We start from the raw sequence: 50179 nt of genomic DNA on the forward strand, positions 1-50179 counted from the left end.
TTCTTTTCTGAAATCATCTAATAACTTTACATCTGATTGTGCTGTCACTGTAGTCGGATTTGTAGCTGCATAAGATACAGATGACGCTTGTAAGCCTCCCATTACTATAGTTGAACAAAGTGCGGCAGCTGTCACATACTTACTTGTCTTTCCCATCTTGTCACTCCTTATATTCTATAACTATACGAAAAAGTATCGTATAGTTTCAGAGTATACAATACTTTTTCGTATAGGTCATATGAGATTATGCATATTAACTAATTCACATAAAAAGGTTGTTCTTTTAAAAAGAACAACCTTTTTTCATTAGCATGTTTGTAATACGCAGCATGTATTTTCAAAACGTTGATTTTTCAAATCTTCATTACTAATACAGAAATATAGCATCCCTAGTTCTCCCCAAACCATATTACAATTTTTATGATCTGAATCAATTTGGAATAAAAGAGTCATTTGCTGCGGGTCTACTCCCATATATTCTCCCGTCTCATATAACACTTCTTCTTGTACAGAGAATGGCTCACCAAACATTTGATGGTTATCGTAGTTATCCGGAATTAGCTCTTCAAGTAATTGCAAGAAACGATCTGAATCAGCCTCATCTTCAATGAAAAGTTCTGGTAATTTGTATGTCAGTTCAAAAGTAATTGCACACTGGTTATATTTCGCTTGTACTTCATTTCCTCTTCGTAATTGCTCTACAGGAACATCATAATAAAGTACACGCCCAGCCTCTGTTAGCTTCACATTTTCTTCAAAATAATTTTCAATGCAAAAGAAATACAGCATCCCCGTCTTAGGAAGATTGTGATCCATACCAACGTTTTGTAAATCACTTAAGTTAAATTGCGCGATAAATTGTAGTGGATTTCCTTTATGCTTTGGATATTCAAATAAAGCTGGTAAATCAGGAACTCCTCCCATTTTCGAACTACCTATCGCAACAGTTTCCTGCTGCTTTGGCACAACTTTTATACAAGGAAATACAGTATTAATAAGTTCCTCTTTCAAGTGTGTTAGTTCATATTTATCAATTAATACTTCAATTTTTTTATTCATAAATTCTCCTTACATTTACATACTTATTTATATCATAGTACAAAGATTATACTTCATTCTTTACAAAATCAACAAGCCTTCAAAAACGGGCTTATCCTTCGTACGCGAACAAGTTTAAAAAAGCATACTATACATTGTTCCTACAAACACGATAGTTCTTTAGTTCTTCCAGTACATTTTCCCCTCGTTCATTTTTATTTTTAATATAAGGAGGAATTCCACATGGGTTACGGATATAGTTGCGGCGGTTACGGTTACGGCGGTAGCTGTGGTGGTTGTGGTTACGGAGGTTTCGCTTTATTAATCGTTTTATTCATCCTTCTAATCATCATCGGAGCTAGCTGTTGGGGCGGCTTTGTAGGCTGCTAGTAAACTTAAAAACCATTGTAAAAAAGCACGTACAATACGTGCTTTTTTGCCATTTCCAAATCTTTTATTTGAAAGGAAGTATGTTTAATGAAGATTGATGGTGTTTTTGAAGGAGGCGGTGTGCGCGGTATTGCGCATGTTGGGGCAATTTGCGCGTTAGCCGAAAAAGGTTATGAATGGGAACGTGTAGCTGGAACATCAGCTGGTGCAATTATCGCGGCACTTTTAGCTGCAGGATATTCTTGTTCAGAGCTAAAAACCATTATAACTGATATCGATTATAACAAATTTACGAAGAAAACCTTTATTGACAAAATCCCCTTTATCGGAAAAGGACTAAGTGCATGGACTACTCTAGGTATATACTCTAATGTATTTATAGAAGAATGGATTGAAGAATTACTTCGAAAAAAAGGTGTTCATTTATTTACTGATTTACCGGATCTAAACAAACTCAAAATCATCGCTTCTGATATTAGTAATGGTAAAATGGTTGTCTTTCCTGACGACTTACCAAACTACGGATTTTTAAATTATCGCTTCTCTATCGCTAAAGCGGTAAGAATGAGTAGTACAATCCCCTTCTTCTTTGAACCCGTAAAATGGAGAACTCCAAAATGGAAGCAGCCTTGTTATATGGTTGACGGAGGAATTCTAAGTAATTATCCAATTTGGATCTTCGATTCACCTACCGCTCCTCGCTGACCGACTTTCGGATTTCATTTTGTAAAAGATGAGATTCAAGCTGACCCTGCTCACTATAACGAGCCTATTTCCATGTTCAAAGGACTATTTAAAACAATGATGCAAGCTCATGATTTACGTCATTTAGATAAGGAATCAAAAGCAAGAACGATTACAATTCCAACAGGAACGATTACAAGTACTAATTTTGAACTGACGAAGGAAGAAAAAGACTGGCTTTACAATTCTGGTTATAACTCTGCTAATAAATTTTTACAAGCTTGGAACTTTAGGCAATATATTGATGAGTATAGAAAAGGAAATCAAGACCGAAAGACAAATCGATTTTTTCGTCAACTTGACTCATAATATTATTACTTTGCGTATAAATACGAGAACGTTTAACAACTTAATAGTAAATAAGCCTAGTAAATTCTTATATTACTAGACTTATTTACTTCCTATATAATCTCATACATTGTTTAAGGATACGTTAAGCCTTCGGCTTCTTCTGCAGTTATAACTATGTAACAATTTCCCGTTCTTAATCCTAACAGTTCTGCTTTTTCAATCGCCTCTTGCTTCGTCTCCGCATAAGCAGCTAAATATTTTTCTCCATTGATCATTTGGCAAATTACATATTGTTTCATTACTTTCTCCTCTTACTTTTTCATTAGTTGTGCAAGTTTTTTTATACCTATTTCAATTTCTTCTAACGTTGCGTATGAATACGATAGGCGCAAAAATTGATTTGCACTTCTATCATATAAAGTACCTGGGTTTAATAAAACCTTTTCTTGCAGAGCTTTATCAAATAAACTGCGATATGAAATGGGTACTTTTATATGTACCCATATATAAAACCCGCCTGTTGGTTCATGCCAAGTTGCTATTTCACGAAGATATTTATCTAACATTAGTAACATAAAATCTCTTCGTTTTTTCAATTCACTTCTTACAAATCGCAAATGCTCATCATATAGACCATTTGTAAACCACTCTGCTGCAATTTGCTGGGATATAGTGCTTGAACCATAATCTGTTTGCATCTTTATGTCTGACAATCTTTGGATTACTGGCTCAGGTCCAACAATCCATCCAATTCTTAAACCTGGACTAATTACTTTGGACATGCTTCCAATATGTAGTACGATTCCATTTTTATCATAGGCTTTTAAAGGTTTCGAACAAGGTGCATCAAACCATAAGTCTTGATACACTGCGTCCTCTATAATAGGTAATCCAATTTCATTACATATTTCCATCACTTCTATTCGTTGCTTCGCATTCATACTAAAGTTCGTTGGATTATGAAAAGACGGGATTGTATATAAAATAGAGGCATTAAATTGCTTCTTATATTTTGTAATATATGATGCATTTAAACCGTTCTCATCCATTGGTATTCCAATGAAACGCATTCCTGCGGATTGAAAAACATTAAGCGAATATAAATAGGATGGTTTTTCTAATAAGATGGATGCGCCTTTTGGAAGAAGCCCCATAGAGATAAGTTGCAGCGCTTGAATTGCTCCTGAAACAATTAATATAGAGTCAGGAGATACATATACACCATGCCCCTTTAAGTATTCGGAAATCTTTTCCCTTAAATAAAAATTTCCTTTTGGCTCTTCATACCCAAGCGTCACATTTGACTTTAAAAGCTTATTCATAATTTCTTTCATCTTTTTCTCAGGTAAGAGACTCGGCGCGAGCTCACCTGTTCCTAATCGAATTACATGTGGATAAAATTCAGCTTGATTAATCTCCTGAATAGCTGGGAGATTCGGATAATGAAGTCCTGTTTCTACATAAGACTGCCAATTAGGCGGGGGTGCGTAAGTTGAAACATTCTCATTATTATTTACAACAATTGTTCCTTTCCTGCCATTCCCTTCAATGTATCCCTTTGCAACTAGTTCATCGAAAGCCATTACAATTGTGCTTCGATTCACACCAAATGTATGGGCCAAATCTCTTTGTGAAGGTAATTTCGTTCCAACGGTCCATTCTCCATTAACGATCTTTTCTTTTATATACGTTTCTATTTGTTTATACAGCGGCGTCGCTAGAGACATATCCGGTTTCCAAACGAATCTTTCCATCATATCACCTTATATTCTTTTTGGTTGGTAACCTCCCCAACCATATGGATGGATACAAATTTTCATTTCTTCTATACAATATACACTATCATAATGAATTAAAATAGGAGGTAATATGATGAGTGAAGCAATTATTCATGGTATCATTCTTGCATTTGGACTTATCATTCCATTAGGTGTACAAAATGTTTTTGTCTTTAACCAAGGTGCGAGCCAACCAAACATTTGGAGGGCAGCCCCTGTAGTATTAACTGCCTCTATATGTGATACGTTACTCATATTGATTGCAGTGCAAGGTGTCTCCCTTGTACTCCTTACTTTTTCTTGGCTAACTAACTCATTATATATAATTGGATTTTTCTTTCTCCTATACATGGGCTTTGTTATTTGGAGAAGTAATCCTTCCAACGATGTAAAACAAGAAAAAAGTATGCCCTTAAAAAAGCAAATCCTTTTCGCAGCATCAGTTTCGTTATTAAATCCACATGCTATTTTAGACACAATCGGTGTAATTGGAACAAATTCTATTCAATACATAGGAAGTGAAAAATGGGCTTTCACACTTGCAACTATTATCGTTTCTTGGATTTGGTTTATAAGCTTAGCTTTAGCGGGGAAATTTCTAAAAAGACTAGACTCAACTGGAAAGACAATTTTATTATTAAATAAATTTTCTGGCCTCATCATATGGGGTGTCGCACTTTATATGTTAAAACAAGTTATTTATTCTTAATGAACGAAAGAGAATTGCATGTTTCTCAAAACATCATGCAATTCTCTTACAAATTATGAAGTAGGTTCCGGTTTCTGTTTTACCGCCTTTGCATCCTTTGCTGGTTTAATCCAAATGATTGCTATGACAGCACCAATGGCAGCGAAAATACTTGTCAAATAAAACACTTCATGGTCCGCCCCTTTCATGAAAAAAGAATATAAAGGTGGTCCAGCTGCTACACCGATAAATCGCATTGAACTGTAAAATGACGTAACCGTTCCCCTTTGCTCCTTTTCAATTCCTTGTGTAATGAGGGCATCTAAACATGGGAGTGCCATACCAATAATCCCTATCCCCATAATAACAAGACAAAGAAGTAGTAAATAAATCCCTTTTATAAATAAAGGAATGATGACTGATGCAGCTGCCATTAAAAAACCAATATAAATACACTTCTTCATAACATTTTGATTATCTCCAATTTTTTTACCGGCCATATATGAACTAAGTGACAGTACAAGTAACGGAATAGCAAGCACACACCCTTTCCATATACCATGAATGTCATACTTTGATTCCAGTATAGTCGACAAATAAAAGAGAATTCCGAATAAAATAAGCATAATAATTGCACCTAATGTAAAAATGGCAATTAACCATCTTCCTTTTTCTCGAAACGTAGACAGAATAGATTTTATAAACTCTTTAAGTGGTGGGACTTCTCCTTCTTGTTTCTTTGCCTTTACTAGAACAAGTAATAAAACAATTGATACTACGCATAAAATTGGAATCGCCCAAAATGGTAAGAACCATACAACGGCAGCAAGAGCAGACCCTAAAATAGGGCTCAGTACTTTCCCAAATGTATTGGATGTTTCTATGATTCCTAAACCTGTACTAACTTGTTTTTCGTCTTTGTATAAATCACCAACACACGGTATAACAACTGGCATTGCACCAGCAGCACCAATACCTTGAATCGCTCTACCAATCAATATCCAATTGTAGGGATTATCAACTTTCCAAGATACCCAACCAGTTATCGCTCCTCCTATAGCTGCAATCAGCAAACTCGGAACCATTACCATCTTTCGTCCCCATCTATCTGATAAATAACCAGCAATCGGTATAAGTAGAATAGCTACGATAGAGTAAATTGTAATAATCATGGATACTTGAAACGATGAAATATGTAATTTCTTTTCAATAGTCGGCAGAATTGGGATGAGCATTGAATTCCCTAATGTCATAACAAGTGGAACTGATGCAAGCGCAATTAAACAACAGTTTTCTTTTTTTAACATGTTGGCTTCGAAACCTTTCATCATATATTTCTTACCATATAATAGCCCCGCTGGAACGTAACTTTTCATTCCACCAGGGCTATTACATCTTTACTACTTCCCATTCACAACAAAAGAAATTGGGGAAATTATAGTATTATTCCTATTCTTTGAATCCAGTTCACAATATATCCATACCAATTAATTGAAAAAAAAAGAAAGGAAGAATCCTTCCTTTCTCCTATAACCTTCTACAATTAGCGAGTATATCCGCCACCAAGTTGTTGTTCTGCCATCGCTACAAGGCGTTTTGTAATTTCACCGCCTACAGAACCGTTTGCACGTGAAGAAGTATCAGTGCCAAGTTGTACACCAAACTCTTGTGCAATTTCATATTTCATTTGATCTAAAGCTGCTTGTGCTCCATGTGATGCTAATTGATTAGAATTACGATTTCTAGCCATTACCAATCACCTCCTTATTTATATATAAATTGTGTTAAATTCAAATTAAAATACATGGAAATTTTTAGTTATTTTTTACCATAAAAAAAGAGCCTCTAAAACGAGACTCTCACATCATTTCACATTACGAAGTTACTACTTCTAATTTTCTATTTATTAATACTTTCATTTCTTCTTTTAATATCTCTTTTGAATTATGTCCAAACCATTCTAAGGAAGCAAAAAGATCCGTACCTCTCACTTCCTGAATAATCTCATCATAATTTACAATACCTTCAAATAACGGAACCATACCAATACGACTTCCTGCTGCAGCATATACATTGTTAGGTTCAAACACATGCAAATAATCCGCTGAAGATATATTCTTAAAATGGTAATGTAGTGTCCACGGCTTTAATCGATGGAAACTGTCTATTGGATCTGCGCCAGACTCCCATATATGAAGAAAATCAAGATTTATTTTTAAATTCGGATGATTTACTTCTTCTAATAGTTCTATAGTAGAAGGCAATGTGTCCGTTAGTGTATTGGGATGTGTTTCTAACAGCACATACATATTGTGCTGAGCAAACACATCACAAATCTTACGTATTCGCTTCACATACTCTTTTCTCTCTTGTTCCGAGAAGTCCTTGCTCCCTTTTTGCCCAGCAAACGTGCGAATTTTATTCGTATTAAACCAATTAGCTAGTACTACAAGTTGTTCACTTTTCTCTATCGTTTTTTCAAAATCTGCTGATAATGATATATCTAAGTAATCACTTATCATCGTAATTTCTAAGTTTTTATCCTTTAGAAAAGTCAATTCTCGTTCTGTCGTTTCGCGTTCTTGTATATACAAATTTTGTGCATGAGTCCCCCACAATTCAATTCCTTCAAAACCGTTTTCATATGCTAATTGAACAATATCAGTAAATGAAATTAATTGATGACGAAATGAAATGGTACATAGCGAATATTTCATAGCATTAAACTCCCCTATCTTAAATTCAGTTAGCTTATTAAAAAGTTGCGACAGACTGATTTGTTTTCATACCTTTCCATGATAGAAACTGTCTCTCTAATTCCTTCTTAATTTGCAGTTCAATTGCATTCATTTCATCCAGTTTTTCAATAATCGATACTAGCATACCTTTATTATTCGTCATTGCCATTTTAATTGCACGATACTGTACATTTGTAAATCCTTGTACAATATCCTCTACCCGATCACACCAATAATCAAATTCTTGCTCCGAATATTGCAACGTTTCACGGAAGTATGCAAAGGCATGCTCATAACTATATTTACGAATTGCAAGTACTGGTATTTGTTTTACTGCTGCTACAAGTCCAGAAAGCGCATATCCTTCTTCCTCATTTGCCATTTTTACAATTAAATTTTTCAGCTCCATAGTCAGTTCATTGTCGTTCTTTTTGAATGTTTTTGTGAAATAACTAGCTACTGTTTCTTGCGTTGGCTCCCCAATTCCTTCTATATCAATAAAATACCCTCCACCAAATGGGTTATCTTGAATAGAGTGAAGTACTTTTTCTCTTTCCATATTTCCTTCCCAACGAAAATCAGGATCTAGCATGAACCACTCTTCTTCTTTCTCTGTTTTTGATATCATTAAATAATGTGGAAACGGTTTTTGATGAAATTTATTTTCCCTCTCTGGTAATAGAGACATATCAACCATTACAATGACATAACGATTTTCCGGCTTGTTTTCTACTAATTCTAAAAACGTTTCTACATTACTATCTTTATCTTTTGCATGATCATACCATTCGTTTACTTTAATACCGTACAATTTTTCAAACCAAAGTAAATAATGATCATGGTTAATGTTTTCAGAGTGATATGAAATAATTCCGCCTTCTGTTATATCAAAATCTCCATCCCATAGTCCAAAATAAAATGGACGAAAATCAATGTCGCTACGCCTTTTTATAATTTCACAAAAACAACTCACTAAACAGTGCACTTTAATTGAAGTCATACTCTCATCCACTTTCCTAAAGGTTAGTTATTCACATTTACTTCTTGTAACTCCTCCATAAAATCAAGCAAAGATCCTACAGTAAGAAATGCCTTTGGATCTACCTCATCCTCTGGAACGCATAGCTTTACATCCATTTCTATGTATACAATAAGCTGTAACATCATTACCGAATCTATATATAAATCTTGATTTAAGCGCATCGTTTCTTCTAAATGCGTTACATTTTTCAGTTCCATTTTTTCAATCATAATTTTTAACACGGCATTCTTTAACGCTTCCCGTCTCATGTTGTAACCTCTCCCATCTCTAGTAACTTTCTACTTACTTTTCCAGTTTTATTTTTAGGAATTTCATTTACACTTTCAATTTCATGGGGAACTTTATAAGAAGGTAAGTGCTGAATACACCATTCTCTTATTTGTACTGGATCAACATGAGAGATCACTTTCGCTTTAACTATTTCGCCCATGACAGGATGTTTCCCTCGATATACAATTGCCTCTTGAACACCTTCCAATCGAAGCATCGTTTCTTCTACCTCTATAGGAAAGACTTTTAATCCCGAAACATTAATTACATCGTCCATACGCCCCATAAAATGAATGCCACGCTCAGATTTATACCCTAAATCTTTCGTGAAGATTTCCTTATCATTCATTTTCACGACGATTTCTTCCGGTGCATTTTCATCTGAACCTATGCTTATACTCGCATGAGGTAGAGGGTTTCCTAAATCTAAATGGCTCTTCATATCATGACATATACTAATACAACCTGCTTCAGAACAACCGTATTGCTGCATCATATATGTTGTCATTTCTTTTAGTTTATAAAATAGTGCTTCTGGCAAAGGCGATCCTGATGTCATAATTTTATGAAACTGGAACGTCCCTAATGGAAAACTCCCCATAATGTGTAACATAAGTGGTACTGCATATATAATATGTTTTTCTGTATTGCGAACTATATTTAATGCGAATTTAGGATTTTTATTCGTAATGATTACAGGCTGGCTCCCCCTCTTAATTGCTGATAAAGTACCACATATTAGTCCGTATGAATGTGAAACAGGAGCCATAACGATTGGCACTTCATCTACTTCACAGTTTAAAGCTTCATTATAAGCGGTAATTTCCGTATCAACTTCCGTCCATGCTCTACGAATTAGTTTCGGTTCCCCTGTAGTTCCAGAACTATATTGCAATAAAGAAGGCTCTTCTAGTAAAAAGTTCCCTACTTCTAATTTTGTAAAATCGCTATATTCTCCATATAAAATTCCTACACAATTTGCACGCTTTGCCATTTCAATAGCTGTTTCTTTTGGTGTATCTTCATGTATAAGTAATACTGATGATTTCTTTTCTTTTAAGAAAAACACAATCGTAATAATATCGAATGGATCTTTCAGACAAAGTGCAAATCTATTTCCTTCTGCTTCTTTAAATTTTTCCATTTCCTCATAAACTTGTAATCTCAATTCAAAATCACTTTTGCTATACTCTTGTTTATTAACGATTAGCATAATTTCCCCCTGTAACAGCTAATTTTTGTTTCATAAGTTGTCTTACTCTATACAATGGATTTGGAACTTCATGAACAAGCGATTCCAGATCCATATATAATCGACGTTTCGTTAATTGTTCAGCATAGAATGTAGGTGCATATAATTGAATATTTTCAAATCTACCTTTCAAATGTGGATATATTCTTAAATGATCTTCAATTTCTTCAACAACCATCATCCAAAAATGTTCTTCTTTCAATCCATATTCATCCGCAAGTACGAATGCTAATTCTCCTAAATTAAACAGGAATAGTGCATCTAACACCATCTCTTGCAAACATTCGATGCGATCCATTTCAAAGAAATCATTCATTTTTCCATTTGCATATGTTTTATGCATTTTAGTAAAGTCGGGACATTTGTCAACTTCTCTCAAATATGGACGATAAAACTCAAGCCCTTCATGAAAATCCTTTAACGCAATACGAACAGGCACCCCTTCTTTATGGACTAGAATCATATTTTGTCCATGTGATTCCAGTGCGATACCATGCTCTACAACAAGATGTATAACTGGTATTATCGCTTTTTGAATAAGTAATTGTAGCCAATCCTTCATTCCATATTTGTTCAACCACGCATCAATAATTGGTGTACCATCTTTCTCTTTAGCGTATAAACCATTAAAAGGAATTGCATCCTCTTTTGCATCTAAATACTTATGAATGCTTTCGCGCCAAATACATCCTAATGAACCATATATAGCTTTCTTATTCGTGTCATACGTTACACTTGAAAACTCATTTAACAAGATTAAACGTGCTTCATCCATTAAATAGGCGTCATTACTTACAACATCATTTAACCAATTTGATATTGCTGGTGCACTCACAACAGAGTATGGTTTCAGCGTACGAAGTGTTGAAGTGTTGAGTAAATTCATCGATAATTTAACGTACGGTTTCTTTGGACTCGTAATATTTCTTAACGTTCTCATTGACTGTTGCGCGCAATAATCGTCCTCTGATGTTCCTAAATAAACAATAAATTTACCCTGTATATGATCCGCATAATTTGAAATGATGAAATTCTCCCACTGCCATGGGTGAACAGGTATAAACACGTACTGTTTTGGATTACATCCCTTATTACGAATTCGTTCCATAAACTCTTCTAATTTACGATCGCCAATCTCCTCTTTTAAAAGGTTGTTATACATCACTTCATTCTCATAACCTACAGTCGCATAATTCTTATGCGCTGCAATCCATATGAGTTTTATTGGCTGCATAAATTCATAACCATATTGAAAATTGTCACGATATTGAAATCCAACACGTGCTTTATAACTAGGATGATATGGATGGCCGTCTATTAAATGGCTTTCAAACTCATCGTAAGATTTTTGAGTATATTCTCTCTTATTATTTCTTTCATATTGTGCAATCGTGTCTTTAAATATTGTTTGTTCTAATTCGTGTATAAAAGAATCTAATTTAGCTTGTTCTACACTAGTAACCCGAAAAACTTCTTCTAGAAATTGCGAGACAGATTGTATTTCTTGCTGTTCATCTTGAACTCTTACTATTAATGAGCCTAACGAAATACGTCCAAATGTCATCCGTTCCCTGCCATAGCATTTGTACGTGACACTTTTGCCTTCTTCATCAAGTCCTTGTATTAGAAAAAGAAGTTGTTCTTCTTTTTCTATGCGAACCGGTGTAATAATCCCCTCATAAATTAACGATTCTACTAATTGACGTAGCACTCTTCTTCGTACTGAAATGTAATCTTCTGATTCGAGCGCCTTCAATACTTTCGTATGATACATGTCCACTCTCATAAAACCCTCCACCTTATGACAAAATACCATTATTTGTATTACGTGAAATTTTAACGTTATTTATGAACGAACAGCCACTTCTCTAACGAGTGGATTATGTACTTGCACATAAATAGCTTGCTCCAATGGATTACTTAACTCATCGACATCGAAAAATCTCGTTAGTAAATTTGCTTTACACGCTAACTTATCTTCGTCCAATAATTCTCTTAAAAATGTAGAAGGTTCCCGGTTATATGGAAGGAATGATTCAAGTACAGACCTTAATTCCGAGAGAAGAATTTCCTCCTTAATTAATCCTGCTGTGCCAAAACCATTAATGAGGCCAAACATATGATTGAAAATTAAGTAGTAACGAAATCTCTCATCCACAATATAGTCGTCATATAAATTTCCAGTACGTTCTCCAATACCAGCTAATTCACTATTAAGCATCTCTTTCATTGAATTACAGAAATAAAATCCTTGATTATCACGGAAATAATATTTGACCGGATAACCATCTTTTAGCTGAACAACGCTATTTTGCTGATGAGCTTCTAATGCAACACCATACTGTAAATACATCCATACCATTGGCTTTAAAGAAATATTCATATATCGCCTAAACCACTCTAAGCTTACTTCTTCACAGCTTTTACTTTCTAAATCTGCTAGGCGATGAATAATATTCGATAACCGCGTACGCTCCCCAGGTATAGCGTCTTGAACTAGCCCAGCAATTAATGTTGCGTCGTTTGCATGTTCACTATAAAAAGGATTCTCACGAATAATCACTTCAAATCCAGATTCTTGTGTTCCATAATTTAATGTAATAAAGGCTGGATCACAAATAAAATCAAATCCTGGAAATCTTTCTCGTACTTCACCAATAGCCGTATTTAACATTTCCTTCCCTTCAAGACCACTCTCAAGTTCTTTCAGTTTATTAATACGCATTGAATTCGTTACTTTCACCGGAAATGAAAACTTAAGCATATACTTCGAATTGGGATGATATAGCGTCCTTAGTGATGATGTTGCCATATAATACTTACCTACAGGACCAATATACTCAAGCAATTCTTGAACTATCCAATCTTGTACGTAAGCTTGATGCAAGAGCCATTCTGCCTGAAGCGGATGAATTGGAATTAATGCATATTGATCTTCCTTACAGTACTTCGCTATAAATTCCTTACTAACCATCTCATCATTACTTAATTCTTCTTTTATAATCATTGTTGTAGAATCTGATAATAATGATTTTTCATTTACTATACTTTTATGTGCCCGAAAATAATGAAGCTGACATTCTCCTTTTAATTCTGGAGAATACATTGCACTTTTCCAATCCAATATCCCCTGTCTACTCTTTGGTGTAGGATGAGTTAAATGCCCAAATAATAAAGACTGCTCAGCTTCTATAAAAGTTGTATGAAAACCGTATAATGCGGATGTATCTTCTATTCTCTCTTTTGTAAATTCCTCAATATTTTGACAACTACGAATGACTCGAAGCATAAGTTCCGCAGGATTCGTTCCTTCTCCGTAGTTGATAGACATCTCTTTTATTAAAAATGTAATAACTGTAACATAATCTGCTGTAATAACAGAATTACTATCTCCAATTTGATAATAAAATTGTTCTCCAAACAAATGGCGATCTGTTGATGATTTATATATAACTTCTCCATACAAAGTAACGTTCTGTGCCGATAGCCGACAACATAAATATGTGGGGACTGTATCTCTATTCAACGTATTACTGAAGATACTCTTCATTCTTTCATCCTCTGTAATCCATTCTCCACTCCCTGTTTCTCTTAAATAACAGTTTAAAAAGCTTTGTAATGTTGCATGTTCTGCGATTTGTTTCGCATGCTGCATGTTGGTCCTGCTACTAAAAATATAGATAAATGTACATTCTTAGAGTATTCCTGCTTCTACGTGTCCTGTCTCGCCAATCACTCGCTACTACAGTTTGCTGTAACACTCCACAGGCGTAAATTCCGATGTAGCCCACCGTACATATATACAATCTATTTACGTTAGTATTATATATTCTTTTGCTTGTAAAAGGTTGATTGACGCGTTCAAATCTTTATCCATTACATTTCCACAGTCACATTCATATACTCGGTCGGATAGCTTTAAGTCTACTTTCTTTTGACCACAACATGAACATAGCTTTGAAGATGAATAGAACCTGTCTACTTGACGCAGTTCAATTCCATATTCCTCACATTTCGTCAATAACCATGTTTTAAATGTATAAAAGCACTGCTTAGCAACTGCTTTAGATAGATGTTTATTCTTCATCATACCTTTCACATTCAAATCTTCTACTGTAATAAACGTTGGCTTGGTTTTCACCACACCATTTACAACAGACTTTACATACGCTAATCGAATGTTGGCTAACTTGGCATGTAGTTTTTGCACCCTAAGAATGTTTTTATCTATATTCGCTCTTTTATTAGTAACAGAGTGTTCACCTCTCTTTTTTAGATTTTCAAATTTACGTGATAAAGAGCGTTGTTCACATTTTAACCGCTTTTCTATCTTTTTTACTTTTCCTGTTTTGTTTATATTTTTGTGAATTTTCCCATCGCTACGTACAGCGAAATCTTTCACGCCTAAATCAATGCCTACACCTGTTGAATGGAGTGTTGGCTTCGCTTTTGTTTCTTCCAATTCACAAAGCACAGATACAAAATATTTTCCTGCTCTTTTAGCTATCGTTCCGCTTTTTACAACCGCATCTTTTGAAATATATCCATACTCTTTTAATCTCATCCATCCAATCGTAGGGATTTTTACTCTATGTCTTTCAACTATCCAATCTGTTTTGTTGTTTTTAGGGAAATAACATTTTACATCTTCATTTTTCTTTTTCTTGTAGCGTGGAAACTTAGATAAACCTTTAAAAAATCGCTTAAAAGCTTTATCTCCGTTCATAATCGCTTGTTTTACAGCTTTACTTGATACTTCTTTTATCCACTGGTCACATTCTTTTGTATGAATGTTGTTTAGCCATTTAGAAAATTCATAGCCACTAAGGAATTTCCCCTCGGATTCATATATCTCTTTGTTTTTTGAAAGATATAGATTGTAAACATACCTGCACACTCCAATCGTTTGATGGATCTTGGTTATTTGTTCATTTGTCGGCTTAATCTCTATTAGATATGCTTTTTTCATAGATCTTCATCCTCCGACATTCTCTTTTTGTATTTCCTCAATCTGTATATCCTACAACTAAATATGTGAATAACAGATATCAAATACTAAGCAAACTCTTCTTGTGGAGACAATCTTTCATTAGTAACAATGATAACTTTGACTCCCAACTTATGAAGAAATCCATCAAACCAATCATAATCAAAACGGAAACCCCTATTTTTGTGTGCGATGGTGATGGTTGAAACATTTCTCTCCATGCAGTCATCGAGCTTATATTTTTCATTACGCATATCCACGTTTACTTATGTTTTCACTTACTGTTAGTTCCTCCTCTTTATATTAACGCTATCAGAATTTCATATTATAATTGATAATTGAACATCGTTATCAATTTTGATTCTAATTGATAATGATATTCAATTCAAGAGTATATTTCAGAATTTTTTTATCAAATTAAATTTTTATTTTTTTCTTTCTTTCCTTTAATCTAGTTAAAAGTACACTAGAAAAATTCTTGCTTTCAAACTAATTACCTACTATTTTTTATTAATCCATTTTCTGATGGATTAATAAAAAGGTACACCAAATGAGGTATACCTTTCCCTATGATATGTTTACATAATATTATTATATGTATAAATCTATATAGCTGTTTGTTTTTGTAACAAATTCAAATCTCTCCAACAATACGCTGTTTCTTCTACCCTTACTCTCTCTAAAAATTTCGTATCAATTTTTTCAGGGTTAAATTTTTCATAAAACTTTTTAGAAGGATTATTCGTAACAACCCAAACTAAAAGTGATTGCATATCATTGTTTATACAATCCGATAATAAAGCTTGAAATAACTTTTGTCCTATTTTCATTCCTTAATACTCTTGTAAAAGGTAGATTGCATATAATTCTCCATCACAATTATATGTACCAGTTCTTTCTACTCCCCCATCGATGAATCCAACTATTTCTCCATTTAAATTCTCTGCTACAAATCTAAATTGATAATTACCTTCTTTTTGAAAAATATCTTCCCATTGTTTTTCTCGTTTCTCATATGCTATATTATCTAGAATTTCGTCAGCAAATATCCCTTTATACGCTGTTTTCCAACTATCGACATGCACCTTTGCTATACCTTGTATATCATCCTTTATTGCTCTTCTAATATGTATTCCCATCATTTCTCCCCCTCGTTACTCATCATTATATCAATTTCATTCCTTAAAAATCCAAATAAAAAAGAGTGAATTCACTTCACTCTTTTTTATCACAATTATCTACTTTCCACTTCAACTGAAACTACTCGATCAATCTCTTTCAGGGAACTATATAAATCTTCTGGAGCTAAAATAACCATCTCCAGTTGCTGAAATGCTCCACTATCTATATCTTTAATTTTCACGCGTTTCACATGCATGCCTAAATTTTTAATTTGCTTAAATATACCATCTAACTCATGATGCTCTTTAACAGTAATTTTTATAGATAAATCCTTTTGTCTTAATGAATACGGTCCTGCAATTTTCACAAGTTGCGGAAGTACATTAATCGCTAAAATAATTAAAACCATAGCAACTGTCGCTTGTAAATAAAATCCTGCACCAATTGCGATTCCTAAAGCTGAAGCAGCCCACACCATAGAAGCTGTTGTTAATCCAGAAATAACGTCATTACTTCTTCGTAAAATGACACCTGCGCCAAGAAAACCAATTCCACTAACAATTTGAGCGGCCAGTCGCATCGGATCCATATTTGTATGTCCTGGAACAGAATATACATGCACAGATTCAATTGAAACCATCGTAATTAAACAACTTGCTACAGAAATAACCATACTTGTTTTCACACCAAGTGGTTTATTCTTTAGCTGCCTATCTATCCCGATGAATAATCCTAAAAAGAGTGCTAAACCTAATTTGAGTAAAAATTCATATGACATATTCCCATTCTCCTTACTTTACAATGTTTCCCTTAGAATAACTCACTATAACTCTTTTATGATATCAATTCCAGTCAACTCCGCCTTTTCCGCTCGTTACAGTAATAAAACGTACTCCTGAATCCGGGCGAAGCATGCTCGGCATACCAGTTTCTGTTCTAGTATTTTTCTTTAATTTCTCTGTTAAAGCTGCACGTTCTTCTTGTGTCATAGAACCAAATGTTACCTCCACTTTAGAGGCACCAATTGCGTGAAGTGATTCTTCAATATCTTGTTGAATTTTTGCTTTTAACGGACAACCTTGGATTGTTAGTACTACTTCAAGTTTAACCTCTGTTCCGTTCATTTGTATATTTCTAACCATATTTAATTCTACAACACTTTTGTGTAACTCTGGATCCTCTACATGTTTTAATGCATTCATTATTTGTTCTTGAGTAAGCATAGAACTCATCCCTTCTCTTATTCTAATTTATATACAACATTTTCTTGGCGCTTCATCTTGTGAAAAAGCTTATCATCCACCGCTAACAGGCGGGATTAATGCGACTATATCTCCAGCTTTTATCATCTCTTCATTCATTACAAACTCTTCGTTAACAGCGACCATCACTTTATCCAACGATTGTAAACAATAGCTGGCTTTGAGCCATTCTTTTAATTGTTGCACTGTCATTTCTTGCTTTTCTGAAATCACTAATCGATCCGATCCAACTTCCTCACGCAAATTTGCAAACAATAAAATTATAATCATTTTCTCATTCTTCCTTCTTTGGTTTTCCTTCTGGATATGGTGTATTTTCAAGTTGATCTCCAATCCACATCGTTCCATCTTCCCAAAATTCTTTTTTCCAAATTGGAACAATTCGTTTTATACGTTCAATCGCGTACTCATTCGCTTCATAAGCTACTTTACGATGCGGTGATGAAACTGCAATGACTACCGCAATATCCATTATTTCTAGCCGCCCTACACGGTGCGTAATTGCTACTTTTGTATCCGGCCATCTTTCACAAATTTCTTCTCCAATTCTCATAAGTTGTTTTACTGCCATCGGTTTATATGCTTCATACTCTAAATGTAGCGTTCGTTTTCCTTTTGTTAATTCTCTCACCGTACCAATAAATGTTGTAATCGCACCTGCTTCTCTTCTTGCGACTTTATTCGTTACTTCTTCAACTAAAATCGGATTATCTACAATCTCAAATAGCACTTGTTCCATTAAAACCACCTCTCACTTTATGAAATGTCCAAGGCCATTCACTACCTTCGTTATCTTCTAATAAAAGAACATCGACAAACATATCTTTTTTATATCCTCTTGTCCCGCCCGGCAATACGATAAACGCGTTGGATTCTGCCAATGAAGAAACTGAGCTAGATTTATCAAACCCTGATGGATAAGCGATTAATTTCCCCTCATCATATTGCAATTTTGCTCGTACAAATCTTATAAATGGATTCGGTTTTAGAAAATCTTCTCCTAATAACGCTTTTTCTCTTTTTAAATGTACTTTTTCACTAAACATATACGTCCGAATACACGGTCTTACGAATAATTCAAACCCTACGTAACAAGCTGATGGATTTCCTGATAAACCAAATAATAACTTGCCATTTAATTGTGCTACAGTCGTAACACTTCCTGGTCGCATTGCAACTTTATTAAAAAGAACAGATGCACCTAACTTTTCGTAAATAGCTGGTAAATAATCATAATCTCCTACTGATACACCGCCCGTTGTAATTAACATATCTACTTGGCCAAGCGCTTCTTTCACAGCTGTAAAACACGTATTAAAATCATCACTAAACTTCCCAAAATATTTTACTCTGCCGCCCGCTCTTCGAATTTGAGACAATATCATGTACGTATTACTGTTTCGGATTTTCCCTGGCTGTAATGAATCATTGACATCCAGTAATTCACTCCCAGTCGCTAACAGTCCAATTACAGGTTTTCTCGCAACTGGCACTTCACTATAACCAAATGTAGCAAGAAGAGCTGAAATACCTGGATTAATGTACGATCCCTCCTTTGCAAGAACTGTTCCTTTACGAGCATCTTCACCTTGAAAAGAAATATTGTCGCCCTTTTTGAATGATCGCTTCACTTCCATATAATTGTTGCCATCCTTCTCATATTGACGAGTCAGCTCTAACATAACAACCGCATCACACCCATTCGGAATTTGTGCTCCCGTCATAATTCGAATTGCTTGAAACGGACCTACTTTCTCATGGAATAGCGATCCTGCACCAATTTCACCCACTACTTCAAATACAATTGGCGTTTCATAACTTGCTAAATTAGTATCTTCTGCTCGAATAGCAAATCCGTCATACAGCGAACGATTAAATGACGGTACATCATGGTCAGCTACTAAATTCTCCGCTAATATACGTCCATAAGCTAATTCAATTGGTAATAGCTCCTTTAAGCCTTTATCAGCAAATCCCATCACTTTACGAACAGCTTCTTCAACCGTAATTGGCACTCTTCTTTCCATTGTTGACACCCTCTCTATTAACCGAATACGCGATAATATAGTTGTTTCGCTTTCGAAATATCATTTGTACCATGAATAAAAACACGACCATCTCGAAAAACAACCACGCGGTAATCCTCGAATTGGCAAGATAGTAAATACGGATTCTGATCTACTTTTCCCAGTTTTTGTAATACTTTTTCTATATCATCAAAATTGTATTTCCTATTGTCTACTGTTCTAATTTGAACTGTATTTCTTCCGCATAAAACAGCTGCTTTCGTTTGATTTTCGTATGATAAATAAGGATAAGTTCGATTCAAACCGCATGAGAGACAAGTGTCTGTTTTTATTTTCCCTAATTTTATAAAATGATTTTGATTACTCCATATATCAAACATGAAAAATGTTTTTCTAATTGCTGAGAAATCTTCCACTAAAATTTTGAGTGCTTCTGCCACTTGATATGCTGCGACGATTTGAACAGTCGGGCTAATAATTCCAGCGGTATCACATGTCACACCTGTAACAGGAATATTTTTCAGCATACAATGTAAACACGGTGTCTCTTGCGGAATAATTGTATAACTCATACCATACGATCCAACGCAAGAACCATATACCCACGGAATATTATGTTTTTGTGATAAATCATTTATTACAAATCGAATATCAAAATTATCTGTTGCATCAATGATTACATCTACATTTTTTAATAGACCTTCCATATTTTCTGAAGTTGCATCCATTACGAAAGCATGTATTTGTACTTCCGAATTAATTTGTTCTAACCGATTTTTTGCAGCAATTGCTTTCGGCATTTTCTCTCTCGCATCTTGTTCAGAGTACAATTGTTGCCTTTGTAAATTACTCCATTCAACGTAGTCACGATCAATAATCGTCAACTTGCCAACACCTGCACGTACGAAACTTTCGGCACTTGCACTTCCTAATGCTCCTGCCCCTACAATTAACACATGTTTATTTCGAATTTTTTCTTGTCCTTTACTCCCAACTGGTTTGAACAACTGTTGTCGTGAATACCGATCAGCCATTACATCCCCTTCCTCTCAAGAACTCTATTTCATATTAGAATGTTGTTTCTGATAACAAGCAAAGTAAGCAAAACCAACAAACCCAGCTCCTCCAATTACATTTCCGATAAAAACAGGAACAAAATTTTTAGCCAGATCCATCCACGTTAGATGACCAGCAAAAATAACAGCGGAAATGACAAACATATTTGCTACTACTTGCTGAAATCCAATCACTACAAATGCCATAATTGGAATCCAAATTCCGATGATTTTTCCGACAAAATCACTCGTCCCGTAAGCAAGCCAAAGAGCAAGACAGACGAGCCAATTACAACCAATTGCTAAAATTAAAGTTCTCCCAAATGATTCATGTAACTTCCCTTCCGCTATCGCTACCGTTTTATTTAAATACTCTCCCTCTGTTAATCCGCCAAGATGTCCAAAGCAATACGCAACGAAAATTGCCCCAATAAAATTCATGAGAGTAATCCAAACCCAGTTATTCAGTACACTTATCAATGTAATTTTCTTTGCATAAAGCGCCATAGACAGTGACATCATATTTCCCGTAATTAATTCTCCTCCTGCTAATACTACGAGCATGAGTCCAACAGGAAATACTGCTCCTCCTAAAACATTCACTAGACTTCCCCAGCGCTCAGGTAAATTCCCTAAAACTCGAATGTTAAGTAAAAAACCTATTGCAATAAACGCTCCTCCTAAAAAACCGAGAATAAGCATCGCTGGCAATGTCTGTCTTACTTTTTGAACACCGGCCTCAATGACAAGCTCAGCAATTTGTTCCGGCTTATGAAATGCCATTACCCATTCCTCCATTTTCTCCAAATAAAAAAGCAGCTTCAAAAAACCTCCTCAAAATAAAGGTTTTTGAATGCTGCTTAATTTCTCTGCACATCTTTTACAGAGATATCAATCATCACTTTTACTATAAAATAGAAAATCCACAACTCTTGTAAATTTTCCATTTTTCACTATGACGCTAGCTTTATATATTAACCACCGATATGTGACATTTCAATTTTAGGCATTGTTTTCTTATTTGTATGATTTAAGCGTTCATCTGAATAACGATCTTCCCTATTATTCCATATATCGCGTACTACATCTGTAATGTCCTCATCTGTATGTTCAGAACGAAGCAATTCTCTTAAATCACTTCCTTTAGAAGCAAATAAGCAAGTATATAATTTTCCTTCTGCAGAAATACGAGCTCTCGTACATGATGAGCAAAAAGAATCTGTTACTGATGAAATAATACCTATTTCCTCATCGCTTCCTATATAACGATACCTAGTAGCCACTTCACCAGAATAATTTGCTTCTATCCGTTCTAACGGCATAACTTGATGAATCGTATCTACTATTTCTTGTTTAGAGACGACCTCTTTTAAATCCCAACCATTATAATTTCCAACATCCATATACTCAATAAAACGAAGAATATGCTTATTTTCCTTAAAATATTGCGCCATCTGCAAAATGTCCTGTTCGTTTTTTCCCTTTTGAACGACCATGTTTATTTTAATTTTCATTCCAACTTCAGCTGCAGCCTGTATTCCTTCCAGAACCCTTTGCACTTTGCTCCTATTACCATTTAAATAGAAAAACCGCTCTTCTTCTAAGGAATCTAAGCTAACTGTTACACGTGATAGTCCCGCCTTATATAAATCAGGAGCAAACTTTTTGAGTAACGATCCATTGGTTGTTAAACCGATATCTTCTACACCATCAATTTTATTAAGGCGCTCAATAAGCTTTGGAAGCCCTCTTCGAAGTAACGGTTCTCCGCCCGTAATCCGTAATTTTCTCACACCTAAAGAAACGAAAATACGTGTTATCCTTTCAATTTCATCAAAAGATAAAATTTTATCATTAGACAAAAACGAGTAATCAGGACCAAATATTTCTTCTGGCATACAATATCGACAGCGAAAATTACAGCGATCAGTAACTGAAATACGTAAATCCTTTAACGGACGTTGCAACTTGTCTAATGTAACTGATTTCATCTTCATTGCCTCACTTTTATTTTATATTTAAAACACGTTCTGGATGGGTATATACATTTAAGGAGTGATTACGAATAAATCCTATTGTCGTAATACCTAAATCTTCCGCTAGTTGCAAAGCTAACTCAGTTGGAGCTGATTTTGATAGTATAATTTCACAACCGATTTTTGCAACTTTCAATAATATTTCCGAAGAAATACGACCACTAAAAACAATGATTTTATCTTTTATAGAAATATCGTTTCTTAAACAATAACCGTAAATTTTGTCTAATGCATTATGCCTACCAATATCCATTCGACTTAAAATAATACCATTCACATCACATAAAGCTGCATTATGAACCCCACCAGTATGATGAAACGTATCCGCAGATTGCTGCATTTCTTTCATTAACCGAAAACAATCCTCTGCAGCAACCTGTACATGGACACCCTTCATTTTTTTTGCACTTAGTGCATCATTTGCAAAAACAAACCCTTGCCTACTCATACCACAACAAGACGTAATATAGCGTTTATTTTGCATTTGTTCATAATACGGATTTACTTTTGTCGTTGTTACATGCACAAATCCTTCTTTCTCCTGCACCCATACACTATCAATATCTTCATACTTCCGAATGATTCCTTCAGACGCTAAGAAGCCTATTACCATATCTTCTATATATTCTGGAGTACTAACCATTGTAACAAACTCCTGTCCGTTCATTTTAATGGTGACAGGAAACTCTGTTACAATGCTGTCCTCTATATGTTTAAATGCTCCTTGTTCATAACGAAAGATTTCTCTTTCTACCTGTATCGGTTTCACGATCAGTATCCTTCTCTCACGTTATATTTTTATCAAAAACAAATACAGAAACTGCAATATCTTCTTCTACTTTCATATCCGAAAACAAATTCACTAATTTCGCTCCAACAAGTTCCTCCAAATGTTCACGTGAATTCACAGCATACACTTCTTGAATCATTTTCGTTCTAGCCATATGAACCATTTCCGCACCGTCCATCGTACTTGAAATAAATTTTTCAGTAGGTGTTAAGTTTCCATAAAGAGTCGCTATAGCCATATTTTCCGCAAAAACAGTATGAATTCGTTCTGGTCCTTTTCCAAAAAGTTCCTTTCGAAGTTTTCGTATCATATCATTAAATTCATGTACTTTTTTTGACATACAATTATACCTCCCAAAAGCCTCATTTTACTTTATTATATATTTTACCAAAATGAGCCTTCCGCCCAAACTATTTCGTACAAATATTTGGGCAGAAAGGTTCACTTCATGAAGTTTATTCGTCTTTTAACCCTTTACCCATACCTTTTAAGAAATGAAGCCCAAACCCGATAGCACGGTTAATATCTGGGTCTTTCAATACTTTCATAAGATCGAATACCCCTACTTTTTTATTACTTTCTAGATGTTCATTACCTTCTTCTAGTCCGACTAATAAACTACCTATAAGCTTTTTCGTAAGTTCTGGGTCAAGTTCAGTTAACGCACCTGCAGCACCCATCATATTATTAATTAAATTTGTAACAGGCTCACGAGTTACTTGACCTAGAACAATTTTCGCAATTGGTTCTTTCGCTTTTAGCATTGAATTTGCAGCTTCTAGCATTCCAATGTCATTTAATTCCCCTACTATATTAAACATCTGATTTAGAGCTTCTTCATTATTAGTTAGAAGCTCTTTTAAATCATCTAACTTTTGCTGTTTTATTTCTTCCTCAGTTAATTCTTGTTTTTGAATCATTTTTATAGGTGCAGCCATAGTTTTCTCCTCCTACTTATCCGTTAAATGCACATACCCTGGACGTGCCCACTTACGATGTACCTCAATGCCAGCTTGAGGGTGACGTTTTTTATTGCGTGGGTTCGCTTTTGGCATCGGATTTTCGCCGTCAACTTCTAACACTTCCATACGTACTTTCGTTTGTTTATACGCAGGTGTATTCGTACGTACATCCACAGCAGGACCTGTTAAGAAATTAATTGCTGTTTCGTTATCTGTAGAGTTCATCGGTAAATATAACTCATTCGCTTTTACACGATCTGTAACGAGTGCACGTAATTTTAATGCTCCAAAAGGAGAGACAAGACGAACTAACGAACCTGTTTTTACGCCACGTTCTTTTGCAAGGTCTGGAGAGATTTCAACGAAAACACCAGGTACTTTCGTTTGAATACCTGTTGATTTATTTGTCATATTCCCTTCATGGAAATGCTCAAGCATACGACCGTTGTTAATGTGAAGGTCAAACTCGGCTGGAAATTCAGCTGGACGTACCCAGCCAGCAATCGCAAAACGAGCTTTTTTATCTGGGAAGTTAAATCCATCTTGGAACAGAAGTGGTGTATTTGTTCCATCAAAACTTCCCCAATGGAAACTGTTCCACCCTTCAAGCACTTCATAGCTCGCTTGCGAGAACAATGGTGATAAACTTGCCATTTCAGCAAAGATTTCACTTGGGTGGCTATAATTCCAGTTTGCACCTAGTTTATTCGCAACTTCCTGGACGATCCACCAGTCTGGTTTCGCATCTCCTAGCGTAGGAAGAACTTGATATAATCTTTGGACACGGCGCTCTGTATTTGTGAAAGTACCTTCTTTCTCAAGAGATGGCGCTGCTGGTAATACAACATCTGCATATTGAGCAGTTTTAGAAAGGAAAACATCTTGCACAACGAAGAAATCAAGGCTCGATAACACTTCATGTACATGATTTGCATTAGAATCTACAAGAGCCATATCTTCTCCGACAAGATACATTGCTTTCATTTTTCCTTCGTCAATTGCGTGAAGCATTTCAATATTATTAAGACCTGGTTCACTATCAATTTTCACTCCGTAAGCAGTTTCAAATTTCGCACGTTCCATTTCGTTAGTAACGTGCTGATATCCTGGAAGCCATCCTGGTAAAGTCCCCATATCACAAGCACCTTGTACGTTATTGTGACCTCGAAGTGGGTATGCACCTGCTCCTGGACGACGATAGTTCCCTGTTGCAAGAAGTAAGTTTGAAATTGCAGCGGAAGTATCAGAACCACCTGTATTTTGCGTTACCCCCATACCCCAAAGGATACATGTACCATCTGCATCACGAATCATTTCAGCCATTTGAATAAGTGTTTCTTTTGAAATACCTGTTACTTCTTCTGCATATTCAAGTGTATATTCTTCTAGGCTTTCTTTGAAATCTTCAAAGAAGTTTACATTCTCATTAATAAATTCCTGATCATGCCAACCTTGATCGATCATATATTTCGTAACAGCCATTAACCAAACTTGATCTGTTCCTTGTTTTGGACTAATAAAGACATCTGATCGCTCTGCCATTTCGGTTTTACGAAGATCAGCTACAATTAACTTTTGTCCGTGTAATTTATGTGCACGTTTAATACGTGTAGCTAGAACAGGATGCCCTTCTGTCGGATTACATCCTACAATAATAACCAGACCAGATTGCGCAATATCTTTAATCGTTCCGGCATCACCGCCCATACCAATTGTACGGAACAAACCATCCGTTGCTGGTGATTGGCAATAACGTGAGCAGTTATCAATATTATTCGTTCCAAATACTTGTCGAGCTAATTTTTGAATTACATAATTGTCTTCATTTGTAATTTTAGAGGAAGAAATAAATCCGATAGAACCTTTACCGTACTCTTCTTTAATAGCACCTAATTTATTTGCAACTACATTCAGTGCTTCTTCCCATGTAGATTCAACAAACGTTCCATTTTTACGAATTAAAGGTTTTGTTATTCGTTCTTTAGAATTTACGAAATCCCAACCAAATTTCCCTTTTACACAAGTGGAAATTGCGTTAACTGGTGCATCTGAAGATGGCTGTACTTTAAGGATTTTACGCCCCTTCGTCCACACTTCAAACGAACAACCTACACCACAAAATGTACATACTGTTTTCGTTTTCTTCGTACGAGTATCACGCATGGCCGCTTCCACTTCTGATACCGCAAAAATACCGCTATATCCAGGCTCAACTTCTTTAATTAAATCTACCATCGGTTCAAGAATATCTGGTTTCAATCCCGTCATAAATCCAGCTTCACCGAGCATCGTTTTCTCCATTAAAGCGTTACAAGGACAAATCGTTACACATTGACCACAGCTAACGCATGAAGAATCATTAATATTTACTCCTTCATCCCAAATAACTCGTGGGCGTTCCGCTTCCCAGTCTATCGATAACGTTTCATTTACTTGTAAGTTTTGACACACCTCAACGCATTGACCGCATGCAATACATTGATTAGGATCATAGCGATAAAACGGATGCGTCATATCAACTTCACTTACATCTACTTTCGGTTCATACGGATATTTTTGATGTTCAATTTCCATTAATTCTGCTGTATTATGCAGTTTACAGTTCCCATTGTTATTGTCACATACTGTACAGTATAATAAATGATTTTCTAGTAACCGATCCATCGCCTCTGTTTGTGCTTCTTTTGCGCGAACAGAAGCACGTTCAATGCTCATACCTTCCGTTGCTATCGTCGAACAAGAACGCATTAACTTTCCGTCAACTTCTACAATACAAGTGTCACATGTTTGAATAGGATCTACCTCTGGCACATAACAAATTTGCGGATGTTCAATCCCGTTCTCATTAATAACACCTAATATCGTTGAACCGGGCTCCGCTGTATACTTTTTTCCGTCAATTGTAATATGAACCATGTTGTTATTCATGGTCTTTCCCCCTTTTTGAGAATAAAAAAACTCCACCACGAAAATATACGCACCACATTTCGGCACGTTATTATCATGGTGGAGTAGTTTATTAGCACATCTTGCTAAAATACCAATCCATTTATTCATAAATAAAACGATAGAGTCATAACAGGTCATATCACGATTCCATCTTTAACACTATAATTATAGCGTTAAAGTTAAAAATATACAATATAAAATTTAACCTACGCATATGTCAGCTTGTAACTATCCATAATAACCCATATAAAACATAACAAGGAGTAAGCGAACAAATGGGGTCTTTTAATAAATGGATTCGTGGTGAAAAATCTTTTTCTACCCAAGAGCAAGCTGATTACGCATTAAATAAATCTATCTCTTCTTCCCTTTCCCTTAATTTAAAGCACTTGTTCAAACTGTTTAGCGGTATTCCAGAATTAATAACACGCACTTTTCCATTAAAAAACGGACAGGAAGCTGCACTTATATATATGGAAGGACTTGTAGACAAAACTGTTATTAACGTAAACATTCTTCGTCCTCTCTTATTTAAAGAGTGGAATGAAGACGATTTTTGGGAAGCTTCTGTTTCTATCGGAAATATAAAAAAAGTTCAACAGTGGACAGACATTGAACAATCTCTTTTACACGGCAAAAGTATTTTATTTATAAACGGGCAACTATCCGCTTTAGAGCTTGATACGCAAGCGGCACCAAAAAGGAGTATTGAAGAACCTACAACAGAGAGCTCCATAAAAAGCTCACACGAAGGATTTAATGAAGTAGCGAGCGACAGCCTTGCACTTATTCGTCGATATATTCCAAATCGCGAATTGAAAGTGAAGGAATTCACTGTTGGTGAACGAGCTACTTCAAAGGTTTTTTTGCTTTATCTAGCAGATGTTGCGAACGAAAATGTCGTAAAAGAAATGGCATCCCGTATCGAGTCAGTAAAAGTTGATGCGATTCTTACTACTGGTGAATTAGAGGGGTTTGTTGAAGATAATTCCTTTACTCTCTTTCCGCAATTATCAATAACTGAACGTCCTGACACAACAGCACATCATATTCTAGATGGGCGAATTGCCGTTATTGTAGATCGCTCACCAGGCGTATTAATAGGACCTATGACCTTTTCATCCTTTTTCCAGACGATAGATGATTACAGCTTCAGACCTATGATTCCATCTTTTATACGACTCCTTCGTTTCACTGGGCTATTTATTGCAATATTTGCTCCTGCTCTTTATATTGCTATGATTTCCTTCCATTATGAAGTGATTCCGCTCAAATTGTTGTTAACGATTGGAGAATCTCGAGCCAAAATTCCTTTCCCCCCATATTAGAAGCTTTATTAATGGAATTAGTTCTCGAAATGCTCCGAGAAGCAGCGATTCGGCTCCCTGGACCTGTTGGACAAACAATCGGCGTCGTAGGAGGAATTGTAATTGGACAAGCTGCGGTTCAAGCTGGGATTGTTAGTAACGTTATGGTTATCGTCGTATCAATTACTGCGGTTGCCTCTTTCATTATTCCCAACTTAGAAATGTCAGCAGGAATTCGGCTTCTTCGATTCCCAATGATGATAGCCGCCTCTTTATTTGGCGTCATTGGAATTATGGTTGGAATGGCAATTATTATCATCCATATTCTTTCTATGGAATCACTTGGTGTGCCATATGGTAGTCCTTTTTCTCCGTCATATGCTTCGGATTTAAAAGATACCCTTGTACGTTTCCCATGGAAAATTATGAAGAAACGGCCACTATCTCTACAATTAAAACAAGATAACCGGCAAAGAGATGTTGAGGAAAAGGAGGAGAATAAGTGACAAAACGTGCAAAGAGGGAGATCACTTTATTTCAATACATTTTAACTATTAGTGGTGTTCAAGTCGGGTTCGGCGTACTTACACTTCCGCGTGAAGTTGCACAAGGAGCGAATACAGATGGCTGGATGTCTATTATTATCGGATGTGTCATTACCACTTTAGTCAGTCTATGTATTGTAAAAATCATGGAAAAACATCCAGGATATACTTTACTTGATGTGCTGATACGTTATCTTGGAAAATGGCTAGGAAGAGTAGTAATGATTTTTTGGATTTTATATGCTGTACTCGCAGCTGTTTCCTTAATTTTTTCCCTCTTACACGTTATTCATATTTGGATTTTACCTAGATCTCCTATGTCTTTAATTATGATTTTGTTATCCATTCCAATGCTTATGCTTGCATGTAAAGGGGCACTTATTATTAGTCGCTTTGCTGTTTTTACTGTCATCTTTACACTTTGGATGCCATTATTATTATTTATTCCTCTTAAAGATGGGCATTTTATATATCTTCTTCCTCTCATCAAGGAAGGATGGCTACCAATTCTAAACACCGTGAAATCAACTATCATTGCGTTTCTCGGATTCGAGTTTGCATTTGTCCTTTATCCTTATTTAACTAACAAAGCATCTGCAAAAAAAGGAATTATTATTGCGAATTTGATTACGTTATTTATTTATCTTCAAATCACGTTCGTTTCTTTTATTTATTTTAGTCCAGATGGTATAACAAAGTTTTTATGGCCGACTCTTTCTCTTGTTACACCGTTTCACTTCTCATTTCTTGAGCGATTTGAAATTATCTTTTTATCATTTTATCTCTTTATTATTTTTGATTCCTGTATTCCTTATATTTTCACTGCTTCAGATGGAATTAATCAATTACTTAACAAAAAAGGGAGTTCATTACCTATTTATTTTTTATTATTCGGGTGTATTTTCATCTTATTCTTTTATATCCCTTCTTCTTATCAGATAAGTGCGTTGCGGGAATTTTGGGGAACTGCTAGTTATTTTATCGTTTTTCTATTCCCGGTTGTATTTCTCTTATACATGACACTTTATCAGCATTGGAAAAGGAGAAAAGTTTAAATGAGACGCTTTATTCGTTTTATTATATTTTGTTTTCTCATAATTTTTTTAGCAGGTTGTAAAGATCGGCTTGATTTAGAAAAACAATCCATCTCATTAATTTACGGTTTTGACGCAAAAGCAAAAGGAAAATTAATTGTGTATCACGTAAATCCTATTTTTAATGAAGATGTAGAGAAAAAGTACGAAATTCATGAAGCGAAAGTACATACACCCCGAGAAGCAAAAGATACGTTTAACAGTTCAAGCAGCGGTTTAGTGTCCACAAAAAAGTTACAGCTCATATTGTTTAGCACGAATTTTTTAAAACAAGAAGGAGCTATGCCTTATCTGGATGTTTGGTATCGCGATCCTAAAAATACAGGAAATATGCGCATGGTTGCAGTAGATGGCCCCGTTTCTTCTGTTATATATAATAATTTCAAAGATAAGCCTGCTCTTCCTGAATATTTAACAGATTTAATTAATACGAACAAACTATACAATCGGACCGTGTTTACGACATTCCATGAATTTCATAGACAAACTTTTAATAAAGGGGTAACTCCTGCTATTTCAGAAATAAAAAAAGGGAAGAAAGATGTTATTGTTACTGGTTCGGCACTATTAACCTCTCGTGGAGCTTATAAGATGTCTTTAACTCGCTATGAAAGTGCCCTTCTTCTTATGGTGCAAAAGAAAGCTAATATACCCGTTTCACTTACAATGAAAATCCCCTCTAATTTAGTTAAAAGTAATAGCCATCTAAAAGATACAAAGGGCAACGATTTTATAACAATAAACGTTCTTAGTATGAATCATGATATCGGTACAGACTATAGCGATAACCGATTCAAATTTAATATTAAAATGGATTTAAAAATTGCCGTATCTGAACTTACATTCAACATGGATATAGATAGTGATAGAAAAAAATTAACTTCTCTTATTACAAAACAACTAAACAAAGATTTAAACGAATTAATCCACAAAATTCAGAAACAGCAACTCGATCCATTCGGATTTGGTGATTATGCGAGAGCATTTCGCTATAAAGAATGGAAACAAGTTGAAGATGATTGGCCAAGTGCCTTTTCAAAAGCTAATGTGAAAGTGGCACCAACTATTAAAATTTTAGAAAATGGGATTATTAAATAGAAAAAACACGCTACTTGCTCTCATACGTCTAAAGAGCAAGTAGCGTATTATCATTTTTATTTTGAAGCTTCCTATACAGTTATACTTCTGTTTCTGGTTCTTCGTTTTCCGCTTGTTCCAATCCTTGCTGCTCTGCAAGTTCAGCTGAAATCATTCCATAATAAATTTCTGGATACAATCCAAATATTTGATATACACTTCCTAAAAACGGCATCAGAATCCCTCTTTTCTAAAGTTGTATTGCCACTTTTAAGGATTCCCTTTTCATTCATTATACATTCGTTTTTGGCGTTTCTTCTTCATCTTGAACACTTAATAAATTTTGCCATTTTTTATACGGAGCGCTATTTGGATCTACATATCCTTTTGCATGCGAGCGATCCCACAATTGTTTAATAAACATTTCTTTCTCTTTCTTTGCCACCATATCGGCACCTGTACCGTAATAGTTCTGGAAATACAACTCGATTTCATCGAGGAATAGTCTTAATAATTCATCTGATGTTTCTTCTAATGTCGGATCATACTTCGCTTCACGGTCATACATTAAAATCATATCTAAAAGATTGTGGACATGTTCTTTTCTAAGCCATCTTACATCTTGGGCTCCTAATACGAACGGATGTGTATATAAATGTCCACCTTGTATCATCGCCTTTTCTTGCTCTTCTTCAAATCGTGACAAGATGTTTTCATAAATAAACGGATTATGAAGCAATGCTCTGTGTAATTTATAACTTTCGCTTGAAATATTTTTCCCCATCGACTGAATTAAAAAGCTACGTCCTACACCGTTATATTGATACACAAATTGTCCATCAACAGCAACTAAACTAATCCAGCGATACATATATGCGTATAGTAATGCACGATTACATTTATCATAATCTAATTTTGTTTGAGTCGCGTTTAAATCTGGCATAAAGGCTGGTAAGTGCCAATACTTATCTAAATGCGGCGTTAAACTAGATTTTTTACTATTTAATTTATTTACACGGCGATAATACGATTGGAAATAGTCACCTTTATCATTCATAAATCCGTTTGAAATATGTCCTGATGATAATTTAGGAAAATCTTGCAGCGATAAGCCGTAATGCGCTCGATAACAGATTACTTCAAATGGCGAAAAGGCTTCATGTACTGTATCTTTTTCTTTAAACATTTCTTGAATTAATTCCTCTTGCAGCTCTTTCTTTAAAGAAGGATGTATACCCCAATATTGTAATTCCCTATGATGAGCAACTTTCGGAACGAATGGACTCGCTAAATGGAACAGGTCTTCAATTTTTTCACGAACGTATTCATCGCGATCACGTTTCTTATAATCTGCTTCTTTTCGCAACGCTTCAATGATATTCAGTTCTAATTTATCACGATAGCGTACTTGCAGTTCGTCATAACAATAGCTCAGTATATGTTCTCGGTAGAAATCCTCTACCTTTTTCGACTGAATCTCTTCTGTTTTCGCATCACGACAATATTCACCGTACAAACTCATATAAATTTCCGCTGATATATCTTTCGGTAGTACACCTAAATTTAAATGTTGCTGCATATCTTGCCATATCTTTTCTTGCAGCTGTTCCTCAGCTAATACATATACATTCGTCGGGTTTGTTTTCCCTTCAAATTCCTTACTGCGCTTTTGGATTTCAAACAGTAAATTTTCACGTGTTTCATGTAAATTATCAAAAAATCTTTCCCAATATTGAATCATTTTATTAACTGCTTGATATAGCGATTGATATACAAGTTCTAATAGCATTTCTTTTCGATATTCATTTAATTTGTGTACATATTGCGTTATGATGTCTTCAAATTCTCTTTTGAATAAACGTTGCTGATTATTAATCATTTTTCCAAACCAGCCTTGTTGTTGAGCAATTTCTACTCGGCGTACAGCTGTTACCGTTCCATCGATATTACCCACATTAAATTTTTTATCGTAGTTTTGAATTACATTACGCTTTTGTTCATTATTTTCATGTAGTCGATTCATTTTTTCCACTAACTGCTTTCGAATTTCATATAACATAAAACGTGCTGCTACTGGGTGAACTGGATCTGTTTTCTTTAAAAACCATGTATTTAATTGATAGGACTGCCCTTCAGAACCACTTGGTGAAAAGCGGTCTGATTCAATCATGTCATATAAAAGTGTCGTTACATGTTCATGTACACGGCTCGGAATTGCATACGCATATAAACGAACCGCATGATCCACTCTTGCCACTTCACCTTTCATTTGTTCCATCATTTTCAGTTTCGCAGCTGAAATTTTACACTCATGTTGCAGACGATTTAATTCCTCATCTTTTTGCACCGTTCGTTGTACATAACTTTCTACAGCTTCTAAAAACCGTTTTGATTTCGCAACTCCGATCTTACCACCCTCTGCTCCTTCACGTGTTTCATTGTACATTTGTCTATAGAAAATATGAGCTTGCTCTGGACGGGTAGCAAGATGCTCCAAGTCCTCTAAATAACTTTTACCTCTCTCCGGCTTTTCACGTTGCATCCCACGTTTTACATCTTGATCGTATCTTTGCTTCTTCTCTTGAAACAGTTGATCTAAATGAAGCCAAGACTCATCTAAACCTTGCACCGCCCATTTTAAAGCACAATATTTTAACACATGTTCATATGGATAAATGAGTTTTGCCGTTCCTGCCCCGCAATATCGCCCTTTTCCGCTTGATTCTGCTAATTGCTGAATTTGATTGTCTTCCTGTGCAAAATGACTTGTGGACATCGGGCTAAATAACTGTAAATAAATTGTATTTGCCATCTGTTCCATATAATCTGATAAATTGTGTAAATGGTGTCCATGTAGGTTTTCATAATCGTATAAGAAACAATAATTGTACGGTAAATGATGTTGTTTAATTGTATGATTCGTTCTTCCGTCTTCATCTACTTGATCAGGGCGATACTCTAATTCAATTGTTACACCGCCGCGTTTTGATAATTCTCCAGTAGAACCGAGCGTAATAGCATGTAATTCTTTTAACGATGCATAGCCGTTCGCTTGCACCGTTTCAAACTCTTTCGCACTAACTGTTCTCGTCTTTACTAAAACATCCGGCATTAAAAACGCACCGCGTATTAAAATGTTATGATGCTGCAATTTTTTCCGAAGCATTTCACGTAAATATAATGCAATTTGCAGAAACATCCCCGAACCTGTTCCGCCTGCTAGTGATGTTACTATAATGACACGCACACCATATTCTGTTTGATCACTTGTAACCGGAAAAATTTTCTCAATTTCTTGCCAAAAGGACGTTAATTTATCTTCTTTCATCGCAGCACGTAACGCTAAACGTGAAATGACGCGTAACTGTCCTGCTCCTTCTGTTAATGGTTTATCAAGTATAGTCGGATCCATCGGAAACCACTCTGGGATTGTTGGATCTCCTGCAATATACTCCCTGGGCGTTTTACTAGAACTCGTTTGTGTCTTAAACTTTCGAATATGATCAAATTTACTCAATGTATTCACATCTGTATCAAATACGTGCATTGCTACCTTTTTCCGGCGCTCTTCAGGTAATTTTTCATATATTTGATGCGTCACAGTACTACCGATTCCACCTAAACCAATTAATATTGTTGGAACTTGTAATGTCATGTGAACCACCTTCCTATTCTTGCTTGTTTGAAAAAAGGGAAAGAGAATCCATACTCCATCCCCTTCTTATCCCTACCTACTATTCACATTCGTACTTGTAAATCTCTTTACCATATCCTCTATCAATTAGTAAAAGTTCATTTGGATATAGTGTCTTATGTTCCATTCCTACTTCATCCTCTGTTATAAACATTCCATCAATAATCATTCCTACTACTTGTGACTCTTTCGCTACAAATATTGATTTCGATCCTTTCTTTGCTATAAACGTAACGGATTGCATGGTTTTTCTTTCTGCTCTAAATGGGATACCAAAATAATGGTTCCACCATTTATTTCGAAGTAATTCTGGTTCAGATTGATATAGCCAATCTTTCGCTACCTCTTGATCCCATTCATAATACAGTAGTGCTTTCCGGTGAAATCTTGGCCGAACAATCCATCCTAAAACAATGATTCCTACTACTAGTAGTAATAAAGTGATAGGAATGACAAACTTAAAAATAAGCGCATATTTTTCATAAAACGGAGCATCTTGAATATGGAATGTTATGTTTTTCTTTACTTCTTGTAATTTTGAATCCTGCATTACGATGGTAGCTTCTACGGTGCCGGTATCTGTAAAATTAAATGTGTCGGAGTAATAGGGACGAGGATAAACATAGATTTGATTTCCATGTTGCTTTATTTCATAATTGATTGATTGTTTAGATGTGACACCAGTAGATTTTAATAGTTTTTTTACAGCTTCTTCTGTCATTGACTTGCCATCTAACTGTGGTTGTAAAACAAATGGTTTACTATTCTCTAAATTTGTCACTTTTTCTTCATAATCTTTTGTAACAGTTTGAAGTGATAATTTCGGTTTCTCAGCTGTTTCAATTTTAAATTCTTTCGTCTGTCTATAAAACCCCTTTATATTCATATGAACTTTCCCGCGTACTAACCCTTTACCAAGCTTCGTTTCGTAATAAAACACATGCCTCTTATCATCCCACTTCATTGCATATTGTTTTCCGTCTATTTCTACTTCTGCCTGAAAGTAAGAAGACTGAACTGGCAACTCCGTAGGCTTTGCTTCAATAACAGCAGTAACACCTTCGTACATTTTCTCTACATTTTTTTGACTACTATCATCTTTGTCATAAGTAGAAACCGTATAATTAAGCGCTGGTTCAACTAGTACTTGTAGTCCTTCTTTCTCAATGTCCTGGTCCACTTCTATCGTATAAGTTCCTGGTTTAATAACTTCCTCATTTTCCGTACTTATATGAACTATATTTCCGAACAATTTTGCTTCTCCTGGTGCATGTATGGAAAAAGAAGATTGCAATTGTAATGGTTTAGAAATTTGTGTGACCTGATAATCGGGCAGAGAAGGCGATTGTCGTACAAGCGTCATACGCTTTAATGGAAACGGTGTTGTAATCTCTACTCTTTTCCCCACTACTTTCGTTTTTACAATCGATTCAACAGAGGAGAATGGATCACGATTTGCAACTAATGCTGCCACTTGATTTACACTTTTTACAATGCCATCTTCTCCGCTTGACGGCATCGTAACACCATTTATCTCTTTCTTCCATATTTCCTTGAACGTATTTAGTTGTTCTTTTTCTTGTTGTCCTAAATCTTCTTCCATCGTAATTAAGACTGGATGTAACGATATCTTTTTTGCATCCATTTCTTTCTTAAACTGGGCTAATTTCTGCAAAATTTGTTCTTTTCCGCCAACCTTATCTTTCTCTAAATCATTAAATGCCCCGTCAGTTAATACAATAAGCCAAAATTCACGTTTTCCATCTATATCTGCTTCCTTTTTTATAGATTGCATCGCCGTCTCTACCGCGCTAAATGGAGTATTTAAATACGTTTTCCATGCTCCAATTCCCTCAATTTCTGTTTGCCTTTTATCCTTCGTTAACGAAATGTTTAATGGATCATTCGGCTTACTCATTGGAACGTAAGAAAATTTATCTTTTTCATCCAATAGCGCAACTAAACTTTGCAAAGCATAATTGGCATATTTCCAGCGATCGTTATTTCTCATGCTGCCCGAATCGTCATATACAAGTGAAACGACCCTTTCCTTTGCCTCCTCTCCTTTTGCAAAAGCTGATAAAGGTAAACATATAAATAGAAACAACATGAACGTGGCACAAATTCGGATTTTCATGATGAGGCTTCGCCACCTTTGTAGACAAATTCCTATGTTTAAATTTATGAGAGGAAACAAGATATATGACTTGTATTTTAGGACAACGAACCCAGCATAATTTTATTATGTAAACAGTTATAAGAACTGAATATTATTCCTTCTAGCGTTTTCTATCCGATACTATAAGTAAAAAAGCCTGTTTAAGCTCCACACTTAAAACAGACTTTTCCTACTTTTTATTTTAAAAACACATAACAAAAAGTTTGATTTTTGACTTAACACATCACTTCTATTGTAAATCCACCAGGTGCTTCAACGTAAAACGTATACGCATGGACATGCTTAGGAGGCTCGACCAAAAATCCATCTTCCTTCAATCTTTGATTTATCTTATCTACTTGTTCTTCACTTTCTTGTGGAAATCCTACGTGAAATGTTCTTGGATACTGAACTTCTTTTCCTTTCATTAAAGTTAGTATAAATCCATCATTATCATGCATAACTGCAAAGCCATTTCCCCTTGTTCCACTACAAATTAGACCAAAATACTTCTCTAAAAACTCTCTAGCTGCTGTTACATCTGTAACTGTTAAATTAAGATGTTTAATTCCCAATCCTTCACCTTCTTTCTCAATTTTCTAACATTTTATCATACAAATAAAAAACACGCCTTCCACAGCGTGTTTCATTGCTTTACATACACTTCAACAATCGGATTCTCTTTATTATCCGCATGCAAGCGTATATTCTCTTCACTTGTATTATAAATACTAGCTAATAACATTATCGTTAACACATTAGGTGTCTTCGCATCACTTCCGTATTTTCTCTCAAGCGCTTCCTTATATTCAAAATCTAAATCCCCCTGCACATATGTATACACTTCAAAACCATCTTCTAAATTGCAAACTACTGTATCAATAATATCTGTCCCTACTTGCTTCTTCATTTCCTCTCGTAACGCTTCAATAAAATCTTCCCATGGTACTTCGTATGTCTGAAACTGATCTGTAGATTTCATGCCTTTTCCTCCTTATATATCCTCTTCTTATATTTCCCCTTTCCTATAACAATTATGATAGATAGGGCATTCGTACAAGCCGCACTTGTCCCCCTTACATATCGTATTACTGTAATGCGGAAGGAGGAAAGAATATGCATAGACAAAAATGTTATGATACATGCCAACGTTATTTCGGAAAAGTTGTTCGGATTGAAGACCGTGATGGCCGTATACATTTAGGTAAAATAATCGATGTGACACAAAACTCTGTATGGATCGAACCGGTGCAACAGCGCTCATCTTTTGATTCAGGGTTCGGATACTACGACGCTTATGCAAACGGTGGTTGTGACCTTTGTGGAGGCCTTAGCAGGTGTGATAGTTGTGGATTCGGATGCGGTGGTGGATTCAGCAGCTGCGGATGTGGTGGTCGTGGTTGTAGTAGTTGTGGTTGCGGCGGCTGGGGAGGCGGCGGTTGTGGCTGGGGTGTTGAACTCGGATTTGGTTTCATCTTCGGAATTACATTAGCTGCATTATTTTTCATTTAACATAGTAAAGAGTTGGCTACCTTTAGCCAACTCTTTTTCTTTATTTTTCACATATAAAAATACGATGCCCTAAAATGTGTTGGTACATAAGCCGTACATTTTCATGCTGTATCCACGCCTCATATAACTCATTCGGAATATGTGAGGATACATTCCATTCTGGCTCTTCTACATAGCCAGAGATTGTTTCTGCAATCGTGCCACCACCAGCAATTGTAATTCTTTTAAAATTTGCTTTCTGAAATAATTGTACCCACTCCTTCTCAGTTAACAGTTCTTTCATGCCATATAATTGGACGATTTTTTCTTCCTCACCCTTATCAATGTGCCTATCAATAATCATTTCAATGACAACAAGCTTACCGTCCTGCTGTAATACACGATAACACTCCGAGATAACCCTTTCTTTGTCTGTAAAAGCGATGATTGATTCTCCAAGTACGAACTCAAATGAGTTATTCAAACACGGTAAATGCTCTACACTTCCTTCAATTAATTGTATATCTAACCCTTCAAACAACCATCTATCTTTTGCCTTTTGAATCATAATTTCATTCTTTTCAACAGTTGTTACTTTATAACCAAATTCCCTTGTCATATATGCCGCTGTTTTTCCCGTACCGCAACCTATTTCAAGGACATTCGCTCCATATTTAAAAGGCAGTTGTGCTAACAATTGTTTTGTTAACGTAAAACCACCAGGATGAGCACTTCCTATTCCGTAATAAGCTAGGAAATCGATGTATGTGTTTCGCTTCATGGGATTCTCCCTTTTTTATTTTATATATTCGAGCACGGAAGAAAAGTGCATAGAAAAAAGGGCGTATTGTACGCCCCTCATCTTACTTATCCTCTGTAATATATGCCCATTTATAGCTGTAGTCTCCACCAACTGGATGGTGAACAATACCTTTTACTTTCTGTCTTTGAACGATAGCATCACCACGTTGATATAATGGTGCAATTACAGCATCATCAAGTAACATTTTCTCAGCTTTTAGTAAGCTATCCCAACGTTCTTTCGTTTTCGTTAATAGCTCGCCTTTACCTTTTTCTACAATTTCATCATATTTTGGATTTGAATATCCAGTTTGGTTATGAGGACCATTTGTAACGAACATATCAATGAATGTCATTGGATCTAAGTAGTCAGGGCCCCAACCAGCGTAAGATAAATCATAATCTAAATCTGATTCTAATTTTAACTTTTGTTTAAACGGTTGATTTTTCAAGTTCACTGTTAACCCTGGTAAGTTTTTCTCAAGTTCTCCTTTTAAGAATTCTCCTACTTTTTTCGCATTATCGCTATCGTAGTTTAATAGCTCAATCGTTACTTGCTCTTTTCCAAGTTCTTTTTTCGCTTTTTCCCAATGCTCTTTTGCTTTTTTCACATCTGTTTTTAAAATATCTCCATTTTCTTTACGGAAGTCTTTTCCATCTGGACTCTTCGCAAATTCTTTTGGTACTAAGTAATCTGCCGGTGTAGATCCGTCATTTAAAATAACGTTCGTTAAGCCTTTTTTATCATATGCCTTTGCAATCGCTAAACGTAAATCTTTGTTCTTTAATACTGTATCTTGCCCACCACGTTTTTGGTTTAAACGTAAGAAGAACGTTGATGGTGTTTTTTGTGTATAAAAGTCTGGATTTGATTTATATTTGTCAACCATTTCAGATGTAAGTCCCGCACGATCGATTTGTCCGCTTTCATATAAGTTTACACGTGTACCGCTATCTTTTACTACGTTAAAGTTGATTTCATCTAACTTAACTGTTTTATTATCCCAATATTGTGCATTTTTCTTTAATTTCCATCCTTCTTCATGTTTCCAGTCTGTTAATGTAAATGGTCCGTTGTATAACGTTGTATCTGCTTCTAAACCAAATTTTTCACCTTTTTCTTTTACGAATTTTTCATTTAACGGATAGAATGTTCCGAATGAAGTTAATTCTACAAAGTAAGGAACTGGATTTTCTAATTCTACCTCTAATGTGTAATCATCTACAGCTTTTACACCTAACGTATCAAGTGGTGCTTTCCCATCATTAATTGCTTTTGCGTTCTTTAAATCAAACATAATGTATGCATATTCCGCTGCTGTATTTTTATCTACCGCACGTTTCCAAGCAAACACGAAATCCTTCGCTGTTACAGGCTCTCCATTTGACCATTTTGCATTTTTATTTAATGTAAATGTATACTTTTTACCATCATCACTCTTTTTATATGATTCAGCAACTCCTGGTGTTGCTTTATTATCTTTATCAAGTCGATATAAACCTTCCATTACGTTGTTTAAAGCTAGAAACGATACTTGGTCTGTCGCTTTAGCAGAGTCCATAGATGGAATCTCTTGAGACTCTGTTAAATTAAGCACTTGCTTCGCCGCTAGCTTTCCGCCTTCTTTTTCACCACTTTTCGGTGTTGTGCTTGCCTTCTCTTTATCTCCTGATCCAGAGCAAGCTGTTAATGCCATACTCATTACTAAAACTGGTGCTACGACCGCTGTCAATTTTTTCATCTTTTTTCTCTTCATTTTTTGTACCCTCCCCAATTATATGTACGATATTAACATTTAGAATTTCTCTACTAACTTTCGTTATCAGAAAATTCTTATTAATTAATATTCTACTATTTTTTAAAAATTTGTAAAGTATTTTTGTAAATTTTCTAAATATTTATTTTTTTATTATAGTAACTTGTTGTTTTAACTACTATATGAATTATCCCCGTCTACTTATATGTAAACATCCCTCCCCTTATTCCAATCTATTACTACGTTCTATATTTTTCTTATTAGCATGAGGTCTCTTACTATCATCTGTCTTACTACTTACTGACCTCTCTAAATCCCTCCGATAGAACCTTCCTAATTACCTACCCGATTCTCAATAGGCTAACGAGATTTATTCCCTTATACATACTAAAAAGCATTTCAAAAGCAGCTCAGCCACTTTTGAAATGCTTTCACTTTATTTTTTTCCGCCATCCTCAGTTACATACGCCCACTTAAAGCTATATTCTGGACTGATGTTATGTTTCACAATTCCTTTTACATTCGGTTTCATTACATACGATCTTCCTGTTTGATATAAAGGAACTAACCCTGCATCTTCTTCAAGGAATAATTTTTCAGCTTTCCCTAACGTTTCCCAGCGTTTTTTCGCATCACTCATTAATTCATTACCTGCTTTTCCTACCATTTCATCGTATTTTGGATTTGAATAACTCATTTGGTTGTACGGGCTCTTCGATTCAAACATATCAATAAATGTCATTGGATCCGCATAGTCTGGACTCCAACCTGCATAAGAAATTTCATAATCTTGCGCAGTTTCTAATTTTAATTTTTGTTTGAACGGCTGAATTTTCGTATTAATCGTTACACCTTTTAAATTTTTCTCAATTTGATCTTTTACATAGTCAGCAATCTTTTTCGCAGTTCCATCATCATAGCTTAGCAATTCAATTGTAACTTGATCTTTTCCAAGTTCTTTTTTCGCTTCTTCCCACGCTGCTGCTCCTTTTTTCGGATTATATTTCAGACCATTTTTAAATGTATCTTGATAATCTTTACCATCTGGCCCTGTCGCAAGTCCTTTTGGAACCAATTGATCTGTTGCTTTTGAACCATTATTTAAAATTACATTTGCCAATCCTTTTTTATCAACTGATAATGCAATTGCTTCACGAAGTTTTTTGCTCTTTAAAGGCGTATCTTGTCCGTTACGTTTTTGATTTAAACGTAAGAAGAATGTACTTGATTCCGCATACTCACCATATTCTTCTTTGTTCGATTTATATTTATCTACAAACTCTCCTGATAGTAATGTAAAATCAATTGATCCTGTATCATATAAGTTTACTTTCGTTGCAACCTCTTTTACTACACTATAGTTAATTTCTTCTAACTTCACAGTCTTTTTATCCCAGTACTTATCATTTTTCTTCAGCTGCCAACCTTGTTCATGTTTCCATGAAGACATAACGAATGGACCGTTATACACAGTTGTATCTGCTTCTAAACCGTACTTATCACCTTTTTCTTTTACGAATTTTTCATTTAATGGATAGTATGATGGGAATGCTAATAAATTTAAGAAATACGGTACCGGTTTTTCTAATTCTACTTCTAGCGTGTAATCATCTACCGCCTTCGCTCCTAATTCAGTTACAGGTTTTTCTCCTTTATTAATCGCTTCTGCATTTTTAATATAGTAAGCAATAAATGCATATTCTGCCGCAGTATTCTTATCAAGTAAGCGCTGCCATGCGAAACCGAAATCTTTCGCTGTTACAGGTTCACCATTTGACCATTTTGCATCTTTTCGCAGTTTAAACGTATACTTTTTACCATCTTCACTTTTCGTACTAGACTCTGCCGCAGCAGGAATTGGCTTATTATCTTTATCAAGGCGATATAGGCCTTCCATCGTGTTCCCTAAAATTTGCGAACCTAATGTATCAGTAGATTTAGAAGTATCCATCGTCGGAATTTCTTGGTTTTCCGTACGATTTAATACTTGTTTCGCTGCATATTTAATATCAGATTTTTTTTCTTCCCCACTATTTGATGTAGTAGTCGTTTTCTTTTCCCCACCTGACCCAGAACATGCTGTCAATGCAACACTCATCGCTAAAACTGGTACTACAACTGCCGTTAACTTTTTCATCTTTTTTCTCTTCATTTTTGTACCCTCCCTAATTATATGTACATTACCAATCCTTGAGAGACCCCTTACTAAAGATTTATTTTTCAGAAAATTACAACTAATGTTAGTCTACTCTTTTTTTCGCATTTGTAAATAGTTTTATTTTAAATATTCTATTTTTTTATTTTAGTAGGATTTATCCCCCATCTACTATATGTACATACTATACACCTTATTCGCCTCTATTTAACCACACTAAAAATTAGTATTTTAAGCTCACAAAAAAAGCATTTAAAAGTAGCTAAGCCACTTTTAAATGCTTTTTCAACTCTATTATTTTTCAGTCACATATGCCCACTTAAAGCTAAATTCTGGACTGATATTATGTTTTACTACTCCCTTTACATTTGGTTGTAAAACATAAGAATCTCCTCGTTGATATAAAGGTACAATCGCTACATCTTCTTCAAGTAATGTTTTTTCAGCTTTTCCTAACTCTTCCCAACGTTTTTTCGCATCGCTCATTAATTCCGTTCCAGCTTTTTTCACCATGCCGTCATATTTAGGATCAGAGAAGCTCATTTGGTTATGAGAATGTCCAGTCTCAAACATATCTAAGAACGTCATTGGATCTGCATAATCCGGATTCCATCCGCCATACGAAATATCATATTGTTGTTCAGTTTCTAATTTTAGTTTTTGCTTAAATGGTTGAAGTTTAATATTAACTGTTACACCTTTTAAGTTCTTCTCAATTTGGTCCTTAATATATTCTCCAACTTTTTTCGCATTACCAGTATCATAGTTTAAGAATTCAATTGTAACTTGGTCTTTACCTAGCTCTTTTTTCGCTTCTTCCCAAGCTGCAGCAGCTTTTTTAGCATTTGGTTTTAAACCATTTTTAAACGTTTCTTGGAAGTCTTTACCGTCTGGTCCAGTTGCTAAACCTTTTGGTACTAAGAAGTCAGCTTCTTTTGATCCATCATTTAAAATTACGTTTGCTAAATTCTTTTTATCAACTGATAGTGCAATTGCTTCACGTAACTTTTTACTCTTTAATGGTGTATCTTGTCCATCACGTTTTTGGTTCATACGAATGAAATACGTACTCACTTGTGAATATGTTCCGAATTCATCTTTCTTATTTCTGTATTTATCTACGAACTCTCCAGTTAATAAAGCAAAGTCAACTTGACCGCTATCATATAAATTGATAAGAGTTGCTGGTTCTTTAACAACACTGAAGTTAACTTCTTCAAGTTTTACAGTCTTTTTATCCCAATATTGATCATTTTTCTTTAATTGCCATCCTTGTTCATGCTTCCAATCTTTAAGAATGAACGGTCCATTATAAACTGTTGTATCAGACTCTATACCGAACTTCTCCCCTTTTTCTTTTACGAATTTTTCATTTAATGGGTAGTACGATGGGAATGCTACTAAGTTTAAGAAGTACGGTACCGCTTGCTCTAATTCAACTTCAAGCGTAAGATCATCTACTGCTTTTACTCCTAATTCAGTTACAGGTTTTTCTCCTTTATTTACTACTTCTGCATTTTTAATCGGGAGTGCGATAAATGCATACTCAGCAGCTGTTTTTGGATCTAATAGACGTTGCCAAGCGTATACGAAATCTTTCGCCGTTACTGGATCTCCATTTGACCATTTTGCATCTTTACGTAGTTTAAATGTATATTTTTTACCATCTTCACTTTTCGTGCTAGATTCTGCTGCAGCTGGAATAGGCTTATTATCTTTATCAAGACGATATAATCCTTCCATCGTATTCCCTAGCATTTGTGAAGATACTGTATCTGTTGATTTAGAAGAATCCATCGTTGGAATCTCTTGGTTTACTGTTCGATTCAACACTTGTTTTGCCGCTAATTTTCCCTCTGACTTGCTATCTCCACTTGAGTTTGTGCTTGTCTTTTTATCTCCGCCTGATGTAGAACATGCTGTTAGTGCCATGCTCATTGCTAAAACCGGTACTACAACTGCTGTTAGTTTTTTCATTTTTTTCTTTTTCATTTTCTGTACCCTCCCTAATTCTAAACGATAGCTATTAAAGAATTTTCTGATGATTCTGTTTTTCTCTATATATTTATCAGACGATTCTTACTAATTCTTATTCTACTAATTTTTTAATTTTTGCAAAGTATTATTATTGAAAATTTTTAAAAAATTATTTTTTTACAGTAATATTCATAAAAATGCCATATTTTGTTCAAACCTTATTTCGCATTCATACACATTTGTTGTTTTAATCACTTTCATCTCATTTACCACTTGAATACTTGTTAATTATTGCTAATAAATAATGCATATATCTAAAAACATCTTTTCTACAAAAATAAAAAAGTCAGCAAAGCTGACTTTTTACCTGGCCATTTTTTCTCGTTTCATTTCCTCTACTACTCTCGTATACTTCTCATCATCAAATTCATTTTCACTTTTTGCAACAACTACAGTTGCAATACCGTTACCAATTAAATTAACGATAGCACGTGCTTCTGACATGAAACGATCTACACCAAGTAATAACGCTAAACCTTCTAATGGGATAACATTCATTGCAGATAGAGTAGATGCTAGTACAATGAATCCCCCGCCGGTTACTGCTGCTGCTCCTTTAGATGTAACTAATAAAATAGCTATTATTGTTAATTGTTGACCTAGTGAAAGATCGACGTGGAAAACTTGTGCTAAAAATATAGTAGCCATCGATAAATAAATTGTTGTTCCATCTAAGTTAAAAGAATAGCCTGTTGGAATGACTAAACCTACTACCGGTTTCGAACACCCGAAGTCTTCCATCTTTGTCATCATTCGCGGCAGTACTGATTCTGACGATGATGTCCCGAGAACAATAAGTAATTCTTCTTTAATATGCGCTAAATATTTCCACAAACTAAATTTATACAGTTTACAAATAAAATTTAAAACAATAAAAACAAATAATGCCATTGTCGCATATACACAAATCATTAATTTGCCAAGTGGTATGAGCGTGCTTAAACCATACTTCCCAATTGTAAATGCCATCCCACCGAATGCTCCAACCGGTGCTAATTTCATTACAATTGATAAAATGTTAAAAAATACTTTCGATAATCTTTCAAAAAAATCAATAACCGGTTGTCCATTTTTCCCTAACATCGTTAATCCTGCGCCGAATAAAATGGAGAAGAATAACACTTGTAAAATATCACCTTTTGCAAATGCTTCAAACATGTTAGACGGCACAATATGTAAAAAGAAATCCATCCATTTCATTTCTTGCCCGCTTTGTACATATTGTGAAACATCTCCGCCTTTTAGTTTTGAGGGATCTAATCCATCTCCGGGACGCACAACATTTGCTACGATGATACCAATAATTAAAGCAGCTGTTGTAACAATTTCAAAATATAGTAGTGCCTTCCCACCAACACGGCCTACCTTTTTCATACTTCCCATACTTGCAATACCGAGTACAATTGTTAAAAAGATAATCGGTGCAATAACCATTTTAATCATATTGATGAATGTTTCACCAATTGGCTTCATTTGTTGTCCAACACTCGGCCAAATTGCCCCTACTGCAATACCACAAATAATGGCCACAATAACTTGGAATGTTAAATTCTTTGCAATTCTCATTTTTGCTACTCCCCTGTATTTTCATTTCTCCCAAACTATTTTAAGCAATAACATTTATTCTATATGGTAGCCCCCTTGCTACTTAACTTGAACCCTACTATTATGTTACACTATTAACTAAAATTTTAAAATAGTATATAACATTAAAAACTAAATGTCATACCATTAGACAAAAATAAAAAAGCAGACATTTCGTCTGCTTTAATTCTCCTCAATTTGCTTTTCACTTAATCCTAGATGTGTTCTAAGAGTATTACTCAAACTCTGTAGATCTTTTTTATTAAGATTATAATAATATACACGTTGCCCGTTTGGGCCATTAGGTAAGTATAAATCATCACCAGCTAATTGTATTTTTTCAACTGAACCGTTTAAACCGTATTTATAAAAAGATAAAATATCATCCATTACTAAATTTGTTTTAAAATCACCATCAACCGCCTCAACTATTTTTTCTAACTTCGCAATCGATCCTACACTTTTTAATTTACTTAAAATCGCTTCAATAACAAGTTGTTGGCGTTGTCCTCTCATTGCATCACTATCAATATGGCGCGTTCTTGCTAGTGCAAGTGCTTCTTCCCCATTTAATTTTTGTAATCCTTTTTTCAAATGAATCGCTTCAGGTTCATCTTTACTATTTTGCTCCGTAAATTCAACTGGGACATCCACTTCAATACCATCTAACCCATCAACAATTTTAGTAAAGGAACCAAAATTAAATTTCACAAAATAATCAACAGGCACCTGTAACAATTTTTCTACCGCTTCCACAGAAGCTTGCGGTCCTCCATCTTTACCATTTTTAACGAAACCACTTCCATATGCATGGGTTATTTTATCTTTTTTCTTTTCAACTGGAACATATGTATATGTATCACGCGGTATACTCGTTAATTTCACTGTTTTATCATCTTTATTAAAAGTCGCTAACAATAATGCGTCTGTATGAAATGCACCATTATATTCCTTTTGTCGTTCTTGATTTTCATCAATTCCCATAATTAAAAGTGAAACATGATTTGCAATTGGCTTTACAGATTTCTCACGTAAATTGGATTTTTCGCCTCGTGCTAAATTCAAATTAGATTTTTGTACGAGACTAGAAGTTTTCATATATACATAGGCTCCATAGCCAATTCCACCAAATAGTAATACCGCCAGTAGTAAACTTATTATCTTTTTCTTTTTATATTTTTGCTTATTTTTCTCTTCTCTTAAAGATGAATGATTCCCCATTTACTCTCCTCCTGTTTCTATTCACCCAATATGTTTTTCATTTTTTCATATTTAGCGCTATCCTTTTGAAACATACTTTCTTTCAATCCCTTATCTATTTGTATCCATTCAGTCGTAACTGAATATTGAATCAAGCCTTCTTGAAAACTAAGAAATTTCAACATAATCCCTGTATTTTTCTCCACAACCATTTCGAATTTCCCTCTTAAATCTTCAGAGGTGCTAACAGGCATCTCTATGTTGATAACTCCTTCAATTTTGTAACAATCTAATCCAAGATATTTCGTTTCTTTATAATTCCAATCTTTATATCGAATTAACAAATCTGCGAATTCTGATTGAATACTATATTTAGCTAGCCCTACATATTCATCATCATATCTCTTTTTCTCATCTGATTTTCTCACTAACCTTTCCGTAGGATTTAATTTTAATAGTTCATTGTTTCTTTCTTTTGGGTTCCATTTTGTCTCTTTATAGGTATACTTCTCATCATCAAACTCTTTTTTCTTGCCCTCGTTATATATAATTGTTCGTTTTTTCGCTAGTTTATCTTCTTTCGAAGAGATACCTCTTTGTTTCTCCGTATCAATCGCATACTTATATGTTGTAGCAATTCTTGATGAGCTAGAATATTCCTCAAATTGTCCTGAAATATTTTTAAAATAATCAATAGAATCTAGCATTTTTTGATGAATCTTTTCTTTATCTGGATAATGTACATTCGATTTTATTTCTTCTTCATTTTCAAAATCAGAAAACGCTTTTTTCTTTACATATTCAAATACTCCACCATTTTGCGCAAAACTTTGTATAGAAAACTCAGACATAGATACCACTGAAAGTATACAAACCGCTGCACTAATTATCATCATATGAATTTTGTAACTCTTCTTTTTTACCTTAAGATTATGTAGCGTACCATTAATCTTTTCATTTAACTCTGGAGGTACTATAACATTTTCATCTTTTATTCTCTTTTTTAATTTCTCATCAAATAATTTTTCATTATCCATCCTTTACACCCCCTATTCCATCTTTAATCGTTTTTGTAGTTGTTCCCTCGCGCGTGACAATCTTGATTTCACTGTTCCTTTCGGTATTTCTAACAGCTTTGCTATACTCACTTGATTCATGTCTTCATAGTAATAAAGCACCGTAACAGCTCTTAATTCTTCATGTAACGACTGAATCGCATTACACAAATCTATATCTTCATACTGATCACACGCACTCATATTGTAATCATTCTCTTCTGTCACAATTACATTTTTATACGCTCTAATAATATTGTTACACTCATTTATTAGTATTCGAATTAACCAAGTTTGAAAAAATTCTTCTTTCTTTAATTTTTTTATATTTTCATAGGCTTTTAAAATTGTTGTCTGTATCGCATCCTCTATATTTGTCTCATCACGTAACATCGCCTTTGCTATTCGATACATCTTCACTTTTTCTGTATGTATAAGCGCTACAAAGGCTTCATGATCACCTTTTTTCGCTAAAGAAACATCCGTTTCTTCTTTTATAATCATTTTATATAAAGGGATTACTTTCACAATCGCTCCTCCTGTTTCATCCTCACTTCATCACTTCCAATTTAACTTTACATGTATTAGACGTATGAACCTAGAAAAAGGTTCACTTTTTTGAATATTTTTGTAATTAAAAAGATAAATATCCTTTATAAGTATGCAATAAACATACTAGTTTAAATTTACAAATAAAAAAAGCCCACTTTCTTGAAGTGCACCCCAATTGTTAGACACATAACTAACAATTGGAGGTGCATTTTTTATGGCTAAATTTTCTTCAAAAGATAAAATAAAAGCAG

42 protein-coding genes and 4 pseudogenes (1 of these 46 running past the window's edge) are annotated in these 50179 nt (G+C 34.9%); 7 read left to right on the forward strand and 39 right to left on the reverse strand.

The window, feature by feature from the left end; translation table 11 throughout:
• A protein-coding gene (locus MR169_RS07975; RefSeq protein ID WP_000520859.1) for a transglutaminase domain-containing protein crosses the window boundary here: on the reverse strand, positions 1-156 show its start. 1005 nt of this gene lie to the left of the window's left edge; 156 of the gene's 1161 nt are visible here — the first part of the coding sequence; it begins with the start codon at positions 154-156; its stop codon lies beyond the left edge, outside the window.
• 150 nt (positions 157-306) lie between these two features.
• On the reverse strand, positions 307-1059 hold the full coding sequence (locus MR169_RS07980; protein ID WP_001034836.1) for a YwqG family protein: 753 nt from the start codon (positions 1057-1059) through the stop codon (positions 307-309).
• A gap of 222 nt (positions 1060-1281) precedes the next feature.
• Here MR169_RS07980 and MR169_RS07985 point away from each other — a divergent pair, with 222 nt between their 5' ends.
• Positions 1282-1428 carry a YjcZ family sporulation protein gene (locus MR169_RS07985; RefSeq protein WP_000540425.1) on the forward strand — a complete coding sequence of 49 codons (147 nt, stop codon included), beginning with the start codon at positions 1282-1284 and terminating at the stop codon, positions 1426-1428.
• Positions 1429-1515: 87 nt separating this feature from the next.
• Positions 1516-2481: pseudogene (locus MR169_RS07990) on the forward strand (patatin-like phospholipase family protein).
• A gap of 113 nt (positions 2482-2594) precedes the next feature.
• Here the strand turns inward: MR169_RS07990 and MR169_RS07995 are convergent.
• Both MR169_RS07995 and MR169_RS08000 read right to left on the reverse strand, forming a co-directional pair.
• A complete protein-coding gene (locus tag MR169_RS07995; protein ID WP_242319228.1) occupies positions 2595-2762 on the reverse strand; it encodes a DUF3933 family protein in 168 nt (55 codons plus the stop codon).
• A gap of 12 nt (positions 2763-2774) precedes the next feature.
• Positions 2775-4217 carry an aminotransferase-like domain-containing protein gene (locus MR169_RS08000; RefSeq protein WP_242319229.1) on the reverse strand — a complete coding sequence of 481 codons (1443 nt, stop codon included), beginning with the start codon at positions 4215-4217 and terminating at the stop codon, positions 2775-2777.
• Positions 4218-4335: 118 nt separating this feature from the next.
• On the opposite strand from MR169_RS08000, the gene MR169_RS08005 reads away from it, so the two are divergent.
• Positions 4336-4950, forward strand: coding sequence for a LysE/ArgO family amino acid transporter (locus MR169_RS08005; RefSeq protein ID WP_001287303.1), 615 nt, complete (start codon positions 4336-4338; stop codon positions 4948-4950).
• A 53-nt stretch (positions 4951-5003) separates the two neighbouring features.
• Here MR169_RS08005 and MR169_RS08010 read toward each other — a convergent pair whose 3' ends face one another.
• The 22 genes and pseudogenes from MR169_RS08010 to fdhF all read right to left on the reverse strand — a co-directional run bounded on the left by MR169_RS08010 (position 5004) and on the right by fdhF (position 27400).
• Entirely contained in the window at positions 5004-6236 is a 1233-nt protein-coding gene (locus MR169_RS08010; protein WP_242319250.1) for an MFS transporter, read from the reverse strand.
• Positions 6237-6472: 236 nt separating this feature from the next.
• Positions 6473-6679 carry an alpha/beta-type small acid-soluble spore protein gene (locus MR169_RS08015; protein ID WP_242319230.1) on the reverse strand — a complete coding sequence of 69 codons (207 nt, stop codon included), beginning with the start codon at positions 6677-6679 and terminating at the stop codon, positions 6473-6475.
• A 124-nt stretch (positions 6680-6803) separates the two neighbouring features.
• Positions 6804-7646 (reverse strand): sugar phosphate isomerase/epimerase family protein, encoded by an 843-nt coding sequence (locus MR169_RS08020; RefSeq protein ID WP_242319231.1) that lies wholly within the window; start codon positions 7644-7646, stop codon positions 6804-6806.
• A gap of 37 nt (positions 7647-7683) precedes the next feature.
• Positions 7684-8667 carry a DUF6005 family protein gene (locus MR169_RS08025; RefSeq protein ID WP_000200706.1) on the reverse strand — a complete coding sequence of 328 codons (984 nt, stop codon included), beginning with the start codon at positions 8665-8667 and terminating at the stop codon, positions 7684-7686.
• 23 nt (positions 8668-8690) lie between these two features.
• The gene (gene asbD / locus MR169_RS08030; RefSeq protein ID WP_086409199.1) at positions 8691-8957 is read right to left on the reverse strand and encodes a petrobactin biosynthesis protein AsbD; all 267 of its coding nucleotides are present in this window, start codon (positions 8955-8957) and stop codon (positions 8691-8693) included.
• Positions 8954-10192, reverse strand: a complete 1239-nt coding sequence (locus MR169_RS08035; RefSeq protein WP_016117631.1) for an AMP-binding protein — start codon at positions 10190-10192, stop codon at positions 8954-8956. Before MR169_RS08035 ends, asbD begins: the two co-directional genes overlap by 4 nt.
• On the reverse strand, positions 10179-12017 hold the full coding sequence (locus MR169_RS08040; RefSeq protein WP_242319232.1) for an IucA/IucC family protein: 1839 nt from the start codon (positions 12015-12017) through the stop codon (positions 10179-10181). Before MR169_RS08040 ends, MR169_RS08035 begins: the two co-directional genes overlap by 14 nt.
• Positions 12018-12077: 60 nt before the next feature.
• Complete coding sequence (locus MR169_RS08045) at positions 12078-13886, reverse strand: IucA/IucC family protein (protein WP_242319233.1); 1809 nt, start codon at positions 13884-13886, stop codon at positions 12078-12080.
• Between the two features lie 156 nt (positions 13887-14042).
• Positions 14043-15200, reverse strand: a complete 1158-nt coding sequence (locus MR169_RS08050; protein WP_242319234.1) for an RNA-guided endonuclease InsQ/TnpB family protein — start codon at positions 15198-15200, stop codon at positions 14043-14045.
• Positions 15201-15823: 623 nt separating this feature from the next.
• A pseudogene (locus MR169_RS08055) lies at positions 15824-16357 on the reverse strand (N-acetyltransferase family protein).
• A gap of 95 nt (positions 16358-16452) precedes the next feature.
• The gene (locus tag MR169_RS08060; RefSeq protein WP_242319235.1) at positions 16453-17118 is read right to left on the reverse strand and encodes an MgtC/SapB family protein; all 666 of its coding nucleotides are present in this window, start codon (positions 17116-17118) and stop codon (positions 16453-16455) included.
• 76 nt (positions 17119-17194) lie between these two features.
• Positions 17195-17563: pseudogene (locus MR169_RS08065) on the reverse strand (iron-sulfur cluster assembly protein); the annotation flags it as partial.
• Positions 17564-17635: 72 nt separating this feature from the next.
• On the reverse strand, positions 17636-17872 hold the full coding sequence (gene moaD / locus MR169_RS08070) for a molybdopterin converting factor subunit 1 (RefSeq protein WP_000583943.1): 237 nt from the start codon (positions 17870-17872) through the stop codon (positions 17636-17638).
• Positions 17873-17876: 4 nt separating this feature from the next.
• Entirely contained in the window at positions 17877-18341 is a 465-nt protein-coding gene (moaE, locus tag MR169_RS08075) for a molybdopterin synthase catalytic subunit MoaE (protein ID WP_000438664.1), read from the reverse strand.
• A complete protein-coding gene (locus MR169_RS08080; protein ID WP_242319236.1) occupies positions 18322-19629 on the reverse strand; it encodes a molybdopterin molybdotransferase MoeA in 1308 nt (435 codons plus the stop codon). The genes moaE and MR169_RS08080 overlap by 20 nt, the downstream gene beginning before the upstream one ends.
• Positions 19630-19646: 17 nt before the next feature.
• The gene (locus MR169_RS08085) at positions 19647-20663 is read right to left on the reverse strand and encodes a molybdopterin-synthase adenylyltransferase MoeB (RefSeq protein ID WP_242319237.1); all 1017 of its coding nucleotides are present in this window, start codon (positions 20661-20663) and stop codon (positions 19647-19649) included.
• A gap of 24 nt (positions 20664-20687) precedes the next feature.
• Positions 20688-21467, reverse strand: a complete 780-nt coding sequence (locus MR169_RS08090) for a formate channel (RefSeq protein ID WP_000863998.1) — start codon at positions 21465-21467, stop codon at positions 20688-20690.
• A gap of 191 nt (positions 21468-21658) precedes the next feature.
• A complete protein-coding gene (moaA, locus tag MR169_RS08095; protein ID WP_242319238.1) occupies positions 21659-22675 on the reverse strand; it encodes a GTP 3',8-cyclase MoaA in 1017 nt (338 codons plus the stop codon).
• Between the two features lie 16 nt (positions 22676-22691).
• Entirely contained in the window at positions 22692-23489 is a 798-nt protein-coding gene (fdhD, locus tag MR169_RS08100; RefSeq protein WP_000802689.1) for a formate dehydrogenase accessory sulfurtransferase FdhD, read from the reverse strand.
• A 16-nt stretch (positions 23490-23505) separates the two neighbouring features.
• On the reverse strand, positions 23506-23850 hold the full coding sequence (locus MR169_RS08105; protein WP_000039583.1) for a Na-translocating system protein MpsC family protein: 345 nt from the start codon (positions 23848-23850) through the stop codon (positions 23506-23508).
• Between the two features lie 115 nt (positions 23851-23965).
• Positions 23966-24448, reverse strand: coding sequence for a helical membrane plugin domain-containing protein (locus MR169_RS08110; protein WP_000729897.1), 483 nt, complete (start codon positions 24446-24448; stop codon positions 23966-23968).
• Between the two features lie 12 nt (positions 24449-24460).
• Positions 24461-27400, reverse strand: a complete 2940-nt coding sequence (gene fdhF / locus MR169_RS08115; RefSeq protein WP_242319239.1) for a formate dehydrogenase subunit alpha — start codon at positions 27398-27400, stop codon at positions 24461-24463.
• A gap of 296 nt (positions 27401-27696) precedes the next feature.
• Here fdhF and MR169_RS08120 point away from each other — a divergent pair.
• The 3 genes and pseudogenes from MR169_RS08120 to MR169_RS08130 all read left to right on the forward strand — a co-directional run bounded on the left by MR169_RS08120 (position 27697) and on the right by MR169_RS08130 (position 31465).
• A pseudogene (locus MR169_RS08120) lies at positions 27697-29234 on the forward strand (spore germination protein).
• A complete protein-coding gene (locus tag MR169_RS08125; protein ID WP_242319240.1) occupies positions 29231-30328 on the forward strand; it encodes an endospore germination permease in 1098 nt (365 codons plus the stop codon). Before MR169_RS08120 ends, MR169_RS08125 begins: the two are co-directional and overlap by 4 nt.
• Entirely contained in the window at positions 30329-31465 is a 1137-nt protein-coding gene (locus tag MR169_RS08130; protein WP_242319241.1) for a Ger(x)C family spore germination protein, read from the forward strand.
• A gap of 79 nt (positions 31466-31544) precedes the next feature.
• On the opposite strand, the gene MR169_RS08135 is transcribed toward MR169_RS08130, so the two are convergent.
• From MR169_RS08135 to MR169_RS08155, 5 genes are all read right to left on the reverse strand, one after another.
• Positions 31545-31679 (reverse strand): hypothetical protein, encoded by a 135-nt coding sequence (locus MR169_RS08135; protein ID WP_001116174.1) that lies wholly within the window; start codon positions 31677-31679, stop codon positions 31545-31547.
• A 57-nt stretch (positions 31680-31736) separates the two neighbouring features.
• Entirely contained in the window at positions 31737-35099 is a 3363-nt protein-coding gene (locus MR169_RS08140) for a tubulin-like doman-containing protein (RefSeq protein WP_242319242.1), read from the reverse strand.
• 79 nt (positions 35100-35178) lie between these two features.
• Entirely contained in the window at positions 35179-37275 is a 2097-nt protein-coding gene (locus MR169_RS08145; RefSeq protein WP_242319243.1) for a vWA domain-containing protein, read from the reverse strand.
• A 257-nt stretch (positions 37276-37532) separates the two neighbouring features.
• Positions 37533-37871 carry a VOC family protein gene (locus MR169_RS08150; protein ID WP_109140469.1) on the reverse strand — a complete coding sequence of 113 codons (339 nt, stop codon included), beginning with the start codon at positions 37869-37871 and terminating at the stop codon, positions 37533-37535.
• A 71-nt stretch (positions 37872-37942) separates the two neighbouring features.
• On the reverse strand, positions 37943-38278 hold the full coding sequence (locus tag MR169_RS08155) for a hypothetical protein (RefSeq protein WP_000842888.1): 336 nt from the start codon (positions 38276-38278) through the stop codon (positions 37943-37945).
• A gap of 134 nt (positions 38279-38412) precedes the next feature.
• Here MR169_RS08155 and MR169_RS08160 point away from each other — a divergent pair, with 134 nt between their 5' ends.
• On the forward strand, positions 38413-38808 hold the full coding sequence (locus MR169_RS08160; protein ID WP_000554977.1) for a hypothetical protein: 396 nt from the start codon (positions 38413-38415) through the stop codon (positions 38806-38808).
• 40 nt (positions 38809-38848) lie between these two features.
• Here the strand turns inward: MR169_RS08160 and MR169_RS08165 are convergent, their stop codons facing one another.
• The 8 genes from MR169_RS08165 to MR169_RS08200 form a co-directional block, all read right to left on the reverse strand.
• Positions 38849-39568: a class I SAM-dependent methyltransferase gene (locus tag MR169_RS08165; RefSeq protein WP_000828253.1), complete on the reverse strand. Its 720-nt coding sequence runs from the start codon at positions 39566-39568 to the stop codon at positions 38849-38851.
• Between the two features lie 82 nt (positions 39569-39650).
• Positions 39651-41345 (reverse strand): peptide ABC transporter substrate-binding protein, encoded by a 1695-nt coding sequence (locus tag MR169_RS08170; RefSeq protein ID WP_242319244.1) that lies wholly within the window; start codon positions 41343-41345, stop codon positions 39651-39653.
• Between the two features lie 436 nt (positions 41346-41781).
• Positions 41782-43497, reverse strand: a complete 1716-nt coding sequence (locus tag MR169_RS08175; protein ID WP_242319245.1) for a peptide ABC transporter substrate-binding protein — start codon at positions 43495-43497, stop codon at positions 41782-41784.
• A gap of 297 nt (positions 43498-43794) precedes the next feature.
• Entirely contained in the window at positions 43795-45492 is a 1698-nt protein-coding gene (locus MR169_RS08180) for a peptide ABC transporter substrate-binding protein (RefSeq protein WP_242319246.1), read from the reverse strand.
• A gap of 348 nt (positions 45493-45840) precedes the next feature.
• Positions 45841-47103 (reverse strand): dicarboxylate/amino acid:cation symporter, encoded by a 1263-nt coding sequence (locus MR169_RS08185; RefSeq protein ID WP_001216971.1) that lies wholly within the window; start codon positions 47101-47103, stop codon positions 45841-45843.
• A 201-nt stretch (positions 47104-47304) separates the two neighbouring features.
• Complete coding sequence (locus tag MR169_RS08190; RefSeq protein ID WP_242319247.1) at positions 47305-48342, reverse strand: LCP family protein; 1038 nt, start codon at positions 48340-48342, stop codon at positions 47305-47307.
• A 17-nt stretch (positions 48343-48359) separates the two neighbouring features.
• A complete protein-coding gene (locus tag MR169_RS08195) occupies positions 48360-49358 on the reverse strand; it encodes a hypothetical protein (protein ID WP_000368240.1) in 999 nt (332 codons plus the stop codon).
• Positions 49359-49370: 12 nt separating this feature from the next.
• Positions 49371-49904 carry a sigma-70 family RNA polymerase sigma factor gene (locus MR169_RS08200; RefSeq protein ID WP_000864726.1) on the reverse strand — a complete coding sequence of 178 codons (534 nt, stop codon included), beginning with the start codon at positions 49902-49904 and terminating at the stop codon, positions 49371-49373.
• Between the last annotated feature and the right edge of the window lie 275 nt (positions 49905-50179).

It is taken from the genome of Bacillus cereus group sp. BfR-BA-01349 (genome assembly GCF_022663795.1).
GTDB classification, from domain to species: Bacteria; Bacillota; Bacilli; order Bacillales; family Bacillaceae_G; genus Bacillus_A; species Bacillus_A cereus.

Excerpts from the sequence above, each read along its gene's own strand:
- MR169_RS08040 (WP_242319232.1), bottom strand. The coding sequence starts at position 12,017 with ATGAGAGTGGACATGTATCATACGAAAGTATTGAAGGCGCTCGAATCA.
- MR169_RS08005 (WP_001287303.1), top strand. The coding sequence starts at position 4,336 with ATGAGTGAAGCAATTATTCATGGTATCATTCTTGCATTTGGACTTATC.
- MR169_RS08050 (WP_242319234.1), bottom strand. The coding sequence starts at position 15,200 with ATGAAAAAAGCATATCTAATAGAGATTAAGCCGACAAATGAACAAATA.
- moaD (WP_000583943.1), bottom strand. The coding sequence starts at position 17,872 with ATGATTATAATTTTATTGTTTGCAAATTTGCGTGAGGAAGTTGGATCG.
- asbD (WP_086409199.1), bottom strand. The coding sequence starts at position 8,957 with ATGAGACGGGAAGCGTTAAAGAATGCCGTGTTAAAAATTATGATTGAA.
- MR169_RS08165 (WP_000828253.1), bottom strand. The coding sequence starts at position 39,568 with ATGAAGCGAAACACATACATCGATTTCCTAGCTTATTACGGAATAGGA.
- MR169_RS08130 (WP_242319241.1), top strand. The coding sequence starts at position 30,329 with ATGAGACGCTTTATTCGTTTTATTATATTTTGTTTTCTCATAATTTTT.
- MR169_RS08160 (WP_000554977.1), top strand. The coding sequence starts at position 38,413 with ATGCATAGACAAAAATGTTATGATACATGCCAACGTTATTTCGGAAAA.
- MR169_RS07985 (WP_000540425.1), top strand. The coding sequence starts at position 1,282 with ATGGGTTACGGATATAGTTGCGGCGGTTACGGTTACGGCGGTAGCTGT.
- MR169_RS08080 (WP_242319236.1), bottom strand. The coding sequence starts at position 19,629 with ATGGAAAGAAGAGTGCCAATTACGGTTGAAGAAGCTGTTCGTAAAGTG.
- MR169_RS07995 (WP_242319228.1), bottom strand. The coding sequence starts at position 2,762 with ATGAAACAATATGTAATTTGCCAAATGATCAATGGAGAAAAATATTTA.
- MR169_RS08135 (WP_001116174.1), bottom strand. The coding sequence starts at position 31,679 with ATGCCGTTTTTAGGAAGTGTATATCAAATATTTGGATTGTATCCAGAA.
- MR169_RS08110 (WP_000729897.1), bottom strand. The coding sequence starts at position 24,448 with ATGGCTGCACCTATAAAAATGATTCAAAAACAAGAATTAACTGAGGAA.
- MR169_RS08020 (WP_242319231.1), bottom strand. The coding sequence starts at position 7,646 with ATGAAATATTCGCTATGTACCATTTCATTTCGTCATCAATTAATTTCA.
- MR169_RS08145 (WP_242319243.1), bottom strand. The coding sequence starts at position 37,275 with ATGAAAATCCGAATTTGTGCCACGTTCATGTTGTTTCTATTTATATGT.
- MR169_RS08195 (WP_000368240.1), bottom strand. The coding sequence starts at position 49,358 with ATGGATAATGAAAAATTATTTGATGAGAAATTAAAAAAGAGAATAAAA.
- MR169_RS08185 (WP_001216971.1), bottom strand. The coding sequence starts at position 47,103 with ATGAGAATTGCAAAGAATTTAACATTCCAAGTTATTGTGGCCATTATT.
- MR169_RS08105 (WP_000039583.1), bottom strand. The coding sequence starts at position 23,850 with ATGTCAAAAAAAGTACATGAATTTAATGATATGATACGAAAACTTCGA.
- MR169_RS07980 (WP_001034836.1), bottom strand. The coding sequence starts at position 1,059 with ATGAATAAAAAAATTGAAGTATTAATTGATAAATATGAACTAACACAC.
- MR169_RS08090 (WP_000863998.1), bottom strand. The coding sequence starts at position 21,467 with ATGGCATTTCATAAGCCGGAACAAATTGCTGAGCTTGTCATTGAGGCC.
- MR169_RS08170 (WP_242319244.1), bottom strand. The coding sequence starts at position 41,345 with ATGAAGAGAAAAAAGATGAAAAAATTGACAGCGGTCGTAGCACCAGTT.
- moaA (WP_242319238.1), bottom strand. The coding sequence starts at position 22,675 with ATGAAATCAGTTACATTAGACAAGTTGCAACGTCCGTTAAAGGATTTA.
- MR169_RS08175 (WP_242319245.1), bottom strand. The coding sequence starts at position 43,497 with ATGAAGAGAAAAAAGATGAAAAAGTTAACGGCAGTTGTAGTACCAGTT.
- moaE (WP_000438664.1), bottom strand. The coding sequence starts at position 18,341 with ATGGAACAAGTGCTATTTGAGATTGTAGATAATCCGATTTTAGTTGAA.
- MR169_RS08140 (WP_242319242.1), bottom strand. The coding sequence starts at position 35,099 with ATGACATTACAAGTTCCAACAATATTAATTGGTTTAGGTGGAATCGGT.
- MR169_RS08085 (WP_242319237.1), bottom strand. The coding sequence starts at position 20,663 with ATGGCTGATCGGTATTCACGACAACAGTTGTTCAAACCAGTTGGGAGT.
- fdhF (WP_242319239.1), bottom strand. The coding sequence starts at position 27,400 with ATGAATAACAACATGGTTCATATTACAATTGACGGAAAAAAGTATACA.
- MR169_RS08045 (WP_242319233.1), bottom strand. The coding sequence starts at position 13,886 with ATGCAGCATGCGAAACAAATCGCAGAACATGCAACATTACAAAGCTTT.
- MR169_RS08035 (WP_016117631.1), bottom strand. The coding sequence starts at position 10,192 with ATGCTAATCGTTAATAAACAAGAGTATAGCAAAAGTGATTTTGAATTG.
- MR169_RS08155 (WP_000842888.1), bottom strand. The coding sequence starts at position 38,278 with ATGAAATCTACAGATCAGTTTCAGACATACGAAGTACCATGGGAAGAT.
- MR169_RS08010 (WP_242319250.1), bottom strand. The coding sequence starts at position 6,236 with ATGTTAAAAAAAGAAAACTGTTGTTTAATTGCGCTTGCATCAGTTCCA.
- MR169_RS08015 (WP_242319230.1), bottom strand. The coding sequence starts at position 6,679 with ATGGCTAGAAATCGTAATTCTAATCAATTAGCATCACATGGAGCACAA.
- MR169_RS08025 (WP_000200706.1), bottom strand. The coding sequence starts at position 8,667 with ATGACTTCAATTAAAGTGCACTGTTTAGTGAGTTGTTTTTGTGAAATT.
- MR169_RS08190 (WP_242319247.1), bottom strand. The coding sequence starts at position 48,342 with ATGGGGAATCATTCATCTTTAAGAGAAGAGAAAAATAAGCAAAAATAT.
- MR169_RS08000 (WP_242319229.1), bottom strand. The coding sequence starts at position 4,217 with ATGGAAAGATTCGTTTGGAAACCGGATATGTCTCTAGCGACGCCGCTG.
- MR169_RS08060 (WP_242319235.1), bottom strand. The coding sequence starts at position 17,118 with ATGTCATATGAATTTTTACTCAAATTAGGTTTAGCACTCTTTTTAGGA.
- MR169_RS08180 (WP_242319246.1), bottom strand. The coding sequence starts at position 45,492 with ATGAAAAAGAAAAAAATGAAAAAACTAACAGCAGTTGTAGTACCGGTT.